At 64.5% G+C, this 54,533-nt stretch carries 54 protein-coding genes and 3 pseudogenes (1 of these 57 running past the window's edge); 27 read left to right on the top strand and 30 right to left on the bottom strand.

Annotation, left to right across the window (positions count from 1 at the left end; all coding sequences use genetic code 11):
• Positions 1-2,051: the 3' portion of an aldehyde oxidoreductase molybdenum-binding subunit PaoC gene (gene paoC, locus ABIC94_RS23885; protein ID WP_354375471.1), read on the top strand. It extends 160 nt beyond the left edge of the window; only the last 2,051 of its 2,211 coding nucleotides appear in the window; the start codon falls outside the window, past its left edge; its stop codon occupies positions 2,049-2,051.
• A 57-nt stretch (positions 2,052-2,108) separates the two neighbouring features.
• Here the strand turns inward: paoC and ABIC94_RS23880 are convergent, their stop codons facing one another.
• Genes ABIC94_RS23880 through ABIC94_RS23870 form a run of 3 tightly spaced genes read right to left on the bottom strand, consistent with a single transcriptional unit; the run spans position 2,109 to position 5,608 of the window.
• Entirely contained in the window at positions 2,109-3,347 is a 1,239-nt protein-coding gene (locus ABIC94_RS23880) for a dihydrolipoamide acetyltransferase family protein (RefSeq protein ID WP_354375470.1), read from the bottom strand.
• On the bottom strand, positions 3,348-4,361 hold the full coding sequence (locus ABIC94_RS23875; RefSeq protein ID WP_354375469.1) for an alpha-ketoacid dehydrogenase subunit beta: 1,014 nt from the start codon (positions 4,359-4,361) through the stop codon (positions 3,348-3,350). It abuts the gene before it with no gap.
• 5 nt (positions 4,362-4,366) lie between these two features.
• Positions 4,367-5,608 carry a 3-methyl-2-oxobutanoate dehydrogenase (2-methylpropanoyl-transferring) subunit alpha gene (locus ABIC94_RS23870; protein ID WP_354375468.1) on the bottom strand — a complete coding sequence of 414 codons (1,242 nt, stop codon included), beginning with the start codon at positions 5,606-5,608 and terminating at the stop codon, positions 4,367-4,369.
• A 160-nt stretch (positions 5,609-5,768) separates the two neighbouring features.
• On the opposite strand from ABIC94_RS23870, the gene ABIC94_RS23865 reads away from it, so the two are divergent.
• The gene (locus ABIC94_RS23865; RefSeq protein WP_354375467.1) at positions 5,769-6,059 is read left to right on the top strand and encodes a DUF1330 domain-containing protein; all 291 of its coding nucleotides are present in this window, start codon (positions 5,769-5,771) and stop codon (positions 6,057-6,059) included.
• Between the two features lie 52 nt (positions 6,060-6,111).
• Here ABIC94_RS23865 and ABIC94_RS23860 read toward each other — a convergent pair.
• Together ABIC94_RS23860 and ABIC94_RS23855 are read right to left on the bottom strand one after the other, a co-directional pair.
• Positions 6,112-6,431, bottom strand: a pseudogene (locus tag ABIC94_RS23860) (alpha/beta fold hydrolase); the annotation flags it as partial.
• Between the two features lie 528 nt (positions 6,432-6,959).
• A complete protein-coding gene (locus ABIC94_RS23855) occupies positions 6,960-7,859 on the bottom strand; it encodes a LysR family transcriptional regulator (protein WP_354375466.1) in 900 nt (299 codons plus the stop codon).
• A 99-nt stretch (positions 7,860-7,958) separates the two neighbouring features.
• Here ABIC94_RS23855 and ABIC94_RS23850 point away from each other — a divergent pair, with 99 nt between their 5' ends.
• The 3 genes from ABIC94_RS23850 to ABIC94_RS23840 all read left to right on the top strand — a co-directional run bounded on the left by ABIC94_RS23850 (position 7,959) and on the right by ABIC94_RS23840 (position 10,118).
• Positions 7,959-8,288, top strand: a complete 330-nt coding sequence (locus ABIC94_RS23850; RefSeq protein WP_354375465.1) for a nuclear transport factor 2 family protein — start codon at positions 7,959-7,961, stop codon at positions 8,286-8,288.
• Positions 8,285-9,067 (top strand): SDR family oxidoreductase, encoded by a 783-nt coding sequence (locus ABIC94_RS23845; RefSeq protein ID WP_354375464.1) that lies wholly within the window; start codon positions 8,285-8,287, stop codon positions 9,065-9,067. Before ABIC94_RS23850 ends, ABIC94_RS23845 begins: the two co-directional genes overlap by 4 nt.
• 271 nt (positions 9,068-9,338) lie before the next feature.
• Positions 9,339-10,118, top strand: a complete 780-nt coding sequence (locus ABIC94_RS23840) for an alpha/beta fold hydrolase (RefSeq protein WP_354375463.1) — start codon at positions 9,339-9,341, stop codon at positions 10,116-10,118.
• 241 nt (positions 10,119-10,359) lie between these two features.
• Here ABIC94_RS23840 and ABIC94_RS23835 read toward each other — a convergent pair whose 3' ends face one another.
• From ABIC94_RS23835 to ABIC94_RS23820, 4 genes are all read right to left on the bottom strand, one after another.
• Positions 10,360-10,716, bottom strand: a complete 357-nt coding sequence (locus ABIC94_RS23835; protein WP_354375462.1) for a hypothetical protein — start codon at positions 10,714-10,716, stop codon at positions 10,360-10,362.
• 146 nt (positions 10,717-10,862) lie between these two features.
• On the bottom strand, positions 10,863-11,246 hold the full coding sequence (locus ABIC94_RS23830; protein ID WP_354375461.1) for a hypothetical protein: 384 nt from the start codon (positions 11,244-11,246) through the stop codon (positions 10,863-10,865).
• Positions 11,247-11,612: 366 nt separating this feature from the next.
• Positions 11,613-11,852 carry an alpha/beta fold hydrolase gene (locus ABIC94_RS23825; RefSeq protein WP_354375460.1) on the bottom strand — a complete coding sequence of 80 codons (240 nt, stop codon included), beginning with the start codon at positions 11,850-11,852 and terminating at the stop codon, positions 11,613-11,615.
• Positions 11,853-11,909: 57 nt separating this feature from the next.
• Entirely contained in the window at positions 11,910-13,034 is a 1,125-nt protein-coding gene (locus tag ABIC94_RS23820) for a 3-deoxy-7-phosphoheptulonate synthase (protein WP_354375459.1), read from the bottom strand.
• 158 nt (positions 13,035-13,192) lie between these two features.
• On the opposite strand from ABIC94_RS23820, the gene ABIC94_RS23815 reads away from it, so the two are divergent.
• The 3 genes from ABIC94_RS23815 to ABIC94_RS23805 all read left to right on the top strand — a co-directional run bounded on the left by ABIC94_RS23815 (position 13,193) and on the right by ABIC94_RS23805 (position 15,614).
• Positions 13,193-13,558: a hypothetical protein gene (locus ABIC94_RS23815; RefSeq protein WP_354375458.1), complete on the top strand. Its 366-nt coding sequence runs from the start codon at positions 13,193-13,195 to the stop codon at positions 13,556-13,558.
• Positions 13,559-13,604: 46 nt separating this feature from the next.
• On the top strand, positions 13,605-14,309 hold the full coding sequence (locus ABIC94_RS23810) for a hypothetical protein (protein WP_354375457.1): 705 nt from the start codon (positions 13,605-13,607) through the stop codon (positions 14,307-14,309).
• A gap of 81 nt (positions 14,310-14,390) precedes the next feature.
• Positions 14,391-15,614: a toxin-antitoxin system YwqK family antitoxin gene (locus ABIC94_RS23805; protein ID WP_354375456.1), complete on the top strand. Its 1,224-nt coding sequence runs from the start codon at positions 14,391-14,393 to the stop codon at positions 15,612-15,614.
• Between the two features lie 4 nt (positions 15,615-15,618).
• Here the strand turns inward: ABIC94_RS23805 and ABIC94_RS23800 are convergent, their stop codons facing one another.
• From ABIC94_RS23800 to ABIC94_RS23765, 8 genes are all read right to left on the bottom strand, one after another.
• Positions 15,619-16,500: a hypothetical protein gene (locus tag ABIC94_RS23800; protein WP_354375454.1), complete on the bottom strand. Its 882-nt coding sequence runs from the start codon at positions 16,498-16,500 to the stop codon at positions 15,619-15,621.
• A 171-nt stretch (positions 16,501-16,671) separates the two neighbouring features.
• Positions 16,672-17,214 (bottom strand): hypothetical protein, encoded by a 543-nt coding sequence (locus ABIC94_RS23795; protein WP_354375453.1) that lies wholly within the window; start codon positions 17,212-17,214, stop codon positions 16,672-16,674.
• Between the two features lie 140 nt (positions 17,215-17,354).
• Complete coding sequence (locus ABIC94_RS23790) at positions 17,355-17,813, bottom strand: hypothetical protein (RefSeq protein ID WP_354375452.1); 459 nt, start codon at positions 17,811-17,813, stop codon at positions 17,355-17,357.
• An 18-nt stretch (positions 17,814-17,831) separates the two neighbouring features.
• Entirely contained in the window at positions 17,832-18,128 is a 297-nt protein-coding gene (locus ABIC94_RS23785) for a hypothetical protein (protein ID WP_354375451.1), read from the bottom strand.
• Positions 18,129-18,341: 213 nt separating this feature from the next.
• A complete protein-coding gene (locus tag ABIC94_RS23780) occupies positions 18,342-19,274 on the bottom strand; it encodes a universal stress protein (RefSeq protein ID WP_354375450.1) in 933 nt (310 codons plus the stop codon).
• 134 nt (positions 19,275-19,408) lie between these two features.
• The gene (locus tag ABIC94_RS23775; protein ID WP_354375449.1) at positions 19,409-19,810 is read right to left on the bottom strand and encodes a GreA/GreB family elongation factor; all 402 of its coding nucleotides are present in this window, start codon (positions 19,808-19,810) and stop codon (positions 19,409-19,411) included.
• 454 nt (positions 19,811-20,264) lie between these two features.
• On the bottom strand, positions 20,265-21,167 hold the full coding sequence (locus ABIC94_RS23770; protein ID WP_354375448.1) for a pirin family protein: 903 nt from the start codon (positions 21,165-21,167) through the stop codon (positions 20,265-20,267).
• A 10-nt stretch (positions 21,168-21,177) separates the two neighbouring features.
• Entirely contained in the window at positions 21,178-21,834 is a 657-nt protein-coding gene (locus tag ABIC94_RS23765; RefSeq protein WP_354375447.1) for a hydrolase, read from the bottom strand.
• A 426-nt stretch (positions 21,835-22,260) separates the two neighbouring features.
• Here ABIC94_RS23765 and ABIC94_RS23760 point away from each other — a divergent pair, with 426 nt between their 5' ends.
• The gene (locus ABIC94_RS23760; protein WP_354375446.1) at positions 22,261-24,027 is read left to right on the top strand and encodes an amidohydrolase; all 1,767 of its coding nucleotides are present in this window, start codon (positions 22,261-22,263) and stop codon (positions 24,025-24,027) included.
• A gap of 150 nt (positions 24,028-24,177) precedes the next feature.
• A complete protein-coding gene (locus tag ABIC94_RS23755) occupies positions 24,178-25,149 on the top strand; it encodes a zinc-dependent alcohol dehydrogenase family protein (RefSeq protein ID WP_354375444.1) in 972 nt (323 codons plus the stop codon).
• Between the two features lie 26 nt (positions 25,150-25,175).
• On the opposite strand, the gene ABIC94_RS23750 is transcribed toward ABIC94_RS23755, so the two are convergent.
• A complete protein-coding gene (locus ABIC94_RS23750; protein ID WP_354375442.1) occupies positions 25,176-26,075 on the bottom strand; it encodes a LysR family transcriptional regulator in 900 nt (299 codons plus the stop codon).
• Between the two features lie 241 nt (positions 26,076-26,316).
• Here ABIC94_RS23750 and ABIC94_RS23745 point away from each other — a divergent pair, with 241 nt between their 5' ends.
• Both ABIC94_RS23745 and ABIC94_RS23740 read left to right on the top strand, forming a co-directional pair.
• The gene (locus ABIC94_RS23745) at positions 26,317-27,192 is read left to right on the top strand and encodes an AraC family transcriptional regulator (protein WP_354375441.1); all 876 of its coding nucleotides are present in this window, start codon (positions 26,317-26,319) and stop codon (positions 27,190-27,192) included.
• Positions 27,193-27,546: 354 nt separating this feature from the next.
• Positions 27,547-27,885: pseudogene (locus ABIC94_RS23740) on the top strand (integrase core domain-containing protein); the annotation flags it as partial.
• Here the strand turns inward: ABIC94_RS23740 and ABIC94_RS23735 are convergent.
• Together ABIC94_RS23735 and ABIC94_RS23730 are read right to left on the bottom strand one after the other, a co-directional pair.
• Positions 27,858-28,721, bottom strand: coding sequence for an alpha/beta fold hydrolase (locus ABIC94_RS23735; RefSeq protein WP_307579879.1), 864 nt, complete (start codon positions 28,719-28,721; stop codon positions 27,858-27,860). The pseudogene ABIC94_RS23740 and the gene ABIC94_RS23735 overlap by 28 nt on opposite strands.
• Positions 28,721-29,692 carry a tripartite tricarboxylate transporter substrate binding protein gene (locus ABIC94_RS23730; protein WP_354375440.1) on the bottom strand — a complete coding sequence of 324 codons (972 nt, stop codon included), beginning with the start codon at positions 29,690-29,692 and terminating at the stop codon, positions 28,721-28,723. Before ABIC94_RS23730 ends, ABIC94_RS23735 begins: the two co-directional genes overlap by 1 nt.
• 212 nt (positions 29,693-29,904) lie before the next feature.
• Between ABIC94_RS23730 and ABIC94_RS23725 the strand changes: the two genes are divergently transcribed.
• Together ABIC94_RS23725 and ABIC94_RS23720 are read left to right on the top strand one after the other, a co-directional pair.
• A complete protein-coding gene (locus ABIC94_RS23725; RefSeq protein ID WP_354375439.1) occupies positions 29,905-30,873 on the top strand; it encodes a LysR family transcriptional regulator in 969 nt (322 codons plus the stop codon).
• A 4-nt stretch (positions 30,874-30,877) separates the two neighbouring features.
• A pseudogene (locus tag ABIC94_RS23720) lies at positions 30,878-31,273 on the top strand (transposase); the annotation flags it as partial.
• A gap of 287 nt (positions 31,274-31,560) precedes the next feature.
• On the opposite strand, the gene glmS reads toward ABIC94_RS23720, so the two are convergent.
• Positions 31,561-33,441, bottom strand: a complete 1,881-nt coding sequence (glmS, locus tag ABIC94_RS23715; protein WP_354375438.1) for a glutamine--fructose-6-phosphate transaminase (isomerizing) — start codon at positions 33,439-33,441, stop codon at positions 31,561-31,563.
• Between the two features lie 138 nt (positions 33,442-33,579).
• On the opposite strand from glmS, the gene ABIC94_RS23710 reads away from it, so the two are divergent.
• A complete protein-coding gene (locus ABIC94_RS23710) occupies positions 33,580-34,062 on the top strand; it encodes an Lrp/AsnC family transcriptional regulator (RefSeq protein WP_354375436.1) in 483 nt (160 codons plus the stop codon).
• Between the two features lie 27 nt (positions 34,063-34,089).
• Here the strand turns inward: ABIC94_RS23710 and glmU are convergent, their stop codons facing one another.
• Positions 34,090-35,520, bottom strand: a complete 1,431-nt coding sequence (gene glmU, locus ABIC94_RS23705) for a bifunctional UDP-N-acetylglucosamine diphosphorylase/glucosamine-1-phosphate N-acetyltransferase GlmU (RefSeq protein ID WP_354375435.1) — start codon at positions 35,518-35,520, stop codon at positions 34,090-34,092.
• Here glmU and ABIC94_RS23700 point away from each other — a divergent pair.
• On the top strand, positions 35,519-36,406 hold the full coding sequence (locus ABIC94_RS23700) for a DUF6279 family lipoprotein (RefSeq protein WP_354375434.1): 888 nt from the start codon (positions 35,519-35,521) through the stop codon (positions 36,404-36,406). The two genes, glmU and ABIC94_RS23700, sit on opposite strands and share 2 nt — an antisense overlap.
• Before the next feature lie 29 nt (positions 36,407-36,435).
• On the opposite strand, the gene ABIC94_RS23695 is transcribed toward ABIC94_RS23700, so the two are convergent.
• Complete coding sequence (locus ABIC94_RS23695) at positions 36,436-37,137, bottom strand: Crp/Fnr family transcriptional regulator (RefSeq protein ID WP_354375433.1); 702 nt, start codon at positions 37,135-37,137, stop codon at positions 36,436-36,438.
• A gap of 160 nt (positions 37,138-37,297) precedes the next feature.
• Between ABIC94_RS23695 and ABIC94_RS23690 the strand changes: the two genes are divergently transcribed.
• Entirely contained in the window at positions 37,298-37,702 is a 405-nt protein-coding gene (locus ABIC94_RS23690; RefSeq protein ID WP_354375432.1) for a BLUF domain-containing protein, read from the top strand.
• Between the two features lie 52 nt (positions 37,703-37,754).
• Here the strand turns inward: ABIC94_RS23690 and ABIC94_RS23685 are convergent, their stop codons facing one another.
• Positions 37,755-38,075, bottom strand: coding sequence for a DUF2917 domain-containing protein (locus tag ABIC94_RS23685; RefSeq protein ID WP_354375431.1), 321 nt, complete (start codon positions 38,073-38,075; stop codon positions 37,755-37,757).
• A 167-nt stretch (positions 38,076-38,242) separates the two neighbouring features.
• Here ABIC94_RS23685 and ABIC94_RS23680 point away from each other — a divergent pair, with 167 nt between their 5' ends.
• Positions 38,243-39,226 carry a LysR substrate-binding domain-containing protein gene (locus ABIC94_RS23680; protein ID WP_157612102.1) on the top strand — a complete coding sequence of 328 codons (984 nt, stop codon included), beginning with the start codon at positions 38,243-38,245 and terminating at the stop codon, positions 39,224-39,226.
• A 7-nt stretch (positions 39,227-39,233) separates the two neighbouring features.
• Here the strand turns inward: ABIC94_RS23680 and ABIC94_RS23675 are convergent, their stop codons facing one another.
• Positions 39,234-39,851: a 5-formyltetrahydrofolate cyclo-ligase gene (locus ABIC94_RS23675; RefSeq protein WP_354375430.1), complete on the bottom strand. Its 618-nt coding sequence runs from the start codon at positions 39,849-39,851 to the stop codon at positions 39,234-39,236.
• Between the two features lie 36 nt (positions 39,852-39,887).
• Between ABIC94_RS23675 and ABIC94_RS23670 the strand changes: the two genes are divergently transcribed.
• The 7 genes from ABIC94_RS23670 (at position 39,888) to otsA (ending at position 48,770) form a co-directional block, all read left to right on the top strand.
• A complete protein-coding gene (locus ABIC94_RS23670; RefSeq protein WP_354375429.1) occupies positions 39,888-41,894 on the top strand; it encodes a lytic transglycosylase domain-containing protein in 2,007 nt (668 codons plus the stop codon).
• 9 nt (positions 41,895-41,903) lie between these two features.
• Entirely contained in the window at positions 41,904-42,467 is a 564-nt protein-coding gene (locus ABIC94_RS23665) for an MgtC/SapB family protein (RefSeq protein WP_354375428.1), read from the top strand.
• A gap of 109 nt (positions 42,468-42,576) precedes the next feature.
• Positions 42,577-43,260 carry a glutathione S-transferase family protein gene (locus tag ABIC94_RS23660; RefSeq protein ID WP_354375427.1) on the top strand — a complete coding sequence of 228 codons (684 nt, stop codon included), beginning with the start codon at positions 42,577-42,579 and terminating at the stop codon, positions 43,258-43,260.
• Positions 43,261-43,305: 45 nt separating this feature from the next.
• Positions 43,306-44,565, top strand: a complete 1,260-nt coding sequence (locus ABIC94_RS23655) for a multifunctional CCA addition/repair protein (protein ID WP_354375426.1) — start codon at positions 43,306-43,308, stop codon at positions 44,563-44,565.
• Between the two features lie 127 nt (positions 44,566-44,692).
• Positions 44,693-45,469, top strand: a complete 777-nt coding sequence (gene otsB, locus ABIC94_RS23650) for a trehalose-phosphatase (RefSeq protein ID WP_354375425.1) — start codon at positions 44,693-44,695, stop codon at positions 45,467-45,469.
• The gene (locus ABIC94_RS23645; RefSeq protein ID WP_354375424.1) at positions 45,466-47,388 is read left to right on the top strand and encodes a glycoside hydrolase family 15 protein; all 1,923 of its coding nucleotides are present in this window, start codon (positions 45,466-45,468) and stop codon (positions 47,386-47,388) included. The genes otsB and ABIC94_RS23645 overlap by 4 nt, the downstream gene beginning before the upstream one ends.
• Positions 47,385-48,770 carry an alpha,alpha-trehalose-phosphate synthase (UDP-forming) gene (gene otsA, locus ABIC94_RS23640; RefSeq protein ID WP_354375423.1) on the top strand — a complete coding sequence of 462 codons (1,386 nt, stop codon included), beginning with the start codon at positions 47,385-47,387 and terminating at the stop codon, positions 48,768-48,770. Before ABIC94_RS23645 ends, otsA begins: the two co-directional genes overlap by 4 nt.
• Before the next feature lie 16 nt (positions 48,771-48,786).
• Here otsA and ABIC94_RS23635 read toward each other — a convergent pair whose 3' ends face one another.
• Complete coding sequence (locus ABIC94_RS23635) at positions 48,787-49,128, bottom strand: hypothetical protein (RefSeq protein WP_354375421.1); 342 nt, start codon at positions 49,126-49,128, stop codon at positions 48,787-48,789.
• Positions 49,129-49,301: 173 nt separating this feature from the next.
• On the opposite strand from ABIC94_RS23635, the gene ABIC94_RS23630 reads away from it, so the two are divergent.
• Positions 49,302-50,855 (top strand): PLP-dependent aminotransferase family protein, encoded by a 1,554-nt coding sequence (locus ABIC94_RS23630; protein ID WP_354375420.1) that lies wholly within the window; start codon positions 49,302-49,304, stop codon positions 50,853-50,855.
• On the opposite strand, the gene ABIC94_RS23625 is transcribed toward ABIC94_RS23630, so the two are convergent.
• From ABIC94_RS23625 to hisN, 3 genes are read right to left on the bottom strand one after another with little or no spacing between them, the layout of a single operon-like run.
• The gene (locus tag ABIC94_RS23625; RefSeq protein WP_354375419.1) at positions 50,828-51,754 is read right to left on the bottom strand and encodes an ROK family protein; all 927 of its coding nucleotides are present in this window, start codon (positions 51,752-51,754) and stop codon (positions 50,828-50,830) included. The genes ABIC94_RS23630 and ABIC94_RS23625 overlap by 28 nt on opposite strands.
• A gap of 47 nt (positions 51,755-51,801) precedes the next feature.
• Positions 51,802-51,996 (bottom strand): DUF2905 domain-containing protein, encoded by a 195-nt coding sequence (locus ABIC94_RS23620; protein WP_126747984.1) that lies wholly within the window; start codon positions 51,994-51,996, stop codon positions 51,802-51,804.
• A 9-nt stretch (positions 51,997-52,005) separates the two neighbouring features.
• The gene (gene hisN / locus ABIC94_RS23615; RefSeq protein ID WP_354375418.1) at positions 52,006-52,782 is read right to left on the bottom strand and encodes a histidinol-phosphatase; all 777 of its coding nucleotides are present in this window, start codon (positions 52,780-52,782) and stop codon (positions 52,006-52,008) included.
• A gap of 113 nt (positions 52,783-52,895) precedes the next feature.
• Between hisN and ABIC94_RS23610 the strand changes: the two genes are divergently transcribed.
• Positions 52,896-53,291 (top strand): DUF5329 family protein, encoded by a 396-nt coding sequence (locus ABIC94_RS23610; protein ID WP_354375417.1) that lies wholly within the window; start codon positions 52,896-52,898, stop codon positions 53,289-53,291.
• 13 nt (positions 53,292-53,304) lie between these two features.
• Here the strand turns inward: ABIC94_RS23610 and ABIC94_RS23605 are convergent, their stop codons facing one another.
• Positions 53,305-54,189 carry a TauD/TfdA dioxygenase family protein gene (locus tag ABIC94_RS23605; protein ID WP_354375416.1) on the bottom strand — a complete coding sequence of 295 codons (885 nt, stop codon included), beginning with the start codon at positions 54,187-54,189 and terminating at the stop codon, positions 53,305-53,307.
• Between the last annotated feature and the right edge of the window lie 344 nt (positions 54,190-54,533).

Here is a 54,533-nt window from a genome sequence, read left to right as displayed (position 1 = left end):
TGGGCGCCGGCATCGCAAAAGGCCGCATCGCCTCGATGGACCTGAGTGCCGCCCGCGCGGCACCGGGCGTGCTGGCCATCGTCACCGCGCGCAATGCCGGCAAGCTGGGCAAGGGCGACTTCAATACGGCCAAGCTCCTGGGCGGGCCCGAGATCGATCATTACCACCAGGCGGTCGCGCTCGTCGTGGCCAACACCTTCGAACAGGCGCGTGCTGCGGCGCAGCTGGTGCGCGTCGAGTACACGCGTGCGCCGGGGCGCTTCGACCTTGCTGCAGAGATGGGTGCGGCCCAGTTGCCCAAACCCAATCCGTTTGCGGGCGAGCCGGAAACGAAAACGGGTGATTTCCCCGGCGCGTTCGCCACGGCCGCCGTCCAGTTCGATGCGACCTACACCACGCCCGACGAGTCGCACGCCATGATGGAACCGCACGCTTCCATTGCGCAGTGGAAGGGCGACAAGCTCACCGTCTGGACATCGAACCAGATGATCGCCTGGGGTGTCGGCGATGTGGCCAAGACGCTGGGCATTCCCAAGGCGAATGTCCGCTTGGTCTCGCCCTTCATCGGCGGCGGCTTCGGCGGCAAGCTGTTCGTGCGCGCGGATGCGGTGCTTGCCGCGCTCGGTGCTCGGGCGGCAAAACGGCCCGTGAAGGTGGCCTTGCAGCGGCCCTTGATGATGAACAACACCACGCACCGGCCGGCGACCATCCAGCGCATCCGCATCGGCGCCGCGAAGGACGGCAAGATCACCGCCATTGCCCACGAAGGCTGGTCCGGCGACCTGCCGGGCGGACAGCCCGAGACGGCGGTCAACCAGACCCGGCTGCTGTACGCCGGCGCCAACCGCCTGACGACCACGCGGCTGGCCGTGCTGGACCTGCCCGAGGGCAACGCCATGCGCGCGCCCGGCGAGGCGCCGGGCCTGATGGCGCTGGAAATCGCCATGGACGAGATGGCGGAAAAGCTGGGGCTCGACCCGATCGAGTTTCGCGTGCTGAACGACACGCAGGTCGACCCGGAGAAGCCGGAGCGTCCCTACTCCCAGCGCAAGCTGATCGAGTGCCTGCGCACAGGGGCCGAGCGCTTCGGCTGGAGCAAGCGCAACGCAGCCGCGGGACGGCAGCGCGACGGACGCTGGCTCGTGGGAATGGGCGTTGCCGCGGCATTCCGCAACAACCTCCTGATGAAGTCGGCCGCGCGTGTGCGCCTGGACAACCGGGGCATGGTCACGGTGGAAACCGACATGACCGATATCGGGACCGGGTCGTACACCATCATCGCGCAGACCGCCGCCGAAACGATGGGGGTGCCGCTCGACAGGGTCCTCGTGCGGCTGGGTGATTCGGCCTATCCGGTTTCGGCCGGGTCCGGCGGCCAGTGGGGCGGCAACAACTCGACCTCGGGTGTCTTTGCCGCGTGCATGAAGCTGCGCGAAGCCGTGGCGAGCAAGCTGGGGTTCGCTGCGGCCGAGGCGGAGTTCTCGGAAGGCATGGTGCGCGCCGGCGGGCGCGCGGTGCCGCTCGCCGAAGCAGCCGGCGCGAACGGCTTGGTGGCCGAGGACAGCATCGAGTACGGCGACCTCGACAAGAAGTACCAGCAGTCCACCTTCGGCGCGCATTTCGTGGAGGTAGGCGTCGACGCCGACACCGGCGAGATACGCGTCCGGCGCATGCTCGCAGTGTGTGCTGCCGGCCGCATCCTGAACCCCAAGTCGGCCCGCAGCCAGGTGATCGGCGCCATGACGATGGGCGTGGGAGGCGCGTTGATGGAAGAGCTGGCGCTCGACAAGCGGCATGGCTTCTTCGTGAACCACGACCTGGCGGGCTACGAGGTGCCGGTGCACGCCGACATCCCGCACCAGGAGGTGATCTTCCTGGACGAGACGGACCCGATCTCTTCGCCGATGAAGGCAAAGGGCGTGGGAGAGCTCGGCATGTGCGGCGTGGCGGCTGCGGTGGCCAACGCGGTCTACAACGCGACAGGCGTTCGGGTGCGCAACTATCCGATCACGCTCGATAAGCTGCTGGACCGCTTGCCACCGGTGGCGTGAGCTGAAGCGGTGTCGAACTCCGTCGAATTCCGTTAGCCGGGCCAGTTCAAACGCGGGCTATTCGACAAAAAGCAGGGCCGGGCATTCGAGCGAAGCCCGCACGGCCTGCACGAATTCGGCCGCAAGCTGGCCGTCGACCACGCGGTGGTCGAACGAGGACGACAGGTTCATCATGCGGCGCGCAACCACCGCACTGCCCTGCATCACCGGTCGCTGCACGATGCGGTTGACGCCGACGATCGCCACCTCGGGCGCGTTGATGATCGGCGTGGACGCAATGCCGCCCAGCGCGCCGAGGCTGGTGACGGTGATGGTCGAGCCGCTCAGTTCGTCGCGCGTGGCCCGGCCCGCGCGTGCGGCCTCGGCCAGGCGCACGATCTCGGTCGCGCTGGACCAGAGGTCGCGTGCTTCCGCGTGGCGTAGCACCGGCACCATGAGGCCGGCAGCGGTCTGGGTCGCGATGCCGACGTGCACCGCGCCGTGGCGCGTGAGCACGCCCACCTCGTCGTCGAAACGGGCATTGATCTGCGGAAAGCGCGGCACCGCCAGCACGACCGCACGCACCAGCAGCGGAAGCAGCGTGAGGTGCGCCCGCTCGCCGCCCCAGCGTTCGTTGATCTGCGCGCGCAGCAGCTCCAGCTCGGTCACATCGACTTCCTCGACGTAGGTGAAGTGCGGAATGCGGCGCATCGCATCCTGCATGCGCTGCGCGATGCGGCGGCGCACGCCGGTCACGGGCACGGCCTCTTCGTCGTTGCGCTCCGCGTAGCGCGGCAGGCTTGGCGCGTGCGTGCCCTGCTTGCGGACCAGCCAGGCGTCGAGGTCCTCGTGCAGGATGCGGCCGTCCGGGCCGCCGCCCGGCACCTGCTGAAGATCGATGCCGAGGGCCGTGGCCCTATGGCGCACCGCGGGCGCGGCGAGCGGCTTGCCGGCCGCCGACGGGAGCGCGTGCTCGGCCGGTGCCGGTGCCGGTGCCGGTGTTGCCATTGCTGCTGCAGATGCAGGCGCCGGCGCACGTGCGGGCGCAGCCGGCACCGCCTCCGCCCCACTGCCCGCCTCCACGTCGATCCGGATCAGCTCCGCGCCCACCGCGATCTGCTGCCCCACTTCGCCGCCGAGCGCGAGCACCCGGCCCGCGACCGGCGACGGGATCTCGACGGTGGCCTTGTCGGTCATCACATCGGCCAGCACCTGGTCTTCGGCCACCGCGTCGCCGGGCTGCACGCGCCACGCCACCAACTCCACTTCGGCAATGCCTTCGCCGAGGTCCGGCACCTTGATTGCATGCGTGCCCATTCAGTTCTCCATGACGCGCCGGAAGGCCGCGCCGACGCGCGCCGGGCCCGGAAAGTAGGCCCACTCCTGCGCATGCGGATAGGGGGTGTCCCAACCGGCCACGCGTTCGATCGGCGCCTCCAGGTAGTGGAAGCAATGTTCCTGCACCAGTGCCGTGAGCTCGGCACCGAAGCCGCTGGTGCGCGTGGCCTCGTGCACGACCACGCAGCGGCCGGTCTTCTTCACCGAAGCGACGAGCGTCTCCAAGTCCAGCGGCCACAGGCTGCGCAGGTCGATGATCTCGGCGTCGATGCCGGTCTCCTTCGCAGCCGCCTCCGAGACGTAGACCATGGTGCCGTAGCTGATCACCGTCAGGTCGGCGCCGGGCCGGAACACGGCGGCCGACTCCAGCGGCACCGTGTAGTAGCCCTCGGGCACCTCGCCCAGCGGATGGGCCGACCAGGGCACCAGCGGCCGGTCGTGGTGGCCGTCGAAGGGCCCGTTGTACAGCCGCTTGGGCTCGAGAAAGATGACGGGGTCGTCGTTTTCGATGGAAGAGATCAGCAGGCCCTTGGCGTCGCGCGGGTTGGAGGGCATTACCGTGCGCAGCCCGCAGACGTGCGTGAACAGCACCTCCGGGCTCTGGCTGTGCGTCTGGCCGCCATAGATGCCGCCGCCGCAGGGCATGCGGATGGTGATCGGCGCGGTGAAATCGCCCGCCGAGCGGTAGCGCAGACGCGCCGCCTCGGACACGATCTGGTCGTAGGCCGGATAAACGTAGTCGGCGAACTGCACTTCCACCACGGGGCGCAAGCCGTAGGCCCCCATGCCGATGGCCGAGCCGACGATGCCGCCCTCGTTGATCGGCGCGTCGAACACGCGCGAGCGGCCGTACTTGGCCTGCAGGCCTTCGGTGCAGCGGAACACGCCGCCGAAGTAGCCCACGTCCTGGCCGTAGACGATCACGTTGTCGTCGCGCTCCAGCATCACATCCATGGCGGAGCGCAGGGCCTGGATCATGGTCATCGAGGCCATGGCCGTCATCCCTCCGACGACAGCTGTTCGCGCTGCCGCTTCAGGTGTTCGGGCATGTCTTTGTAGACGTCCTCGAACATGGTCGCGGCGCCGGCGACATGGCCGTCGGCCATGGAGCCGAAGCGCTCGGCCTCCTTCAGCGCGGTGCTTACCTGCGCCTCCAGGTCTGCCTGGGTCTGGTCGTGCTCCTGCTGCGACCAGGCGCCGATCGCCGTCAGGTGCTGCGCCAGGCGCGGGATCGGATCGCCCAGCGGGAAATGCGCCCAGTCGTCGGCCGGCCGGTACCTCGACGGATCATCCGAGGTCGAATGCGCGCCGCCGCGGTAGGTGACCCATTCGATCAGCGTCGGTCCGAGGTTGCTGCGGGCGCGCTGTGCGGCCCAGCGCGAGGCGGCCAGCACGGCGAGGAAGTCGTTGCCGTCGACACGCAGCGAGGCGATGCCGCACCCCACGCCGCGCCCCGCAAAGGTGGTGGCCTCGCCACCAGCGATGGCCTGGAAGGTCGAGATCGCCCACTGGTTGTTGACCACGTTGAGGATCACCGGCGCGCGGTACACGTGCGCGAAGGTCAACGCCGTGTGGAAGTCGGACTCAGCGGTGGCGCCGTCGCCGATCCAGCCCGATGCGATGCGCGTGTCGCCCTTGATCGCCGAGGCCATGCCCCACCCCACCGCCTGGATGAACTGCGTGGCCAGGTTGCCCGAGATCGAGAAGAAGCCGGCCCGCTTCATCGAATAGCACACCGGCAGCTGCCGCCCCTTGAGCGGGTCGCGCTCGTTGGACATCAGCTCGCAGATCAATTCAAGCAGCGTTACATCGTCGCGCGCCAGCAGCAGGCCCTGCTGGCGGTAGGTGGGAAAGCACATGTCGCCCTGCTGCAGCGCCAGCGCGTGGCCGATGGCAATGGCCTCTTCGCCGAGGCACTGGATGTAGAACGAGATCTTCTTCTGCCGCTGAGCGATCAGCATGCGGGCATCGAAGGCACGCGTCTTCATCATCGCGCGCAGGCCACGGCGCAGCAGTTCGGGGTCGGCCTCCGGCGCCCACGGGCCGACCGCACGGCCCTCGTCGTCGAGCACGCGCACCAGCGTGTAGGCCAGATCGCTGGTGTCGGCCGGCGATGCGTCGATCGGCGGTTTGCGCACCTCGCCGGCACGCGACAGATGGAGATAGGAAAAGTCGGTTTCATGCCCCGGCCGCCCGGTGGGCTCCGGCACATGCAGACGAAGAGATGCGCCCTGGCTCATCGCGTTGTCTCCGCGCTCGATGGAATCGCTCGCCAGCAAAGCCTAGCGAATTTCAGGCCGGAGCGCAGTCGGTCAACCGCCTATTTCTTGCATGCCGTGCTTCGGCAAGGCGGCCACGGGCGAGCTATATTGTTCGCTCAGCAACACAGAGAAAATCACCATGGCAAAAGCCTATTGGGTCAGCGCTTACCGTGCCGTCAAGGACGCCGACAAACTTGCGGCCTACGCAAAACTGGCGGGTCCGGCGATCACTGCCGGGGGCGGGCGTTTCCTCGCACGCGGCATGCCCGCCAAGGTCTACGAGTACGGTTTGGCCCAACGCACCGTGCTGATCGAGTTCGACAGCGTCGAGCAAGCCACAGCCGTGCATGACAGCCCCGACTACCAAGCCGCGCTTGAAGCGCTGGGCGACGGGGCCGAACGGGATCTGCGGATCATCGAAGGGGCCTGAGCGGCCGAGGTTTGAGTCCGGCCAGTTGCCGCAGCGGCCAGGCCTGATTGCGCGGCGGACCGGAAAAACGCCGCTCAGCCTGCACCAGCGGGGAGCCTTGGGGGCTGATTGCCACCGGATCGATCAGGACCATCGAGCGATAGTCCAGGCCATTCAGGAGATGGCCGCGCAGAGCGCTCCATAGCCCAGCATGTCGAAGTAGAAAACACGCCGTTCGCGAGCGAGAAATGGCGCAATCCGCCGCCACTCGCCCGACGAAAATGGCGTGCCGTGAAGAACCACGGCCGGCGGTCCGTTGCCGATCGATCCCCACGCAATGGCATGTCCTTGGAAGTCGAAACGTTCGGGCAAATTCCATTCATTACCGGGCATCGCGGCTCCTTTTCCGGTGGCGGGCTTTTGACGACTCTCCAACAACGCCAGTCGCAGAAGCTGATTCAGGTCTCAGGGTCACTTTGCAATCAAAGATTGTCATGAGGCGAATCGCAACGGACGAACGCGGCTTGATAGCCCTCGCCGATAAGAGGGGTTCCGGAAAAGATCGATCTGTGTCCATCATTCATGCGCTGCGAGCGACGGAGAATCAGCCCCTCGCTTGAGCCGCGCCTCCGAGGCCGGGGAGCGCAGCGTCATTGGACGTCTGCTATCGGTAATTGCGAACGTCTCTTTGGGAGCGCAAACCAGAAGTTCGCTTCGCTCCAAAGCTGACGCTCTACGCTTGTCTTAGCCGCCGTCGAAGGCGGTCCGCTGGAATAGACGGCTAGCTCGCAGGGCCGAAACCCACGAGCTGCTGTCTCAGCCAAGCCTGAAAGGCTTCCTCGGTGATCGGGGAGGATTCCAGCCCTCGATGCATCAACGTTCTTCTGAGTCTCAAAGACGAGTGTTCAGAGTCGATTTGGCTCAGGCATCTTTGTCCAGCATGCAGTCTATGAAGGCGCGCAGCGCGGCCGGGATGTGGCGCCGGCTGGGGTGATACAGGAACAGCCCTGGCCGCGCAATCGACCAGTCGGCAAGAACTTCCATCAGGCGCTGCTGGGCGAGCAGCGCATCGACTCGTTCGCGATCGAAGGCATAGGCGATTCCCAGTCCTTGCAGTGCAGCCGCGACGCCCATGTCTGAATGATTGGTGACCAACGGTCCGTCCACCGCCACCTCGGTCCGCTTGCCCTTCTTTTCGAACTCCCAGCGGTAGGCACTCCCGTCGCTCTGGAGCCGCCAGTTGATGCAGGCGTGGCCGTGCAGATCGGACGGTGACCGCGGGGTGCCGCGGCGCTCCAGATAGTCCGGGGATGCCACGGCCACCATCTTCACATCCGGCGTCAAACGCACGGCGATCATGTCCTTTTCCAGCTTGCCTCCGACGCGGATGCCAGCGTCGAATCGACCCGCGACGATGTCGCTCAATCCGTTATCGACCACGATGTCCAGTGTGACCTCCGGGTGCGCCCGGTGAAACCGGCCCAGGCGGGGGCCGATCACCGCCCAGGCGGCCATCCCGAGGGTGTTGATGCGCAGCGTGCCGCGCGTCTGACCTGCCATGGCGCTCGCTTCGTTCACCGCATCGGCCATCTCCTGAAAGAGCGGCGCGATGCGCCCGTACAACTGCGCCCCGGTCGCGGTGGTGGCAACGCTGCGGGTCGTGCGGTTCAGCAAACGCGTACCGAGCCGCGTTTCCAGCTGTCGGATGGTCTGGCTCAGCGCGGAAGCAGACAGCCCCAAATGCTCCGCGGCGCGGGCAAAGCTCGCGCGTTCCACCACCGCGGCAAAAGCCTTGAGCTCAGCAAATTCCGCTCCGCGCATTGTGTATCGTCCTCTACATAGCTCGTGAAGATTCTAGAGGATTCACTAATTGGTCCACGACACGCATCCTTGCGACTTCACTTCCAAGACGTCGTCACCATGAGCACCCTGACCCTTCCCGATCCGATCTCCGCCTACTTCGTGGCCGACGCACAGAGCGCCGAGGCACTGGCCCGTTGCTTCACTCCGCAAGCCAGCGTGAAGGATGAAGGCCGCACCCACACCGGCCGCCGCGCGATTCAAGAATGGAAGGCCGCGGCAGCGACCCGGTACCGGTACACCGTCGCGCCGTTTGCGCTGCATCAGGAGGAGGAAGCCCACGTCGTTCGGGCTCACTTGGCCGGCAATTTCCCTGGCAGCCCGCTCGACCTTCAGTATCGCTTCCGGCTCGAACGCGGCTTGATCGCCTCGCTGGAGATCACGGCATGAGCTTCGATCTTCAACTCCGAGGGCAGCGAGCGCTGGTCACTGGCGGGACCAAGGGTGTCGGCGCGGCGGTCGTTCAAGGTCTGCGCGATGCCGGCGTGCAGGTGATGGCCACGGCGCGCTCCGCGCCCGCGCGGTCGATCGGGGACGTAATCCATGTTGCTGCCGATCTTTCGACGGCCGAGGGCGCCGCCAAGGTCGCACAGTCGGTGCTCGACCATTGGGGCGGCGTCGACATCCTGGTCAACGTGCTCGGCGGCTCCAGTGCACCAGGCGGCGGCTTTGCAGCCCTTGATGATGCGCGCTGGTTCGCTGAACTGAACCAGAATCTCATGCCCGCCGTCCGACTCGATCGCGCACTGCTGCCCGCCATGCTCGCGCAGGGTTCAGGCGTCATCGCCCACGTCAGCTCGATCCAGCGCCTGCTGCCATTGCCGGAATCCACGACCGCCTATGCGGCGGCCAAGGCGGCGTTGTCTACTTACAGCAAGGCGTTGTCGAAGGAGGTGACACCCAAGGGCATTCGCGTGTTGCGCGTGTCGCCGGGGTGGGTCGAGACCGAAGCGTCGGTGGCGCTGGCCGAGCGCCTTGCCGATCAGGCCGGCACCGACTACGAGGGCGGCAAGCGGATCATCATGCAATCGCTTGGCGGCATTCCGCTTGGCCGGCCGGCCAGACCGCAAGAAGTCGCCGACCTGATCACGTTCCTTGTGTCACCACGGGCGGGCTCGATCTCGGGTTCGGAGCACTTGATAGACGGGGGAACCGTCCCGACGGTCTAGGCGCGCCGGTTGCATCGGCAGCTGCATCTCGAACATGAAGCAGGCCAGCGGCCCGCGCATCCCGCGAGGGGGTGTTCGTGTGCGTCCGATCTCCGATGTGCTCGTCGTGCCGCACATCTTTATTGCTTGATTTCGATAAATTGCACAACGCCGTTTTGTCAATATGCGATCTGTTCGCTTAAACATCCGACTTTGCAGCCATCTTCGCAACCCTGTTCAGCACGTTTTTTTCTACCATTCCAATCTTTCCATCCACCGCTCAGGATCCCCAATGAACTCACTGATTCGCAAGCTTTTCATCGCCGCTGCGACCACTGCCAGCATCGTCGGCCCCGGTGGCGGCGCACATGCGCAACTGGTGCAAGCAAAAAATGTTGTGCTGGTGCATGGCGCCTTTGCCGATGGATCGGGCTGGCGGAGTGTCTATGACGAGCTGACCAACAGAGGCTACCGGGTCACCATTGTTCAGAATCCTCTGACTTCGTTGGCCGACGACGTGGCGGCGACCCAGCGGGCGCTCGCCCGCCAGGACGGCCCCACGATCCTCGTCGGTCACTCCTGGGGGGGCACGGTCATCACCGAGGCCGGCATGAACCCGAAGGTGGTGGGTCTCGTCTATGTCAGCGCTCTCTCGCCCGACGCCGGCGAGACCACGAGCGAGCAGTACGCCGGATTCAGTGCCCCCGACTTCGTGATCGACACGCAAGCAGACGGCTACGGATTCGTCAGTCTGGAGAAGTTCAAGATCGGCTTCGCCGGTGATGCCAGCGATGCGGACGCCGCGTTCTTGCGTGACTCGCAGGTGCCGATCAACATGTCGGTGTTTGCGACCAAGCTCAATCACGCCGCATGGCGAACCAAGCCAAGCTGGGCGGTGATTGCGACCGAGGACAAGGCCTTCGACGTGCGGATGCTGCACAAGATGGCCCGGCGCATTGGTGCCGCGGTGGAAGAGGTGAAGGCAAGCCATGCGGTCTTCATGACCCAGCCGAAGAAAGTCGCCGACGTGATCGATCGTGCTGCCAGGCAAGCGGGGCGCAAGGTCCCGTGATGCCGTTGAATGCAAGACAGTCCGGCTTCAGCGGCTGAGCATCCCACTCGCGCGCGGCGGATCGCGCGTGCGAGAGCGCCGATGCGGTCCCTCGCCTTGCCCGTGCCGTCGACAAAGTCGCGGCGTATGCCGCCCTGGGCGGCGGGCCCTCACTGTTCGCTGTTGGCCGACTGAAGTCGGACACGCGACCGTTACGAACGGAGGTCGCCCGCCTCCATCGCAGTTCGACACCCCTCCGGCGCTACTCTCGGAACCAAATCTTGAGCGTCACATAGACCGCATAGCTCAGGCCAAGCAGCAGCCAAGCGAGGGTAAACATGTTGGCCCAGTAATCGCCAGCGTTTGCCGCCAGGGTGTAGATCTGATTCCTGCAAGCCTTGCCGACGCATGGCACCTCACCCCGAACCAGCGCGCGCAGAAACGCAAACAAGAGGTAGCAGGCTATGCCAGTAAACACGAGCAATCCCACCGGCCCTACAAGTCCTTCGGTGCGCTCGCCGTTCTCATTCCAGCGCGGCTTCCGAAGCAAGTTTTGCCCGAATCTGTAGCAGGCAAATCCGAGCAGGAGCATCAGCACGTAGTAAATAGCGGCACGCATGTCATCGAATCGTTTGCGGTAAGGGGAAGAGCGTCGACGGGATGATATCTGAGCAATGGGCGCACATTGGCGAACGGGAGTCGGAGCGCACCACAGGTGCCCTACCGTTCCACGTGAGACACGCAACCCGGCTTGTCCACTCCTGACTACGCTCCGCTGCCTTTCCCATACCGCTGCTCACGGGACCGAATCTTGAGCGTCACGTACATCGCATAGCTGAGGCCGAGCACCATCCACAGGAGGTAGAACATGCTGGACCAGTATTCGGCAGCATTCGCCGCAAGGATATAAAGCTGCTCTTTGCAGCCTTTGCCGAGGCATTCCACTTCTCTTAGCGCCAACGCGCGCAACATTAAAAATAATAGAAAGAAGTTCACCCCGGCCATTACCAGAAGCCCAAAGGCCCCCTTGACCCCTTTGGTGCGTTCGACGCTCCCATCGCCAGGCGCCTTGTGAAGCAGGTTCTGCCCATATTTGTAGAAGGCGAATCCAAGGATGAGCATCAGCGAGTAATAGATGACGTGTCGCATTTTGTGAGTTGCCCATGACGGCAGATTTCGCCACAACGGACGAAGATTGCGTGATCCTAACGCGGTACGAAGGTCAACTTTTGGCGACTGTAGCCGGTCGGCGGATCGGAGCTTAGGGCTCTGAGCGGCCATCCGGCCATCTCGAAAGCGGTCGCTCGCGAGAGCGCTGCCACTCGTGCGCTCGGCTTCCTACACGTACTCCAGGAGGATCCTCGTGAAAGCTGCTGGGGCCAGCCGCGGAACATCATGTGCGCAGTCGAGGCCATGCGTGGCCCATTCAGGGTCTAGTCGCAGACGTTCGTACAGCTCGATGAACGGACTTCCTTCCCAGCCGCATGCGGCGATGAAGGCTTTGCGGCGCGCAAGTCAAACTATCCGCCCCCCATACGAATGACCGACGAGAACGGCACGCGTATCGCGCCCGCGAACCGCTTGAACCACCTCGTTGATATGGCGCTCGAGATTGGTCCCATTCGCAGGCTCGTCACCCAGCCCTGACAAAGTGAGCGCCTGAACTTCGTGGCCTTCGCTTGATAGCGCATTGCTGACAGCGTCGAATGCCCAGGCTCCGTGCCAACCACCTGGCACCAAAATGAATCTTGCCATCTGATTTGTCCTCTCGAATGCGGCAACGGAGCAGGCTTTGAGCCGTTGGCCCCAGCCTCACGCCTTCGACAAGCGCCGCCGCACCTTGATCGCCGAAGCCAGCCCCTCGAGCACCGGCACCGTCTGAGCAAAGCCGATGCAGGCATCGGTGATCGAGACACCATGCTTCAGCGCGACGCCCGGCCTCAGGTCCTGCCGCCCCTCTTCGAGATGACTCTCGATCATGATGCCCGTAATGCGCCGCTCGCCGGCCGCGATCTGCGCCGCCACGTCTTCAGCGACCACGATCTGCCGTTGATGCTGCTTGCTGCTGTTGCCGTGCGAAACGTCGACCATGACCTGAGGCCGCAGGCCGTTCGCCAGCAGCGCCTCGCAGCTGGATGCGACGTCCGCGGCCGAGTAGTTGGGAGCCTTGCCGCCGCGCAGGATCACGTGGCAGTCGTCGTTGCCGCGGGTCTCGAATATCGCGGCCATGCCCATCTTGGTCATGCCCATGAAGGCATGCGGCGCGCGAGCCGCGAGGATGGCGTCGGCCGCTACCTTGACGCTGCCGTCCGTGCCGTTCTTGAAGCCAACCGGGCAACTCAGGCCCGACGCCAGCTGCCGATGGCTTTGGCTCTCGGTGGTGCGGGCGCCGATGGCCCCCCAGGCGATCAGGTCGGCAATGAACTGCGGACTCAACAGGTCGAGAAACTCGGTGCCGGTCGGCAGGCCCAGGGTGGTCAGCTCTAGCAGCAGGCGCCGCGCGCGTTCCAGGCCTTCGTTGATCGCGAAGCTGCCGTCCAGGTGCGGGTCGTTGATGTAGCCCTTCCAGCCCACGGTGGTGCGCGGCTTCTCGAAATAGGCGCGCATCACGATCAGCAGGTCGTCCTGCAGAGAATCGGCGACCGTCTTCAAACGCTGTGCGTATTCGATGGCTTGGTCGTGGTCATGGATGGAGCAAGGGCCGACCACGACGATCAGCCGGTCGTCGCGACCGTGCAGCACGTCGGCAATCGCCGCACGGCTGCTTTCGACCAGCGCCAGCGTGTTGTCACGCACGGGAACGCGCTCCTGCAGCAGCGCAGGGGTCATGAGCGGACGAACGGCACCGATACGCACGTCGTCGATCCGTGTGGTGTCGAGCGTGCTGTCGCGGGAGCCGATTTCGGCGTCGTGGAGGGGATCATCGAGACGGGGCATGGTCGTGGCTGTGTTTTTGAACTGAGCTTTCCCGATTGTCCTCTCGAAGGCGCCACAGCCGAAACGCTTGCAATGCGGCCGGGCTGCGATCGGGTGACTTTCGACACTGGTACATCGCATGCATCGGGCGTAGTTTCGTTGCTGGCGTCATCTTTCTGTTGCCGCGCCATTCCTTTATGAACACTTCGCCACTTCTTGCCGCTCTTGCCTTTGGCCTCTTGGTTCTCTCTTCGCCCGTAGTCGCCGCGCAGGCCGCGCCCTCCGACATCTCCGTACGCACCGAAGACTACCCCCGCCCACCCTATTCCGGAGCCACCTACTACATCTATGAAAAGAACGGTGCGCCCATCTGCACCAAGCTCTCTGTATGCAACAAATACGGAGACTGCCAGGTGTCGTACAGAACCGGCGTCTACAAGGATCCGTTGGACTTGGGCGCACCTCACCGCCAGAACGCCGCCGTTCCCATTCCCGGCGAGAAGCTCAAACGCCATGTATGCCTGACGAAATTCAAACTGCAATGACCATTGATCGGATCTGCAATGCCCGGCGAGCGCCAGACCTCTTCCCATGATCTTTGAAGACCTGACGATGAAACTTTTCACCCTTGTTGCCGTGGCCCTGCTGCCGTTTTCATTGGCTCGCGCTGCAGGAGAAGAGCCCGCGTTCCGGGAACTCAAGTCCGTTGCGGTGTCCGGTGCAGAGTTTGCTGCGCGCGTCCACTACGATCCTCCGAGCACGGCCTTGGTGAACAAGCCATACAAGCGAGACGACGTGAACTGGACCCGGGTCTTGAGCACTCCGATCGACCGGAAGAACCCCCAGCCTTACGAGATCCACTACACCGAAGGAATGAGCGGCGATCCCATGTTCAGGATCGTCAAGGCCGGTGCGAGCCGGGCAGCGGGAGAGCTTGCCGGTATCGAGTTGTTCCTTCCGGGAAATGGCTCTGCGTATGTGTCTGGCCATACCAACAGCCTTTTCGATCACCGCCGGAAGTTCGAGCTCAAGGACGACAAGCTGGTCGAGGTGAAGCAAGCGTTCTCTTACGTGGGCCTGGCGTCGAAGGCCCTGCGAAGCATCACCATCCATGCAGACAAGAAGCTCTCGCAGCCCGTGGCGATCATCCCGGCGGGGGGCGCGTTGACCGTCGTTCTCAACGAAGGCGAGCACTACCTGATCAAGACGCCATTCGGACTGCTCGGCTGGATCCGCTACTCCACATCAGCCCAGCAGGCGGATTTGATTGAAGGCCTGTATTTCAAAGGGGACTGAGCCAGGACGCTACGCCTGCCGAACGGCGAGGGTGACGGAAGTGCCCGTTCGCAAGTCTCTTCAACGTGAAAGAAAAATCCAATGTTCCATCGATCGGCACAACGACTGATTTCCCGCCAAGCCTGGGCAATTCTGGCGTTGGTTTCGCTCGCCCACGCGCCGCTTGATTCGGCATGGGCGGCCGGCGGCACCCCAATGGCGGAGAAAAGCGGCTACCGCTGTCTTTATTCTCGCCATGTCACTCAGGATGCCTCTGCCTGCGTGGTGGGCTACTTCGACAAGAACGGTGTGCTGATCGGCGAAGACATCACCGAGCACAACATCGCGCAAGTGGCCTACTACCGGGTATTGCTTGGCAAGGATGAGGCGGGTCGCCTGCGGATTTCTTCCTATTACCCGGGAGGTCAAAAAAGGACGGACGCCATTGCCGTCAGCCGGACCGACAACATGCTGGCTGAGACCAGCATGGGCAAATTGGGTGCGGATGGTGCTTTCCGGCACTGGTATGAAGACGGCAGGAGCAGAGAAGTCAGCGCCTTCCGTGAAGGTCGGCTCACCGGCTTCTCTCAATCCTGGTTCCCCAATGGTCAGTTGCAGTTCGACGGCGAGTACGTCGACGACGCATTGCATGGACGAATAGTCACCTACTACTCCTCCGGCCAGATGAAGCAGGAATCCCAATACAAATTTGGAAAGTTGGATGGCTCATCCACGGTGTGGCATGAAAACGGGGTCAAGAGCGCCGAGGCGCGCTATGACTACGGACGGCTGGTCGGGGCGTTCACCACCTGGCATCCGAATGGAAAGAAGAAGGCATACAGCCAGCGCCACTATGACGTCATCGATGGCACATATACCGAGTGGTATGAAAACGGCCAGAAGAAGCGGGAAGAGAACTACGATCGCGGCGCCCTGGAGGGCGAGGCCACATACTGGTACGCCAACGGCCAGCGCTCGGCATTGAGGCGCTATACCAAGGATCTGTCCGAAGGGCTCAGCCAGATGTGGTACGACAATGGACAGATCAAGGCGACAATCCAGAACAAGAATGGGAAGGAAAACGGCCCATTTTTCCGCTGGCACTGGAACGGCAAGAAGCAGCTGGTCGGTCAATTCGTAGACGGCAAACTCGACGGCGTAGTAACCCGCTACGAGCTCGACGGGTCATCTACCGAAAGTCTTTACGAACGCGGGGTGTTGCGCACCACTCGAGACCAGAAGGATGGCCAGGCACTTGCGTCCCCGCCGCGCCACGGCGAGGAGACTCCTGTCGCGTTGCCGATGCCGATGCCGAAAGAGAACTGATTGATCAGAACTCTTTGTTCTCCAGCAGGTAGCCGGGAGGCATGACGTAGTTCCAGTTCTTTTCGCTGAAGGTGAATTCCCAGGTCTGCGGTGCGAGCGTCTTGCCGCTGTTCTTGCCCATGACCGCAATGCGCAGGGGGAACACCTTATCCTGGATGCGGCTGGTGTCGATCTCCAGGGTGCTGTCGAGATCGGAAGTCTTTTGCTCGCAGACCTTGTCGTCTTCGTTGCAAGCGCCCGCGTCGGAGTACTCGGCCGTCATGCCGGCCAGGTCCTTGATTTTCTTGCCGTAGGGCGCCAGCACGATGTACCAGCTGCCGGCATAGCCTTGGTGCACATCGCCATGGGTGTTGAGCCATCCCCAGTAATCCGAAGGCCCGACCTTGACGAATTTCCAGTTGGCCGGAGCATTGCCGTACGCCCCATAGTTCATGCGGGCATCGCCCGACAGCATGACCCATCGACCCTGCTGCCGCTCCAGCACGAAGGCGCCGATCAGCCCGGGCGTGGGATGCCCTCCGTCTGCGGTGCTGCCACGCGCGAGCAGATAGAGCCGTTCACCGGCTGGCGCATTCACGCGGTCCACCCGATCCAGCTCCATGCAATAGTTCAGGCCCTCCGCTTCCGTCTTCCAGCAGCGCCCCGCTTCGTCGTAGCCGCTGTAGACCTCATCCAGGATGGGCTTTGCCAGCGCCAGCAGGGCCGGATCGTCGACCGTGCGCGGTGCTTCGCCCTCGCGCGCCGTCGAAAAAGCAAACGCATGCGGCGCAGCAGAGACCTCCGATGACTGCGGCGCTTGAGGCGACGGCGCTTCACTGCGCTTGCAGGCGGCAAGTGCAGCGGCGACACAGGCAATGAGAGCCGTGGTGCGGGCAAGCTTGATCATGAGAACGATGGAAAAGAACGGCGATGGGCGACGTGCCTCATCACACCAGCGAGCAAGGTACGCGCGCCAAGAGCAACGTACCAGTGTCGAAAGTCATTTTCAGTGCGGCGGACTCGTGCCCTCTGCGACGATCTCTCAATCAGCCGGCCCGGCCAGCGTGTTCGCGTTTCGTCACAGCGAGCACGTGAACACACGGACTGTTTCGACCGGCGTTGCAACTGCCTGGGAAATCTGTCCCTTCAAATCGGGCAGCCATGCCGCGCGGGACTTTTGCAAACTGTCCAGCTCACGGCGAAGCGCGACATCCTTGTTTTTCTCGTAGACGAAATCGCCGATGTACACAATGCGGCCGCCGGGCGCTGCGAAGGCCTGCGCCCGCGCGCCGCCATGGCGCGGAATATAGACATAGTTCCCCGCGGGCACCTCGAAGGCAAAGTATTGAACCGGGCCCGGCGTGGCGGCCACTGTCGCCTGTGTTCTGTTGAATCGGAAGCAGCTGCCCGCCACAGACTGGCTCTCGACGTCATAAGCGGCCAGCTCGATGCCGAAGCGCTCGGCCTGCCAATTGCCTTCAACACCCACGCCGTACACGACAACCGCGCTCGCGTTACTGGTGACCATGCCGGGTGTCAGCATTCTCACGCCGTTCGACGCGCAAGCCGATAACAAGAGCACCGAAGCGATCAATCCCAGCAGGTACGGCTTGCGATTCATTCTGGTCTTGCAGGAGCTGTGCGAATCCATCTTGGCAACCATATTCTGCATAGGCGGAAATGGCAATCGCACCCTTCTCTCGCGGACGCTCACCTCCGGTGCGCGCAACCATGGGTGCGGGTATATGCGCTGTGGCCGGATCAACGGGACGAAGCGCTCGCTCGCCACATTCCCTTCACGATCAGCACTGCGAGCAGTACGCCTGCTCCGGCAAAAATGGCGCAAGCGAGCAGAAAGTGCAGTGGCGCCTGCGCCAACACGATGTCCGGGGCATCCCACGGGGCGGGAATGACACCTCTGACGAGTCCTCGCACGGCAATGTAGAGAGGCGCGCCCCCGAAGAGGAGCGCCAGAAAAATGCCGAAGACCTTCAACTGCCACGGCGATAGCACGGTGTGCTCAAAACCGCTGTCTTCGAACCGGTGTTCGCCCAGGATCGGGAGATTGAATATGGCGACGGCGAGTGCGAAGAAGGCGACAAGCACTGCGGGGATGAGGAAGATCCCTCCCAGCGCAGAACTGCCCTGACGCATCTCGATTGCGACGAAAGTCGCACCGAGGAAGATGACAAGCGCTATTGCCCTGCGAAACAAGCCCATCGATTGGCCCCCGAAGTATCAAGTAAGGTCGATATCCGCGTCATCGTCGTTCCAACGGCGCTCGATGAGCCAGGCCGCCAAAGCGGCGGTTGCCAGGCCCAGCAAAACGCTGCTCCAGCCCCATGGCCCCACGCGCCAGCGAGGCACCATCAGCAAGAATAGAGCCCAGAGCAGCGGGGCGCGCACCAGTGCCCGAAGGATTGCACCGGGCACGAGGATCGTCATTGCGAAGACAAACGCCAGCCCCAAGCCCCAGGCCACGATCTCTCCCAAACCCATGGCGACAGTCCAGCCCAATATGCGAAAGAAATCCACGGCGGGATCTGCATGCGCGGACAGGCTTGTGAACGCCAGAAGGGGCCCCGCCCAATGGGCGGGCCGAAGGTGCGATGTCAGGGGCGGCGCGAGCATGGGCGCAGTATGCATATCCCCGCCGTGTGCTGGATATCCAAGGCAAGAAGGCGCAAAGGCCGCGACCGACAGGTGCTTGCGCCGATACCAACCGTGGACGCATGCGTTCAAGAATCACTATGTCCGACCAGGCGCTTGCGGCGCGCCAGCGCGCACCCGACGCCCGCGCCGGAATTCCGCCGCGAGTCGATCGGTTGCGCGTGTGCCCGACACGGCTCGATAGCCATGGGGTACCACCAGAACGTCGCTGGTGCTTTGGCGGAGCACGCCCTTGGCAACGCTTTCGAAAAGAAAGTCCACTGCTGCCGATGAAGGATGCTTGCCGACAACGATGAGCTCGGCCCCACTGCGCTGCTGCTGCACAGCCACCTGCCTTGCCGGGCTTCCATGCCTGATGGCGGACAGCACACGATTGCGGCGCGCATCATAGGAATCTGTCAGCGAGAACATGCGGTCCTGTGCGTACCTTTGGCACTCCTCGCGGTACGCCTTGATGGCCTGTTCAGAAACCTCCGCATAGCGAAGCTTGCCCTCATTCGCCGTGCTGATTGCGTGGAACAACTCCACCTGTGCATCCTTGCTGAGTGCGAATCCCAGCTCGATCAAGCCGCGCGATGCTTCACTGAAGTCGACAGCCACGACCATGCTGCGATAAGGTCCGTTGGCGGGCGTCCGCACGGCGAGAACCGGCCGCCGGCACTTCCGAAGCATGCCCTCCATGGGCTGGCCTCGAAAGAGTGACCGGATTCCTCGGACCGGCGCGGTGCCCCAGACCAGGAGGTCGGCGCAGTGGGCCGCCGGGAGGATGTCCTCAAAGGTGAACGCGATCTGGTTCATCGAGTGCACGCGGATGCCATGGCGCTGGCCGAGTTGCAGGGCATGGTGCGCCAGCCGGCATCCGGCATCGGGTGGCGGAGGTTCACCAGGGTATGCCAGGTAGATGAGCTTGAGCGGCGCACCGTGCTCCGCGCACAGCTGTGCTGCACGAGAGAGGGCGTTGTCGCCATGCGCGGAGAAATCGGTGACGGCAAGGATGGAACGTGGGGTCACGGCAGAACTGCTTTCGGAATGGCTCGCGCCACGCTTCCGGCGCCGGGTAGGAGCCAGGGAGCGGCGCAATGAAGAGGAGGCTCGAATGCGAGCCGGGCGATGGGCAGGCTCAACTCCGTTGAGCAGTTGCCCGTCTATCTTTGGTAGTCGCCAGCGGCCTCGGGCTGGAAGAGGATGGCCGCGACTTCAGCAGCGCAGTTGTCGCCATTCGGCGTCAGCCACTTCGCGACGTCTCCGACCTTCAGGCCCAGCAGGCTGCTGCCAACGGGCGAGAGCACCGAAATAAAGCCGGCCGCCGCCTCGGCATCGCCTGGATAGCAGACAGTGAGCGTTTGACGCCGGGCGGTGTGCAGGTCGACGAGCTCCACTCGCGAGTACATCGTCACGACATTGGACGGCACCGCGCGCGAGCTTGTCACCTCGGCGATTGCCAACAGGTCGGCCAGGCTTGGGGGAAGCTCGCGCCCGAGCAATTTGCTCAGGCGAGCGAAGTCAAGGTCGGTGAGCATGCGCTCGCCGTGAATCGTTGCATGCATTGACGCACTCCATCGAATGCGAGCGTCGTCCAATGGGACGGCGACCGCTACCGCGCGAGGCTTTGTGCCCGGCGGTGGATGGTTGCGCTGAAAGGGAAGAGAGCGGACCGCCGGGCTTAGGAATGTGCGGGCGTCAGCTGACGACGCACCTTCTTTGCGGCAGCACGGGCATAGGCCGCTGCGAGAAGCAGCGCAGCCAAAGCAACCTGGATGCAAGCGAAGGTGGTGGTCATGTGTGGGAAGTGTAGGCCGAGGGGCGCCGTCGTAGTTGTTGCGCAGGCAATGGCCTCACACCTCTTGCCAGATTAAGCGCGACAGAGCGCAGCAACTCAGACGGTCCGGTTCACATGCGCCCTATTGCGGAACGTACGTTGAGTTGTCAGCTTGATCGGACAGGGCAAGGGCGTTAGCGCGGGCTGAGCGCCGCGCTTCGGGTTGGGACGCAGAAGGATGCTCAGTCCTTGAAGACTGGGACCGTGCCGCTCGCGTTTCGTCGGTCGCCGGCGGCAATCAGGAGCCGCCGCAGGCGCTCGATGTTGGCCTCACCCTTGGCCAGCGAGTCTGCAGAGGTGTGGACGGAATAGCTCCCTAGATGCAAATCATGGGGATGTGGTGTTGCGGAGCCGATCACGAAGATTGCGTCGCCACTTGAGCCGGCCTTCAGGTTGATGCGCTGATCTGCCTGCTCGAAAATGACCATCTCGCCGGCATCGGCCGGAATCTCCCCGATCAAATGACCGCTTGAAACCGCCAGCCAGGCGAGCGGCTCTGTCGGAGGTGGCGTAAACGTCCACTCGGTGCCAGCGTCCAGCCTGACCAGGAGGTAAGTCACGCCCTCAGGGGCACGAGCTGGGCTGCGGACGCCTTCATAGCTGCCGAGAATCACGTGCGCGGGCCCGACAGTCGGGACGTGCTCGGCTTCAACGTACTGGCTGTCTACGGCCTGGTGCTCAAGGTCGGGACGCAACGCAATCCAGAGCTGAAATCCCTTTGCTTTCGGAGTCGTCCCGCCGGACAGCTCTTTACCGTGCCACACGCCGTTGCCCGCGCGCATCCACTCAAAGCCGCCGAAACCGATGTGGCCTGTCCCGTCTGCGGGGTCATCGAATCGCAGGTCTCCGTCGGTGATGACGGTGATCGTTGCAAGTCCCGAGTGCGGATGAATGGAGAAGCCTGCTCGCGGATCATGCAGGTCGACGTCAAACAGGTCGAGAAACACGTAGGGCTTGAGGAGGTGACCAAGGTCCGATGGGCTCATCAATCGGGTGACCGGACCGTGAGTATCGCCCCGCGTCCTGAAGGTGACGCGGCGAAAGCTTTCGTTGGCAGAAATCGGCAAGTCGTTGGGTGAGTTCATGGCTTGCACTTCACATGCCCGGCGTGGCCGCCTTTCCTGCAGACTCGAGGAGTTGCACCTCCCAGGCATACGCGATGCCACTGGCGCCGCCGTGCTCGGCCATCACGCCTGCCAACTCGACCGCGGTTTTCTCTCGGGCCCAATCCCGCTGCCACTCGCTGACGACGGCCATCCAGGTGATGGGAACCGCACCGGCCTGCACCAATCGGCGGACGGCCATGTCATGCGACTCCGCGGAGACCCCACCCGATGCGTCGGTGACGACGAAGACTTCATAACCTTCGCCTAGCGCCTGAATCGCCGGCTGCGCCAGGCAGACCTCCGTCCACAACGCCGCCAGGACGAGTTGCTTCCGGCCGCTCTTCTTCACGATATCCGTGACCTGCGGATCCTGCCAGGTGTTGATCCATGTGCGGTTGATCGGCTTCTGATCGGGGTATACATCCTGCAGCTGCTTGATGATGTAGCCACCGCGCTCTTCAATCACCGTCGTGAGAATGGTCGGCACATTGAAGACCTTGGCTCCCTTTGCCAGGCCGACGACGTTGTTGACGATCGTTGTTGCGTCGTGGCTGTTCAGGTTTGTGAATTGATAAGGCTGATGGTCGATGAGGACGACGATGCTGTCTTCAGGGCGAAGCAGTGCATTGAGACCAGTTTTGGACATGGGGAAACTCCTTGAAGTACTTGACGCTTCGCATCGTTGAGGGACTCGGAGAGGGAATGTTGCCAAGGCCGACGTGGACCGTCACTGTCAGATCTTGCGGCTGGCAGTTCGAATCGCTCATTTGGTTGCCGGCCACCCGAACCCAGCCCGACCACATGCAAGCAGTGCCTTGGGATCGAAGGTGTGCTTCAGCCAGGCCGCTTGCCACGGCGGCGAAGCGCTGGCCATGAGCGAATCGTGCTGCCGCAGTCAAGAACAATCAGTGACTGTGCGGGAGCAAGAAGGCAGCATCTCCCTGCTAAACGCACACCGCGGCGGAGTTCAACTCGTTGATCGAAATTGACAGGGCGTGGTGTTCTTTCAATTCATCAATGAGGAATGGCAGTGAAGTTGATACTAGTGATCGGATTGATAGTGGCGAATGGCTTGACCAACGCCCATGCACAAGCCAAGCAGGAGGCTCCAGGCGCGGACCTGATCGTGCACAACGCCAAGATCTTCACCGGCAACCCGGCACAACCCGCGGCGTCCGCCCTGGCCGTCAAAAGCGGCCGCATCTACTCGGTCGGCACGGATGCCGAGGTGCTGGCTTTGAAGAACGCAAACACCCGAATCATCGATTCCGCCGGCCGGCGGCTCATCCCGGGCATCATCGATGCCCACACCCATGTGCTCAACGAGGGCGGATACAACTACACCCTGCGATGGGAGGGCGTTCCAACGCTGCGCCGGGCCTTGGCGATGCTCAGTGAGCAAGCCAAGCGAACCCCGGAAGGCCACTGGGTCAAGGTGATTGGCGGCTGGTCTCCCTACCAGTTCGAGGAGAAGCGCTTTCCCACCATGGACGAACTCCGCAAGGCCGTCCCCAATCGCCCGTTGATCGTGCAGTACGCCTACAACCGCGCCTTCATGAACCAGCAGGCGATGGATGCCCTCGGCGTGGGCACCGACAGGTTTCCCAAGCTGCCGGGCACCGAGTTGGAGAAGGACGATCAGGGCAGGTACACCGGCGTGGTCCATGGCTACACGTTCACGTTCATCGCCATGGAGACCATGGTCCCGCAGCTCTCCTTCGATGAAGAGGTGAGTTCCCTGGTTCAGACGATTCATAGTCTCAACCGCGTCGGCGTCACCTCCATCGTCGATGCGGGCACGGGCTTCCGCGGCTATCCCAAGGCCGTGCCCACCGTGAATGCCCTGGCCCGCGACAATCGCCTCAACATCCGCATGCCCTTCGTGGACATCCAGTTTGGAGAAGGCGCCGACTTCAACGTGGTGGACGCGCAGATCACGGCAATCACGAAGACGGCGCCGATCAGTCCCGGGCACAACCTGCACCCGCACCTGGCCCACGGTCATGCCTACCAGGGAGCTGGCGAGTTGCTGTCGGTGGAGGTGCACGACCACGAGAACTTCGACCGTCCGGCGGTCATCATCCAGCCGGACAAGATGCGAGAACTGGTGGAGCGGGACATCTCCAAGCTCGTCCAACGGCGCATTCCTTTCCGCGAACACATCACCTACGACGAGAACATCACGCCATTTCTCGATGCGCTCGAGAAGCTGAACGAGAAGTTGCCGCTCGACGGCCTGCGGTGGAGCATCGAGCACGCCGAGACCATCAGTCCCGCGAACATCGCCAGGGTCAAGGCGCTGGGCGGCGGCATCGCACTGGACACCAAGATGGCGCTGCACGGCGACGCCTTCATCAAGACCCACGGCCGCGACAAGGCATTGCTGACCCCGCGCCTGCGCCAGCTCGTCGACAGCGGCATCCCCCTGGCCATGACCACCGACGCGTTCCGCGCGGCCTCGTTCAATCCGTGGGTCGGTATCAGCTGGATGGTGTCGGGGAAGTCGGTTTCCGGTACCGAAGTGCTGGCCAAGGACAACCGTCTGTCGCGCGCCGAAGCGCTGAGGCTGTTCACTCGCAATGCGGCGTGGTTCATGAACACCGAATCCGAGATGGGCATGATCGCCCCCGGCCACCTCGCCGACTTCGCGCTTCTGGACAGGGACTACTTTGCGGTTGCGGAATCCCAGATCAAGTCCATCTCCTCGGTCTTGACGGTCATGGATGGCCGGGTGGTATACGGCGCACAGGGCTACCAGCCGCTTTCCCCGGCACTGCCCGAAACACTGCCCACCTGGTCGCCGATCAAACACTTTGGCGGCTATTACCAAGCTCAGTGAGGTCACCAGACCGAGCAATCCCGGACCGTTGAGTCGCTCGCCGTGCCGATGTGCGACATCGTTGAAGCACATCGCGGCATGTCGTGAGCGCTCTTCACGGGCCGCATGGCAAGTTCCTGTCCCTTACCGAGACATTGAAAGGATACTGAGATGAAAGCGATCGTTCTGAAGAAGTTTGGCGGCCCTGACAGCTTCGAGCTGCAGGAAGTGGCAGTTCCTGAAGCCGGTGCAGGCGAACTCTTGGTGCGTGTGCTCGCCACAGCCATCAACCCGCTCGACTACCAAATCCGCCGGGGCGACTATCCGGCCTATGTTCCCCTTCCCGCCGTCATCGGCCATGACGTCTCCGGTGTCGTGGAAAAGGTGGGCCCTGGCGTCGCCGACTTCGCGGTGGGAGACGAGGTGTTCTACACACCGCAGATCTTCGGTCCGAAAGGAGGCTCTTACGCCCAGTACAACGTCGTGGCTGAGGCGTTGGTGACCCGCAAGCCTGCCAACCTGACGCATGAAGAAGCGGCCTCCACGACCCTCGTCGGGGGAACAGCCTGGGAGGCCCTTGTCACGCGGGCGAGGTTGCAGCCGGCCGAGTCTGTGTTGATCCATGGCGGAGCCGGTGGTGTTGGCTCCATCGCGATTCAACTGGCCAAGGCGATGGGCGCAACTGTGTACACGACTTGCAGGAACCGTGATCTGGCGTTCGCTCGCCAGCTCGGTGCAGACCACGCCATCGACTTCACCAGCCAGGACTACATCCAGGAGATCGCGGACCTGACGGAGAAGAAAGGCGTGAACGTCGTGCTCGACACGATCGGAGGGATGACTTTGAGCCAGTCGCCTCATGTGCTCAGCGACGCGGGCCGTGTCGTGTCGATCGTCGACCTGGCCACGCCCCAGAACCTTGTCACGGCATGGGGCGTGAACGCCGAATACCACTTTGTCTTCACTCGCCAGAATCGGGGCAAATTGCTCGCGCTCAAGACGCTGCTGGAAAGCGGCCGCATCCGCCCGATCATCGGGGCGAGGTTCTCACTCGACCAGATCCCGCAGGCGCATGCCGTCCTGGAACGCGGTGAAGTCGATGGCAAGCCTTTCCACGGGAAAGTAGTGATTTCCGTTGCGTGAGCGACGCATGCGCGGCCGGACGCTTACTAGCCAACGGGGACGTTATCGCCGAAGTCTGGAAACAGACTGAAGTAGTCCGTCAGCATTTCTGTCAGCACCCTGATCTTCCGCGCGGGATGCTGACCTGGTGGGCGTACAACGTATGCGCCTGCTGGCCTGGTTGGATGTTTCGGCATGATCACCACCAGCGCGCCGGAGGCCAGATGGGGGCGTGTGAGTCCAAGAGGCAAGTAACCGATGCCTAGTCCCGCCACGGCCGCGGCGACGAGAGCAATTCCGTTGTCTGCCTTGAAGCGGCCTTGGGGCCGAACAGTCACGACTTCGGTTCCATCCATCAACTGCCAGGTTTCCGTACCCTGCATCAGCGCTTCGTGGTCAAGGAGTTCGTCTGGCGTTTGAGGTGCGCCATGCGCTTTGATGTAAGCAGGGCTTGCGACCAGGCTCCCGTTCACAGGTCCAACATATCGAGCGACAAGGGTGGAGCTCGGAAGGTGGCCAACGCGAATGGCGCAGTCGTACCCCTCAGCGACCAAGTCGACGAACCGGTCGGTGTAGCAGGTCTGGATATGAAGCTGAGGATGCCGATTGGCCATCTCGGCGAGTACTGGCGCGAAGTGGGTCGGACCGAAGGACAGCGGCGCCGCGACGCGTAATCGGCCGCGAAGCTCCCCGGCGGGCAGGATCGTCTCCTGGGCAACATCTATCTCTGCGCACACCCTGGCTGCATAGTCGCGAAACGTCGCACCAGCCTCCGTGAGGGATGTGCCTCGCGTGGTACGAGCGAGCAACTGAACGCCCAGCCCCGCCTCGAGCCGAATGAGCCGTCGGCTGACGATGGACTTGGCGACGCCGAGACGGGCGGCGGCCGCCGTGATGCCTCCCGCGTCGGCAACTTCTACAAAGGTTCTTAGCTCTTCGATGTCCACCAGCGTTCCCCGTTCTGCGACATTGATGTGCAGATTACGGGGCTACCGTACCACGAAATGGCATGCGAAGATGGCCAACAGATAGCCTTCGGGTGAGCGCGACACCCTACTCGGCAGCACGGCGCGGACCTCAGACGCGGCGATTCAGTGAATGATCAGTTGAGCAATGTTCGGCGTTCTGTGGGCCGAACCAAGCAAACAAGACGCGCCTCGGGGGTGTGTCGAAAGCAGCCTCATACGTATGTCGAACGAATTTGAACTTCCTGAGAACGTGGCCATGATGAAGCTGTCCACTCGTTGCTGGAATGGCATGAATGTCAGTCTGGCTGAATACACCTGCACGGGCAGAGTCCTGTTTCATCTCGAAAAAAATCAAGACTCTGCTCGGATTGGCGCTGAACTCGAATACGTCGGACGGCACCGCGCTGAGCTCAGGTCGGCGCCCAACATACCTAATTCAATTGTCTACAGGCCTCGGCCCATCTATTTCGCACCGGCGGAGATGGAGCTGTGGGGGCATTCGGGAGATGCCTGCTATCTCAAGTGCGGCGGGATCACCTTCGACGTAGACATGCTCCAAGAGCGTCTGGGAATATCTGACTCACTGGGACCGATTGATGTTCCTCGGCTCCGCTTCTCTGATGACCGGTTATGGACGTTGATCAAGTTGCTTACAGATGCGATCAACGACTCTGATCCCACCGCTCAGCTGTATGGTGACTCGCTGACTGCAGCGATTGCAGCAAGGCTCTTCGAACGGCCCAAAGAGGTCAAAGGAAGCGAGGGCGGACTGTCAGCGATTCAGCTTAAAGATGCCTTGAGCTATCTCGATGCGAAGATGCCGGCGAGAGTGGACCTTGCAACACTTGCGAAACTGGCTGGTTTGTCGCTGTCGCATTACAGCCGCGCCTTCAAGGCGTCGACTGGGCTGGCGCCGTATCAATGGCAGCTGCGGGCTCGTGTCGAGCGAGCCCAGGAGCTGCTAGTGAACACCAATTGGTGTCTACAGGATATTGCTGACGCCACCGGCTTTGCGGACGCGGTCCACTTTGGTCGGACATTCCGCAAAATAACCGGCGCTACCCCGGCTGCATGGCGGATGGACCGGCTCACTTAAGGAGACTGAGGGCCACGCTGTTCTTTGCCAATAAAGTCGGAGACAAGGTTACCTTTGAGGCGCGAGTCCGAAAGCCGTTCGGGGATCGAGAAACACTGAGACAACCGAGGAAAGCAGCTCGGCGCGGGCAAAAAGTCGGCAATAAAGTCCGAGACGCCGTGGCTCGACCCTAGCAGAGGAGTCCGAAGGGCAAATTGTCTACTTCTTGGCCACTGGATCTTCGGATGGTTCGCCTACCTTCGCCCGCCGAATCGAGATGGTCAAACAGATGACCTTGGAAGGCCTGGATGCGGCCCAAGCCGGCGCAGCCATCGTGTCACTTCGCAGACAGCCATGAAGTGGCTTGGCCGGTAGGCGTTCCGTTCGAGGGAGTTCGCTGCGGCCTGCAAGGCGCTGGGCGTACGACACAACTTCACCAGGCCGTACCGGCCTCAAACCAATGGCAAGGCCGAGCGGTTCATCCAGTCGGCATTGCGTGAGAGGGTCTATGGCTGGACGTACCAGAACCCAGCCCAGCGAACCGAGGCCTTGGCGAGCTGGCAACACCACTACAAATGGCATCAACCCCACAGCCCCATCGGATGCACCGCTCCAATGCACAGGCTTAAATCTGCAAATGACCTCTTGACGGTTCACAACTGGCCCGGGGGCCAGACGCCACGCTATCATCGACAACCAAGGACGTGGCGCTGAAGGAAGTCGAGCACCACTGAGTTAAAGACAGCCGGATTGTCCCGGTGGACGCCGTGTCCGCTGTCCGGTACTTGCAGCAGTTGTGCCTGAGGCATCAACCGGGACAAGGCCATCGTCGTGGCGCGATGCACTTCCAGCGTGCGCTCGCCGTATAGCAGAAGTGTCGGCGCATCAAAGTGCCGCAGCGCCTCCTCGTCGAGTGAGGGAAATGGTTCCGAGGAAATCAAGAGCGCGCGCATCGCCTCGGCATTGCGCAGCCGCCGCTCGCGTCCTGCAGGGGTGCTGGATTCGCCCGGGCCTGAGCCATTGATGCCTTCGGTGAGCAGGCGTACTGCCGATTCACGTTCGCCCGCCGCGAAAGCATCGGCGGCCGGGTCCATTACCTCTCGCTGGAAACGCAGCCTCGCATCGCGGCCTCCGTCACTGCGGTCAGCAAACGGCAGGACGGGGGGCTCGGTCAGCGCGAGGGCACGGACCTTACCTGGATGCGCCAAAGCGAGCTGGAGAGCTGTAAATGCGCCGTAGGAGGTGCCGATCAAAACGGCCGGCGTGGCTTGCCAGCGCTCAAGGAGAGCTGATAGGTCTTCCGCTTCGGCGAGCACGGAATGGCTCCGGCTGTCGATCGTATTTCGGTTCGGGCTGCTGTAGCGTCGGCTGTAAGTGATGCAGCGAAAATGCGGTGTAAAGGCCGCCCATTGCGGCGCCCAAGACGACCAGTCTCCCATCCCGCCGTGCACGAAAACGAGCGTCGATCCTGAGCCCTCCTCGGCATAGTGGATGTCTATACCGCCGGCAATCACGACGCGTTGTAGCGGCCGCTGTTCGAGAGCGCTCATCATTCGACTTTCAGATTTGCCAACAAGGGGCTCAGGCGTAACTCCTCGCGCTGCAGATACTGCTGGAAGGCTTTCGGATCGCCGGGTTCTGAAGCGATGCTGCCGGCCTTGAACTCACCCTCTTGGTACGTCGGGTCTGCCAGCACTTCCCTCATTGCTGCCGCCAGCCGCGCGACTACGGGAGCGGGGAGGTTTGCGGGACCGAATAAGCCCGTCCAGAGATCTGCCTCGGCGCCCCTGACCGTCTTACTCTCATTAACCGTCGGAATTTCGGGCGCGGTTGGATCCCGTCGTGCCGAAATGATGCCGAGAGCCTTGAGCTTGCCGGCTCGGATCATCGGCAAGGCTCCCGTCAATGCCATAGTGCCAACTTGAACCTGGCCGCCGATCAGGTCGTTGAGCAGCGGAGCGCCTCCCTTATAGACGACCGGGCTGACCTTGAATCCTGCGGCGTCCGCAACGATCGTACCGCCTATGGTCTGAATCATCGCTGCCCCGGTGGCGCCCAACAGCAACGGCTCCTTGGCCCGCACGACCATGGCCGTTAGCTCGTCGACGTTGCTGGCAGCGAGCCCGGAGTGGGCGACCAACACCGTGCTGTTAGTCGAAAGTTTCGCGATGGGCGTAAAGTTTCGAACTGAGTAGCCCGACTTAAGCACCGCAGGCCCGACTATCAAGTCATTGACCGATCCCAACAGCAACGTATAACCATCAGCCGGCGCCCGCTGCACCTTCTTGGCGCCAATGGTGCCTGAGGCCCCAGCAACGTTCTCAACCACTACGGAGCTGTGAAGGCGCTTGCCAAGCTCGACTGCCAACGTGCGACCGATGCGATCCACCGAGGCGCCGGCGGGATATGGAACGACCAGTGTGATCGGCTTGTCAGGGTAAGCCTGTGCCCGGGCTAGCGGGGCAGCGGCGGCGACCGTGATGGCGATCAGCAGCGATCGGCGATTGAGGTTGCGCTTCATGCAGTCTCCAGGCGCCGGTGATAGCCGGCAAGATTTGATCGGCGAAAGATCTCGGCTCAAGTGGCGTGGCCACTGGGTGGGCTGCTGATCCTGCGTGCGGTGCGGTGCCAGCCAGTGTCGAAGCTTCGGGGATAGCCGTCTAATGAAAAATTCCACAGAGGTATAGGAGAATCCAATACCATGGTTTAGACGACCTTCCGCTCATCGCCATCATGCGCACCTCCGCCAGTACCCTTCGCAACCGCCTTCTGAGCAGTGCTCGATTGCGCCACCTGCACGTCTTCGTCACAGTGGCCGAGCTGCAGACGGTCAAACGCGCCGCCGAGACCGTGGGCATCAGCCAGCCGTCCGCCACGCAGGCGCTCGCCGAACTGGAGCGTTTGCTTGAATGCACGCTGTTCTTGAGACATGCGCGAGGCATGGCCCTGACCCCAGCGGGCTCACAGTTGCTGCCACTTGCCCGCCGAACGCTCGGGATCATGGATGACGCTGCCACGCAAGCCGCTGCGCTGGCACAAGGCGCCAACGAGGTGGTCCGGGTTGCTGCTATCTCGGCCGCCATCGAAAGTCACCTGGGCAAGACGATTCATGATTTCACCCAATTGCATCCGAGAGTGCTTGTGCATCTGCAGGAGGCCGACGCATCACGTCAAACGTCACTGCTAGCAGACGATGACGTGGACTGCGCGTTCTGCCGTGCACCTCCTGTCTTGCCCAATGGATGGTCCTTCACACCTCTATGGCCGGACCGGTTTGCCATCGTCGCTGGTCATGCCCATCCGCTCGCTCGCAAGCGCCGCGTGACAATGTCGGACCTCGTGGCTGCCACCTGGCTCGTAACACCAACATCGATGGCCGCACGGGAAGCATTCGATACGTTCTTCGCGCACGCCCCAACTCCGATAAAGACGCATGGTGTCGTCACCAACTCAGCCACCATGCTCTCTAGCCTGCTCTCGCAACAGCATCTGCTGACCTTCGTTCCCGCCAGCATTGTTCGAAGTGGTGTGGAATCCGGTCTGCTCGCAGAAATCTCGTGGGCCCAGCGTTTTCCTTTCTCGCCGATCGGCCTTCTTGTTCCGCACCACGACCGGGGTCCGGCGCTCGGCAGCTTCACGAGCTATATGCAGAAGACGGCTAGGGATGTTCTGCAAGACTGGCACGAGCCCTGCGTGAGTTGAAGCCATGATTGCCAAACGAGTGACTAGTGCACCGGATCAACTCGACCTCGGGCTGAACCTGTCAACGAAGAAGACGCGCAAGCGGCAGTTTCTTGACGAGATGAATCGCGTGGTGCCGTGATCGGCGCTGGTGGCGCTTATCGAGCCTCGGGCCCGCACGGGTCGCCCGCCGTTCGCCGTCGAGACGATGCTGCGCATTCACTTCCTGCAGCAATGGTTCAGCCTGTCGGACCCGGCGATGGAAGAAGCGTTGCACAACGTGCCGCTGTACCGCGAGTTCGCAGGCCTGGATGGTGCTGCGGTGCGTTTGCCCGACGAGACCACCATACTGCGCTTTCGTCACCTGCTCGAAGCCCACGACCTGGCCGCCCGGATGCTGGGCGCGGTCAACGACATCCTCACCTCCAATGCGCCCTTCCCAACATCAAGGATGTTGATACGTCGAAGGTTGAACCCGACTGCGCGAGGCAGTGCACCGCCAGCTACTCTGGTTGCGTGTCAACTGTTCGCCAACGCGAAGTGTTCCAAGCGTGCCACCACGCCTATCAGGTGCGCGTCAACAGGTGCAGGGCAAAGCACCGACGACGACCATCCCTAGCGTTCCCCCATCGATGAGCATGTCTCAGACATTAATGCGCTGTCTCAGACATTAATGGCAAAGAACACACGACCCACCAGCGCCCGCCATCACTCCACCGTCACACTCTTCGCCAGATTGCGCGGCTTGTCGACATCGGTGCCGCGCGCGCATGCCGTGTGATACGCCAGCAATTGCAGCGGCACCACGTGCAGCAGCGGTGAGAGCGCCCCGTAGTGCTCGGGCATGCGGATGACGTGCAGGCCTTCGCTGCCCTTGATCTTGGTGTCGCCGTCGGCCAGCACATAGAGCACGCCGCCGCGCGCGCGCACTTCCTGCAGGTTGCTCTTGAGTTTTTCGAGCAGCGTGTCGTTCGGCGCCACGGCCACCACGGGCATCTCGCTGGTCACCAGCGCGAGCGGGCCGTGCTTCAGCTCGCCGGCGGCATACGCCTCGGCGTGGATGTAGGTCACTTCCTTGAGCTTGAGCGCGCCCTCGAGCGCAATCGGGTAATGAAGCCCGCGGCCGAGGAACAGCGCGTTGTCCTTGCGTGCGAAGTCTTCGGCCCAGCCGATGATCTGCGGCTCGAGCGCGAGCACGGACTGCAGCGCCACGGGCAGGTGGCGCATCTCCTTCAGGTAGCGCGCCTCGTCGGCTTCGCTCAGGCGGCCCTTGCTCTGCGCAATGGCGAGCGTCAGCAGGAACAGCCCGGCCAGTTGCGTGGTGAAGGCCTTGGTCGAGGCCACGCCAATTTCCACGCCGGCGCGTGTGATGTAGGCGAGCTTGCATTCGCGCACCATGGCGCTGGTGGCCACGTTGCAGATGGTGAGCGTCTGTTCCATGCCGAGCGAGCGCGCATGCTTGAGCGCGGCCAGCGTGTCCGCCGTTTCGCCGGACTGGCTGATGGTGACCACCAGCGTCTTCGGGTCGGGCACTGAATCGCGATAGCGGTATTCGCTTGCGATCTCGACTTGCGTCGAAATTTTTGCGATGCCCTCGAGCCAGTATTTGGCAGTGCAGCCGCTGTAGTAGCTGGTGCCGCAGGCCAGGATGAGGATCTTGTCGATGTCCTTGAACACGCGATGCGCGCTGGCACCGGTGGCACCGTCCTGCCCGATGCCGTCGAACAGCTCGGGCACGATGCCGGCCACGCCTTCGAGCGTGTCGCCGATGGCGCGCGGCTGCTCGAAGATTTCCTTCTGCATGTAGTGGCGGTACGGGCCGAGCTCTGCCGCGCCGCTGTGCGCCTGCACTGTGCGCACCTGCCGCTCGACGGGCTTGTGGCTGCGGTCGACGATCCAGTATTTGCCGGGCTGCACATCGACCACGTCGCCTTCTTCCAGGTAGACGATCTGGTCGGTCACGCCGGCGAGCGCCATGGCATCGCTCGCAAGGAAGTTCTCGCCGCCCTCCTTGCCCACGCCGAGGATGAGCGGCGAACCCGCGCGCGCGCCGACCACGCGCTGCGGTTCGTCGCGGCAGATCACGGCAATGGCATAGGCGCCGTGCAACTGCAGCACCGCGGCCTTCACGGCCTCGAACAGGTCGCCGTCATACAGGCTGTCGACCAGGTGGGCGACCACCTCGGTGTCGGTCTGGCTCTCGAACACGTAGCCCTTGGCTTCGAGCGCCGCGCGCAGTGTTTCGTGGTTTTCGATGATGCCGTTGTGCACGAGCGCGATGCGGCCGGGGCGCGCGCCTTGTGCGTCGGCGCCGGGGCCGTGGCTGAAGTGCGGGTGCGCGTTGTGCACGGCCGGTGCACCGTGGGTGGCCCAGCGCGTATGGGCAATGCCGGTCAGGCCTTCGACATGGTCTTCGCGCACCTGCGTGACGAGGTCCGCCACCCGGGACGTGGTGCGCGCGCGCGTGAGGCCGCCCGCATGAACCGCCACGCCGCAGGAGTCATAACCGCGGTATTCGAGCCTCTGAAGCCCCTGCACCAGGACCGGAACGATGTTGCGATGGGACGCTGCGCCGACGATGCCGCACATGGTGAGCTGCCTTTGAATGAAGAGGAGACCTGATGGTAGGGAACGGCCGAAAAAATATGCACTCAAAATTTCATCCAATTTGGACTTTTATTTCACAACATCTCTGATTTGGATTTTTATTCCATAATTTACCTTCATATGGAATCAATCTCTCTGGATGCAATAGACCTTCGCCTGCTGGACGCGCTTCAGCGCGACGCCTCGCAGACCAATCAGCGGCTGGCCGCCGAGGTCGGCATTTCGCCGCCCACCTGCCTGCGGCGTGTTCAGCGCCTGCGGCAAGACGGGTTCATCGAGCGCGAGGTGGCCCTGCTCTCGCCCGACCGGCTGGCCACGGTGCTGGGCCACGGGCTGCAGGCAGTGGTCGAAATTTCGCTGGACCGCCAGGACGCGGCGGCGCTCGATGCCTTCGAGGCGCGCGTGATGGCCGACGACGCGGTGCAGCAGTGCTGGCGCGTCTCGCCGGGCCCGGATTTCGTGCTGGTGGTGGCCGCCCGCGACATGCCCGGCTACGGCGTCCTCGCGCAGCGGCTTTTCAACGCCGACGCGAACGTGCGCAACGTCAAGGCCTTTTTCAGCCTCAAGCGCGCAAAGTTCGAGCCTCGGCTTCCTTTGGCCTGAAAGCACGCCGGGCCTGGGCAAGCCTCTTCAGGCCTTGGGCGTTTTCTTCGGGCGCTGCCAGTTGGGAATGCTGATCTGGCGGCCGCGCCCCACGGTAAGCGAACCGGGCAAGGTGGCCTTGGTGACAGTCGAGCCCCCGCCGATGGTGCCGCCCGCGCCGATGGTGATCGGTGCCACGAGCACGCAGTTGCTGCCCACGTGCACGTCGTCTTCGATGACCGTGCGGTGCTTGTTGGCGCCGTCGTAGTTGGCGGTGATGCTGCCCGCGCCGTAGTTGACCCGCTGGCCCACGGTGGCGTCGCCCAGGTAAGCCAGGTGATTGGCCTTGGCACCGTCGGCAAGGGTCGAGTTCTTCACCTCGACGAAGTTGCCGATGTGCACCTCGGCCCCCAGTTGTGCGCCGGGCCGCAGCCGGGCGAAGGGGCCGATGAGCGACTTTTCACCCACCGTCACGCCGGCTTTCTCGCCCTCGATGTGGGTGAAGGGGTGGATCACCGCGCCCGCCTCGATGCGCGCATTGGCAATCACGCAGTTGGCGCCAATGCGCACGCCCTCACCGAGGAACACCGAGCCTTCGAACACGCAGTTGACGTCGATCTCGACGTCGGCCTCGCAGGCCAGCGTGCCGCGCAGGTCGAATCGCGCCGGGTCGGCGAGCCGCACGCCTTGCGCCATCAGCGCATCGGCCTGCCGCAGTTGCCAGCCACGCTCGAGCGCCGCCAGCTGTGCGGGGCTGTTGATGCCCGCCACCTGGAGCGCGTCGGTCGTGGATTGCGCGACCACCGGCACACCGTCGGCCGCGGCCAGCTTGACGATGTCGACGAGGTAGTACTCGCCCTGGGCGTTGCGGTTGTCCAGCCGGGCCAACCAGCCCTTGAGCAGGCCAGCGGGCACGGCCATCACGCCGCTGTAGATTTCGCGGATTTCGCGCTGCGCCTCTGTCGCGTCCTTGTGCTCGACGATGGCCGTGACTCCGCCGCCCCCCTCTTCCGTGGCGCGGACGATGCGCCCATAGCCCGTCGGGTCGTCGAACTCGATGGTCAGCAGCGCAAGCCGCTGGCCGGCGCTGGCGGCAATCAGCGCGCGCAGCGTTTCCTCGCCGATGAGCGGCACGTCGCCCGACAGCACCAGCACCGTGCCGTCGTCGGGCAAGAGCGGAACCGCCTGCTGCACCGCGTGGCCGGTGCCGAGCTGCGGCTCCTGCCGCGCAAACTGCAAGGCGGTGCCGATCGCGCTGGCGGACATCGCGGCCTCGACCTCGGCCGCACCGTGGCCGGTGACGACCACCACATGGCGGGCCCCGATGCGCGCGGCGGTGTCGGTCACATGCGCGAGCAGTGCACGCCCGGCCAAACGATGCAACACTTTGGGCAGCCTGCTTTTCATGCGCGTGCCTTTGCCGGCCGCCATGATGACCACGTCGACCGGCCCCTGGTTGTCTTGCGGAATCTGATTCATGCCTCTTTCTACCCGAATGCGTTGCGCCAAGTTGGCGCGAATTATCGGCGCGCTGCTGGTGGCCGCCGCGCTCGGCGCATGCAGCACGATCAAGCTGGCCTACAACAACCTCCCGGAGGTGAGCTATTGGTGGCTCGACACGTACCTCGACTTCGACGGTTCGCAAACGCCCAAGGTGCGCGACGAACTCGCGCAACTGCTGAGTTGGCACCGGCAGAACGAACTGCCCCGGGTCGTCAGCCTGCTGCAGGAAGCGCAGACCCTGGCGCCGCGCGACGTGACCGCGGCCGAGGCGTGCCGCATGGCGGACCAGATCAGGGAGCGCCTGCTGGCGGTAACCGAACGCGCGGAGCCGGCCGGCACCGAGCTGGCGCTGAGCCTGACCGAGCCGCAGTTGCAGCAGCTCGAGCGCAAGTACGCAAAGAACAACGCCGACTACCGCAAGGAATGGCTCGACCGCAGCCCCGCGAAGGTCCAGCAGCAACGCTACGAGAAGTTTCTCGATCGCCTGGAAGATTTCTATGGCCGGCTGACAACGGAGCAGCGCGACCTGGTGCGGCGGCAGGTGGCGCAGTCGGTGTTCGATCCGCGGGCGGCCGACGCCGAGCGCCGCCAGCGGCAGCAAGAAGCGCTGGCACTGCTGCGCGGCTTCAACGCCGCCAGGCCCCCTGCGGCTGAAGCGCGTGCCGCGATTCATGCCTATGTGATGCGCGTTGCAGATCCGCCACCGGGGCCTTGGCGCGATCATCAGCAGGCGCTGCTGCAGGAAGGCTGCCGCAATCTGGCCGCCCTGCACAACGCCACCAGCGCCAATCAGCGGGAGCAGGCGGTGCGTCGGCTGCAGGCCTACCAGGACGATCTTCGGCAACTGGTGGCCGCGCGCTGAATGAATATTTGCTTCGAGGCGCCGCGCGGCTAGATCAGCGGCGTCGGCCGTATGGGGCGCTCAAAGTAGTCGCCGAGCGTTTCGAGCGCATGAGGCTCGAGAATGCGCAGCCAGCCCGCGTCGAGCTTGTAGAGGCCCAGGCCCTGCAGCCTTCGCAACGTCTTGTTGGTATGCACCAGAGACAGCCCCAGCGCATCGGCCAGGTGCTGCTGGTTGAACGGAAACTCGACCCACCCGTCGCGCACCATGCCGACCCGCTCGGCCCGGCGGTACAGGTGCATCAACAGCATGGCCACGCGCTCGCTCGCGTTTCGGCGGCCGGCGGTCACCAGGTTGTCGTCCACCAGCTTTTCCTCGCGCGCGGCGAGCCAGGTGATGTCGTAGCCCAGTTTGGGCTGAGCATGAAAGAGCTCCCAGAGCCGGTCGCGCGAGAACGCGCAAAGGGTGGCGTCGGTCGCGGCCTCGACGCCGTGCGTCTGGCCGTCGGCAAACTCGTCCTGCAGGCCGATGAAATCGCCGGGCAGCAGAAAACTCAGGATCTGCCGCCGCCCGTCGCTCAGCGTCTTGTAGCGAAACGCCCATCCGGCATAAAGCGTGAACAGCTGAGCACTGGGCCGATGCTCTTCGATGATCGCGCCGCCAGCCGGAACGCGGCGGGAACCGACGCGGAAGGACTCGATGGTCTTCAGTTCTTCCTGCGAGGCCGGCAAGAAGGCCTCGAGCTTGCGCAAGGCACAGTCGTCGCAGGGATTGGGCCCTTCGGGAGGCGCTACGGGGGGTAGATGGTCCTCGAATTTCACGCGCCACTATAGGCTCTTCGTCTGTGTCTTTTTACATTTCGCGGCCTGCGGGAGGTTCATACACTTCGCACGTTTTCCAGTCCCAGTTCGCATGACAGAAGAAGCATCGCTTTTCGAAATTTTTTATTGCAGCCTACTCGCGCCAGACCTGCCACCCGCCACTGTCGGCACGATCGTGACCCAGGCCCGTGCACGCAATGCCCAGCACCACATCACCGGCCTTCTCGTTTTTGACGGCATGCGCTTCTGCCAGCATTTCGAAGGTCCGCGGGAAGCCGTGGAGACGCTGATGCGCCGCATCGACCGCGATTCGCGGCACACCGACGTCCGGGTGGTTTACCGGGGCGCGCTGGCCACCCGGCGCTACACCGGCTTCGGCATGGGCCTGGCTGAAAGCGAGGGGCCCCACCTCATGGCCGGCGTGCACGCGCTGGAGGGCGAAGCCGCCCTGAAGCACTTCCTGGCGCTGCGCCCCAGCTTCGACATCAACGGCTGAAAACAAAAAAGGCGGCCGAAGCCGCCTTTCCGTCCGTGGGGAGTCTTGGCGCTCAGGCCGGATCCCACGAGTAGGTGGCACCGTAGCCATCCCACGCTTCCATGACGATGCGCTGGCCGGCGGCCACGTTCAGCGACTCGCCCGGTGCCAGCACCAGGTCTTCGCTGGGTGCGGCGGACGTGGCGTCCGGCGTGATCCAGACGCGGCCCTGCTTGACCCGCAGCACGCTGGTCGAACGCGCCTTCAGGCTCATTGCCTCGCCGGGCGCAATTTGCCAGGCACCGCGGCGCACGGCCGGGGGAACGGCGAAAGCGGCACGGGCAGCGGGAGACAGGGAAGCGAGCGATTCGTTGGTGCAGACGGCGGTGGACATGATGTAACTCCTTGGGCTTTGCCGAAGTGCGATGACACAGGACGGAGGCAATGGCGCAGTTCGGGAATGAATGATCGTTCTTGCCCTGTTGGCAGTCCAATGAAAACGAAGTAGCCTACTGATTCCGAATTCGCATCAATCGACCGATGCCGTCCACGCCCTCGTCCATGCAGCATTCCCAAACCCACCTGCGCTCCCGCCCGATTTCTGCCGGCCATCTGCGCGCCTTCGAGGCCGTGGCCCGGCACCTGAACTTCCGGGCCGCAGCGGAAGAAATGGCGCTCACGCAGTCGGCGGTCAGCCGCCAGATCCAGTCGCTCGAGGAAGAAGTGGGCGTGGCCCTGTTCCTGCGCCATACGCGCGCGGTGGAGCTCACGAGCGCCGGGGCGCAGTTGCTGCTGGCGGTGCAGCAATCGCTGCCGCGCATCGATACGGCTGTGCGGCAGATCCGCCAGAGCGCGGGGCGCAAGAGCGTGTCGCTCACCACTTTTGCGTCTTTTGCATCGATGTGGCTCATCCCGCGGCTCGAGGCCTTTCAGCGCGACAACCCCGAGATCGACATCCGCATCGACGCCAGCGACGTGGCCGTAGACCTGGAAGTGGCGGACGTGGACATTGCCCTTCGCTACGGCCCGCGCGAAGCCATGCCGGCTACGGCGGTTCGCCTGTTTGGCGAAACCCTTACGCCCGTGGCGAGCCCCTGGCTCTTGAAGAGCAGCCCGCCCATCAAGACGCCCGCCGACATTGCCGGCTTTACGCTGATCGAGGCCGGCGACGCGCACCGCACGCACCTCGAATGGCTGACCTGGCGGCGCTGGTTCGAAGTGAACGGCCTGGAACGGGCGCAGCCCAAGCGCTGGCTCTATTTCAACTACGCCTACCAGATGGTGCAGGCCGCGCTCACCGGCCAGGGTGTGACGCTGGCGCGCAGCTCGCTCATTGCCGAAAGCCTGGCCAACGGCGACCTGGTCGAGGTGCTGCCGCAGCATCGCATGGATTCGCCGATGGGCTACTGGCTCATCGCCGGGCCGCGCAATGCGCTGCGCCCGGAAATCAGGGCCTTCTGGGACTGGCTGCAGGCCCAGGCCATCACCACGCGCGAAACCATCGGCGAGGTGCCCGACCCGGACACCGTGGACAACATCGACTGAGCCGGGCTCAGCTGGTTGGCCAGACGACGCCGTTGTCGTTCAGGATGGCATCGAGCGGCAGGTCGTGCGCCTCGGGCTCGTAGTCGTCCAGGAAACCGTTGGTAAAACCCAGCCCCACGGTGAAGGGGCGCGGCTCCAGCGCGGCCAAGGTGCGGTCGTAAAAACCGCCGCCGTAGCCCAGGCGGTAACCCCCAGCGCTGTAGCCCACGCAGGGCACGAACAGCAGCGTGGGCACGATGAGTTCGGTGTCCTTGGGCTTGGGAATGCCGTAGGCGTCTTCTTCCATCTGGCAGCCCGGGTACCAGGCATGAAAGGTCAGCGTCTTGTGCACCTTGTTCATCACCGGCAGCCCGATGCGGCGGCGCTGCGGCTCGTCGATGAGCTCGCCGTCTTCTTTCCAGCGGTGCAATGCGGGCAGCGGGTCGAATTCGCCCTTGATCGGCCAGTAGGCGCCAATCACGGTGTCGGGCCGGCCAACCAGCCAGATCCGCATCACCCGCTGCAGAAGATCGGCCCTGGCAAGGCGGTCGGGCATGGTCAGGCGCTGCTCGATCAGCGCTTTTCGCAGCTGATCCTTGAGAAAACTCACGGTCGCCGAGGTGTCGGCATCCTTTGACTTGTCCATAATCCCCCGATGCAGTTCCCAAGCATTTTGGCACCCATGCGCCATCGCCCGCGCCGCGCAGCGCCCGCACTCGTTTTTTCCGCTGTTCTTGCCGCCGCCGCACTGCTTTCGCAGCAGCCCGCCGCTGCGCAAGCGAGCAACAGCAATGACGACGTGCTGATTCAAATGAAGCAGGCATTCCAGCGCGGAGACAAGGCCCGCCTCGCCGCCTTGTTGCCGCAAGCGCGCGGCCATGCGCTCGAACCTTGGGCCGCCTATTGGGAACTCAAGGCCCGCCTGCAGGAAGCCGCACCGAACGAGGTGCAGGACTTCTTCGCCCGCTATCCCGGCACTTACCAGGAAGATCGCCTCCGCAACGATTGGCTGCTGCTGCTGGGCCAGCGCCGCGACTGGGACGGTTTTTCCGCCGCCGTGGCCGGTTTCCGCATGGGCGACGACCCGCAGGTGCGCTGCTACGCGGTATTGGTCGAAGCCTTGCGCTCCGGCGCAGCCACGCAGGCACAGGCCGACGAGGTGCGCCGCAGCTGGTTCAGCCAGAAAGAGGCGGACGACGGCTGCCTCACCGCCGCCGACCGCATGGTCGCGGCCCGCCTGATGTCGACCAACGACGTCTGGAAGAAAGCCCGCCTGGCCATGGAGGCCAACCGCCCGCAAGCCGCGCGCGGCGCCGTGATCATTGCCGCGCCCGATGCGCTGCCGCTGTTTGAAGAACTCAACGCCAGCGCGGCCAAGTTCCTGACCGGCCGCGCCTTCGTGGCCGCCAAGTCCCGCAAGGAGCTGGTGGTCCTGGCGCTCATCAAGATCGCCATGGCCGACCCGGAACAGGCCGCCTCCCAGCTCGACAGCAAGTGGGGCCCGATGCTTTCCGCCGAAGAGCGCAACTGGCTCTGGGGCACCATCGGCCGGCAAGCTGCGGGCAAGCTTTCGCCCATGGCCGGCAGCTACTTTTCCAACGTCACGAAGAACAGCGACCTGTCCGACGACATGCTCGGCTGGCGCGTGCGCGCCGCGCTGCGCAACGGCCAGTGGAAAGAGGTGGCGCCCGCCATCAACGCCATGAGCGAAACCGGCCAGTTGGAGCCGACCTGGGTCTACTGGAAGGCGCGCGCGCTCAGCGCCGCAGGCGGTGACGAGCGGCGCGCCCAGGCACGCGAGCTTTACCAGAGCATTGCCGGCACGCGCGGCTTCTACGAAATGCTCGCGCTCGAAGAACTCGGCCAGCGCACCGTGACGCCGACCCGACCCGCTCCCCTCACGCCCGAAGAGAAAAACGCAGCGCGCAGCAACATCGCGCTCAACCGCGCGCTCTACGCCATTGCCATCGGCCTGCGCCCCGAAGGCACGCGCGAATGGAACTACGCCACCAACCTGCACGACAAGGGCGGCATGGACGACCGCGCGCTGCTGGCCGCGGCCGACTTCGCCTGCCAGCGCGAGGTGTGGGACCGCTGCATCAACACCAGCGAGCGCACCAAGGGCGTGATCGATGCGGAGCAACGCTTCCCCATGCCCTTCCACGACACGGTGCTGCGCAAGAGCCAGGACATCGGGCTCGACCCGGCCTACGTCTATGGGCTGATCCGCCAGGAAAGCCGCTTCATCATGGATGCGCGCTCGGGCGTGGGTGCCTCGGGCCTGATGCAGGTCATGCCCGCCACGGCCCGCTGGACCGCGCGCAAGATCGGCATGAACGACTTCACGCCGGGGCAGATCAACGACCGCGAGACCAACATCACCATCGGCACCAACTACCTGAAGCTGGCGCTCGACGATTTCGACGGCTCCATGGCGCTGGCCGCCGCGGCCTACAACGCCGGCCCGGGGCGGCCGCGCAGCTGGCGCAACGGCCCGGTGATGGAAGCCGCCATCTGGGCCGAGAACGTGCCCTTCAACGAAACGCGCGACTACGTGAAGAAGGTGCTCGCCAACACCACCAACTACGCCGCGCTGATCAGCGGCCGCCCGCAATCGCTGAAGGAGCGTCTCGGCCGCGTGGGGCCGCGCGACGCGGCCGAGCCCGAGCCGAACAAGGATCTCCCCTGAGATGCCGAGATGAGCTGGAGCGACCAGGTACTCGACACCGTTGCAGCCGAGTTCTCGGATGTAGGTGACGTCGCCCAGCTCACGCGCATCGTGGTTCGCCTGATGCTCGCGGCGGTCATCGGCTTCATGCTCGGCTTCGAGCGCGAGCAGCAGGGCAAGGCGGCCGGCGTGCGCACCCACATGCTGGTGGCCATCGGCTCGGCGCTGTTCGTGCTGATTCCGCAGCAGACCGGCATCGTGCCGGCCGACATGAGTCGGGTCATCCAGGGCCTGGTGGCGGGCGTGGGCTTTCTTTGCGCCGGCACCATCCTCAAGCAGGGCAAGGACGAACACCAGGTGCAAGGCCTCACCACCGCCGCCGGGCTGTGGATGACGGCCGCCATCGGCATGGCCTGCGGACTCGGCCGCGAAGTCACCGCGGTGCTGAGCGCACTGCTAGCCCTGGCCGTCTTCGCGCTGGTGCCGCGGCTCGTGAGCCTGGTCGAACGCATGGTCGGACCGCCGCGCGGCGAAAACAAGGCCGACGAAGCGCCCCGCGTGATCGCTTCGCCTGAAGACAAGCCGCCGCGCTGAGGGCGGGTAAAGCGGCGCCTGCATCAATTCGCGCGGGCTTCGGCATCAATCCGCGTGCACAGTCCCGCTAGCATTGAGGGCTGTCTCTTTCGAACCGCAGGATCACACGATGCGCAAGCTCTATATCGGCAACAAGAACTACTCCTCCTGGTCCATGCGGCCCTGGGTGCTCATGAAGCAGGCCGGCATTCCATTCGAGGAAATAAAGGTGCGCTTCGATTCGTTCGAAGCCGATTCGCAGTTCAAGAAAACCATCAGCACGCTGAATCCGGTCGCCAAGGTGCCGGTGCTGGTCGACGGCGACCTGGTGGTGTGGGACACACTCGCCATCGCCGAATACCTGGCCGAAACCTTCCCTGAGAAGCAGCTGTGGCCCCGCGCCGCGGCCGACCGGGCCCGCGCGCGCAGCATCTGCGCCGAAATGCACTCGGGCTTCGGAAGCCTTCGCAGCCTTTGCGGCATGAACATCGAAGCCTCGCTGGCCGACGTCGGCGCGCAGCTGCTGAAAGACAACCCCGGCCTGCAAGGCGATGTCGACCGCATCGTGCAGATGTGGACCGACCTGCTCGAGGCCCATGGCGGCCCGATGCTGTTCGGCGAATTCAGCAATGCAGACGCCTACTTTGCCCCCGTCGGCACGCGCATCAAGACCTACGGGCTGCCGGTGCCGGCGGCCATCTCGGCTTATATCGAGCGGGTGCAGACCCTGCCCGGCATCAAGGCATGGATCGACGACGCCCTGGCCGAGAAAGACTTCCTGCAGTTCGAAGAACCCTACCGCAAGGCACGCTGAGGCGGTACGCCGCCGAGGGGCCCGGAGTGTCCCTACACTGGGCGCATGAAAACCTATCTCGTCGGCGGCGCGCTGCGCGACCGACTGCTCGGTCGGCCGGTGTCCGACCATGACTGGCTCGTGGTGGGCGCCACACCCGAGGAAATGACGGCGCGCGGCTATCTGCCCGTGGGGCGCGACTTTCCGGTGTTCTTGCACCCGCAGACCCGCGAGGAATACGCGCTCGCCCGCACCGAGCGCAAGAGCGCGCCCGGCTACCGCGGCTTTACCGTGCATGCGTCGCCCGACGTCACCCTGGAGCAAGACCTGGCGCGGCGCGACCTCACGGTCAACGCCATTGCGATGCCCGCGGAGTTCGTGGACGCGGACGGCCGCTTCGAGCCCGATCCCGACAAGCTGGCCGACCCCTTTCACGGCCGCCGCGACCTGCAGCAACGGTTGCTGCGCCATGTCACTGACGCTTTCCGCGAAGACCCGGTGCGCATCCTGCGGGTGGCGCGCTTTGCGGCGCGCTTCGACGATTTCTCGGTCGCGCCCGAAACCATGGCCTTGATGCGCGAAATGGTGGAAGCCGGCGAAACCGATGCGCTGGTGGCCGAGCGCGTCTGGCAGGAACTGGCCCGCGGCCTGATGGAAACCCGCCCCTCGCGCATGTTCGACGTGCTGCGGGCCTGCGGCGCGCTGGCCGTGCTGCTGCCCGAGGTCGACAGGCTCTGGGGCGTGCCGCAGTCCGCGGAACATCACCCCGAGGTCGACTCCGGCGTGCACCTGATGATGGTCATCGACACCAGCGCCAGGTTGCAGGCGCCGCTGCCGGTGCGTTTTGCCTGCCTGATGCACGACCTCGGCAAAGGCACGACCGACCCCGGGCTGCTGCCGCGCCACACGGGCCACGAGAAGCGCAGCGCCGAACTGCTGCACGCGGTGTGCGACCGCTGGCGCGTGCCGGTCGATATTCGCGAACTCGCCGAGGTGGTGGCGCGCGAGCACGGCAACGTCCATGGCAGCGGCGAACTCGAGGCCGCGGAGCTGGTGCGCCTGCTGGAGCGTTGCGATGCGTTCCGCAAGCCGGCGCGTTTTGCCGACGTGCTGCTGGCTTGCGAGTGCGACTCGCGCGGCCGGCTCGGATTCGAAGACCAGCCCTATCCCCAGCGGGACCGGCTGCTCGCAGTGCTTTCCGCGGCGGCCGGCGTGGCAACCGACGCGGTGGCGCGCACGGCGCAGCAATCTGGCGCCACGGGGCCGCAAATCGGCGAGGCGATTCACCGCGCGCGTGTCGAAGCCGTGGCGGCATTGCCGGGCTGACGCCCCGCGCTGCGTGCCGGCCTCGGCGCCGGCGCCCCCCAGCCGGTGCGGTACCGCCGCGGGCATACGTCCGACTTTGGCCGACACGGGAAATGCAATGCCCGTGTTATGGTTTTCGCCGATGCCAATGTCCTCCCAGTTGCCTCCTCCGTTGGGCCGAGATACCGCCCTCTTTCTCGACTTCGACGGCACGCTGGTCGCCCTCGCACCTACCCCCGAGGCGATCGAGATTCCTCCCGCCCTGGTGGCACTGCTCGAAGACCTGAGCGACCAGCTCGGCGGCGCCCTGGCCGTGGTGTCGGGCCGCCAGATCGACGTCATCGACCGCTTCCTCGCGCCGCTGCGGCTGCCGGCGGCCGGCGAACACGGCGTGCAGCGCCGCGACTCGCAGGGCCACATGCAGGAACAGCACGCGCCCGACCTCGTGCCCATTCTGGACATCGCCAACGAGCTGGCGCGCGTGCATGAAGGCCTTCTGGTCGAGCGCAAGCATGCGGCCATCGCCCTGCACTACCGGCTCGCGCCGCAGTTGGAGGCCGTGTGCCGCGACGCCATGTCGCGCGCCATCACAGGCCGGCCCCAGTTCGAACTGATGCACGGCAAGTTCGTGTTCGAGATCAAGCCCACGGGCATCAACAAGGGCATTGCCATCGAGGCCTTCATGAACGAGGCCCCGTTCGCGGGACGCAGGCCGGTCTTTGCCGGCGACGACACGACCGACGAGAGCGGCTTTGCGGTGGTGCAGCCGCGCGGCGGCGTCGGCATCAAGGTGGGCTCGGGCCCGAGCTTGGCGCTGCACCGGCTCGAATCGCCCCGCGCGGTCTACGAATGGCTGGTCGAGATGCGCGACCAGCTCGCCGCGCCGGAACGCAAGAAAAACGAGTCCCCGAGGAACCCTGAATGAGCGAGCTGCAACTGTCGAAAGCACCCGAGGATCGCGCGGGCATGTCCATTTCCGGCGCCGCCGGGCCCGCCGACCGGGCGCCGGTCGACCCGCGCGCCGCGGCTTCGGCGGTGCCGCGCGGCTTCGGGCCGCCGGCCGAGCCCTCGCTCGACGTCGGCCTGATTGGAAACTGCGCCTACAGCGCGCTCATCGATGCACGCGGGCGCGCCGTGTGGTGCTGCCTGCCCCGCTTCGACGGCGACCCGGTGTTCAACGCCCTGCTGCATCCCGGCGAAGAAGCTGGCGCCTGGGCCATCGAAATCGAAGACTTCGCGTCCAGCAAGCAGTGGTACGAGCCCAATACCGCGGTGCTGCGCACCCAGCTGTTCGACAGCGCCGGCCAGGGCATCGAGATCACCGACTTTGCGCCGCGCTTCTACAGCCGCTCGCGCTACTTTCGTCCGCTGATGATGGTGCGCCGGGTGCGGCCGATTGCCGGCGCGCCGCGCATCCGCGTCGCGCTCGACCCGCGCTTTCAGTGGGGTGCTTCGGCACCGGTGGAAGTCACACGCGGCAGCAACCACATCCGCTACGTGGGGCCGGACCTCACGCTGCGGCTCAACACCGACGCATCGATTTCGCACATTCTTTCGCGCCAGCCTTTCGTCATTTCGCGCGAATACAACTTCATGTTCGGCGTCGACGAGACCCTGCTCGACGGCATTGCCGACACCGCGCGCAGCTTCGAGCAGGAAACCATTGCCTACTGGCGCACCTGGAGCAAGCGGCTCGCCATTCCGTTCGAATACCAGGACGCGGTGATTCGCGCGGCCATCACGCTCAAGCTATCGCTCTACGAAGACACCGGCGCCATCGTGGCCGCCATGACCACGAGCATTCCGGAGGCGCCGGGCAGCCAGCGCAACTGGGACTATCGCTACTGCTGGCTGCGCGATGCCTTCTTCGTGGTGCGGGCGCTCAATTCGCTGAGCGAAGTCGGGACCATGGAAGACTACCTGCGCTGGCTGGGTAACGTGGTGATCGGCTCGCACGGCGAGCACATCCAGCCGCTCTACGGCATCGGGCTGGAGCGCGAGTTGCCCGAGTCGATGGTCGAGAACCTCGCGGGCTACCGCGGCATGGGCCCCGTGCGCGTGGGCAACCAGGCGCAGGAGCACTTCCAGCACGACGTCTACGGCAACATCGTGCTCGGCGCGGCGCAGGCCTTTCATGACCACCGCCTGCTCGCCCGCGCGGGCGTGGCCGAGTTTCCCCATCTCGAAGCAGTGGGCGAACAGGCGATTCGCGTCTATGGCACGCCCGACGCGGGCATGTGGGAGCTGCGCACCCGCGCCCGCGTGCACACCAGCTCGGCACTGATGAGCTGGGCCGCCTGCGATCGGCTCGCCAAGATCGCGCGTACGCTGGAGCTGCCCGAGCGCGCCGCCTACTGGCACGGCCATGCCGCGCGCATGAAGGAAGAAATCCTGGCCAAGTCGTGGTGCGAGGAGCGCCAGGCCTTTGCCGAGAGCTTCGGCGGCCACGAACTGGACGCCAGCATCTTGCTGATGGTCGAGGTGGGGCTGATCGACGCGCGCGACCCGCGCTTCATCTCCACGGTCGACGCCATGGAAAAGTCGCTTTGCGACGGCCCCTACATGCGCCGCTACGAAGCGGCCGACGATTTCGGCAAGCCCGAGACCGCCTTCAACATCTGCACCTTCTGGCGCATCGACGCGCTCGCCAAGATCGGCCGTAAGGCCGAAGCCCGGCAAATCTTCGAGACCATGCTGGCGGCGCGCAATCCGCTGGGCCTGCTCTCGGAAGACACGCACCCGGTCACGGGCGAGATGTGGGGCAACTTTCCGCAGACGTATTCGATGGTCGGCATCATCAATGCGGCAGTCCGGCTGTCGGCGCCTTGGGATTCGTGCATATGAGTCGCCTGGTTGTTGTTTCAAACCGCGTGGCGGATCCGCGCAAGCCCGCGGCAGGGGGCCTGGCCGTTGCGCTCGGCGAAAGCCTGCAGCAAAGCGGCGGCCTGTGGTTCGGCTGGAGCGGCCAGATCGTGGAGGGCGGCCCCACGGGCGAAGGCGAGCTGCACATGCAGCAAGCCGGCAAGGTCACGCTCGCCACCATCGACCTGAGCCGCGAAGACCACGACAGCTTCTACCTGGGCTACAGCAACGATGTGCTGTGGCCGGTGTTCCACAACCGGCTCGACCTCGCCCACTTCGAAGCCGGCTTCATCGGCGGCTACCGGCGCGTGAACCAGCTGTTCGCGCGCAAGCTGATGCCGATGCTGAAGGACGACGACATCATCTGGATCCACGACTACCATTTGATGCCGCTCGCGGCCGAGTTGCGCGCCATGGGCTGCAAGCAGCGCATCGGCTTCTTCCTGCACATTCCGCTGCCGCCGCAGATCATCATCGCGGCCGTTCCGCAGCACGAATGGCTCATGCGCTCGCTGTTCTCCTACGACCTGATCGGCTTCCAGGCGCAGCAGGACGTGCAGCACTTCGAGCATTACGTGCGCAACGAGGCGCATGGCGAATACCTGGGCGACGACATGTACCGCGCCTACGGGCAGACGGTGCGCTGCAGCGCCTTTCCGATCGGCATCGACGTCGACGAGTTCGCGGCGCTCACGCATGCCAAGGAGTCGCGCGACATGTTCGAGACCATGAAGCGCGAGTACTCGCAGCGGCGGCTGCTGCTGGGCATCGACCGGCTCGACTACTCCAAGGGCATTCCGCAGCGCGTGCGCGCATTCCGCGAACTGCTCGCCAACTACCCCGAGAACCGCCGCAGCGCCACGCTGATCCAGATTGCATCGCCCACGCGCGAAACGGTCGATGCCTATGGCGACATCCGGCGTGAGCTCGAATCGCTGTGCGGCGCCATCAACGGCGACTACGGCGAACTCGACTGGATGCCGGTGCGCTACATCCACCGCATGGTGGCGCGCAAGCGCGTGCCGGGACTGTGCCGCGCCGCGGCGGTCGGGCTGGTCACGCCGCTGCGCGACGGCATGAACCTGGTCGCCAAGGAGTACATCGCGGCGCAAGACCCGGCCGACCCCGGCGTGCTGGTGCTGTCGCGCTTCGCCGGCGCGGCCGAGCAGCTGAAGGAAGCGCTGCTGGTGAACCCGTACGACACGCACGGCACAGCCGAAACCGTTCAGCAGGCGTTGCAGATGCCGCTCGAGGAGCGCCGTGAGCGGCACCAGAAGCTGCTGTCGCGCATCCGCGAACAAGACATTCACTGGTGGCGGCGCAGCTTTCTCGAGGCGCTGCGCCACGCCGCAAGCCACCGCTAGAAAGCGGGCCGCTCGCTCAGGTGCCGGTCAACAGCCGCACCAGCCGCATCACGGGCCGGGCCTCTGCAGGCCGGGCGGCCGGTGCCACTGCCTGCCGGGGCGCATGCACGCGCAGCCGCACCGGCGTGAGCGCCGAGAGTTCGATCCAGCCGCCGCGCTCCAACCGATGCACGTCGCCTTCGCTCAGCACGGTCTTCGCGGTGAACACGGTGTCGCCGAACCAGGACGGCGGCGACACGAGCTGCGCGCGGCCCTCCAGCATTTCAAGCCAGGTGGCGGGATCGAGAGAGGTGCGCAAGGCCTGCCCCGGCTGCAGCATGACGGTATCGGGCAGTCGGTCGAGAGTGAGTGGGGACATGGCGCGGTTTCCGGAGTTGATGCGGTCATCGTAGGAATTCGGGCGCCCGAAAAACAGGCACACGCCAAGGCGATTCGCACCGGAACAGCGGTTGTCGCGGCGCATCTGTTATGGTCGTTTTCCTTAGCAACTGCATCTGTTTTCGGATGCGCGATAGGGGGAGCATCGACGCCATGGATTCGCTACCGCTCTACCGCCAGCTTTCAGCGCACTATGTGGACGCGATTCACACCGGCTCGCTCAAGCAGGGCGACAAGCTGCCTTCGCTGCGCAGCCTGATGCGTCTGCACGACATCAGCCTGTCGACCGCGCTGCAGCTGTGCCGCACGATGGAGAGCGATGGATGGGTCGAGGCGCGCGACCGCTCGGGCTACTTCGTGCGCCGGCCCCGGCGCCTGGCCATTGCGCCCATGGAGGAGCCCGCGGCCGGCGTGCCGCCCGATCCGGCGCAGTACGTGGGCATTCACGCCAAGGTCTCGGAATTCGTGGCGCGCCGCCGGCAGATTTCCGAAAAGCTCAACCTCTCGATCGCGCGCGGCGCACCGCAGCTGTATCCCGCCGAGGCGCTGCGTAATGCGATGACGCGCATGCTGCGCCAGCAACCGGACCTGCTGACGGTCGCGGCGCAGCTGAAAGGCCATCGCCAGTTCCGGGAAGTGCTCGCGCAGCGCAGCCTGCGCGTGGGCATGGCGATCTCGCCGGAAGACATCCTGGTCACCAACGGCTGCATCGAGGCGCTCAACCTCGCATTGCGCGCCGTGGCGCAGCCGGGCGACACGGTGGCGGTGGAATCGCCCACCTTCTACGGCCTGCTGCAGGTGCTCGAGAGCCTCGGCATGCGCGCGCTGGAAATCCCGACCAGCCCGCAGACCGGCATTTCGATCGAGGCGCTGGAGCTCGCGATCCGCACCTACGACAACATCAAGGCCGTGGTGGTGGTGCCGCACCTGCAGAACCCGCTGGGCAGCGTGATGCCCGATGCCCACAAGGCACGGCTCGCCCACCTGTGCGAGCGGCATGCCATTCCGCTGATCGAAGACGACACCTACAGCGAGCTCGTCGATGCCCCGATGCCGCCGCGCGCCCTCAAGTCCTGGGATACCAGCGGCAACGTGATTCATTGCGCTTCGCTGCACAAGATTCTCGCACCCGGCCTGCGGCTGGGCTGGATCACGGCGGGGCGCTGGCAGGCCCGGGTGGAGATGCTCAAGTTCGCGCAAACGCGCAACAACGAGGGCCTCTCGCAAAGCGCGGCCGGCCTGTTCATGGGCACCGGCGCCTACGACCGCCATCTGCGCCATCTGCGCAGCTGCCTGAAGACGCAGCGCGAGCAGACCGCCGATGCCATTGCCGGCTACTTTCCCGCGGGCACGCGCATCAACCTGCCGCCCGGTGGGCTGCAATTGTGGGTCGAGCTGCCCGAGCGGCTTTCTTCATCGAGGGTTTTCGACGCGGCGCTCGCCGAGCGCATCGTGGTGGCGCCCGGCACGCTGTTCTCGAACTCTTCGCGTTTCGACCACTACCTGCGAATCAATTGCGGCTGGCCTTACGGCGAGGCGATCGATACCGGGCTGCGCCGCCTGGGCCAGATCATCGAGACGCTGAGCCGGGGTGCTGGCACAACAGGGCCGGCACAGTCGGCCCGGCCCGCGCAGCAGTCATCGCCTGCTCCCGCACGGCCGCCCGAGGCGCGCCGGCCTCAGTCGAGCAGTGCCAGGGCGGCGTAGTCGCCGACTTTTTCGCCGAGCCCTGCGGGCACCAGCAGCACGCCGCGTGTGAGCGGCGGCAGCTTGCCGTCGACCTGCGCCTGCAGCCGCGGCAGCAAAAAATCGCGGTGGTGCCAGAACACGCTGCCGCCCAGGCTGATGCGCTGGAGATCGAGCGTGGCCACCAGGTTGTAGAGCATGCGGCCCGTGACGCGGCACAAGGCATCGACGATCTCCAGGGCATGCGGCTCACCGCCCGAAGCGGCCGCGAACAGGTCGGGCGCGGGCTGCCCGAAACGGCGCGCAATGGAGTTGCCCGCCACCAGCGCCTCCACGTCGCCGAGATTGCCGCAGCCGCAGAGCGCACCGCTGGCATCGTCCACCACGAAGCTGTGACCCGCGTGGCCGGCATTGCCGTTCTTGCCACGCAATGCGCGGCCGTCGACGCACAGGCCCACGCCCACGCCGGTGCTCCAGGTGACGTAGGCGCAATGGTCCAGGCCCTGCAGCGCGCCCCAATGGCGCTCGGCTTCCAGCGCGGCCACGGCATCGTTCTCGACCCGCACGCTCCCGAAACGCCGGGCCAGCGGCGCTTCGAGGAGCGCAGTCATCCAGTTGTTGGGCAGGCCGCGCGCCGGGCCGGCAATGCCGCCGCAGATGTTGGGCGTGGCCAGTTCCACCATGCCGTCGCGCAGCTCGAAAGGCCCGGCCGACGATACGCCCACGCGGTCGATCGTGGCCGCCTCGATGCCTTGTTCGGCGCAGACCTCTTCGATCATGCGGATGATCTGCACAGCCACGGCGTCGTTGTTGCCGGTCTTGGCGGTCGGCTCGCTGCGGCGGCCGATCAGCGGCGCATCGCTCGAGGCGGAAAGGCTCACGGCCACCTTGGTGCCGCCGATGTCAACGCAGGCTCTCATCGCGTGGTTCTTCTCTTTCTTTTCGGTTTCTTGGTCGATCGATGGCGCTAGATGAAGCGCGCCACCAGCGCGGCGATCATGCTGAGCACCAGGGTGCTGGAGATCGGCAGCTGCCACTCGCGGCCGAAAGCGCGAAATTCGAAATCGCCGGGCAATCGCCCGAAGCCGAACCGGCGCAGCCACGCCGTGAGCCCGCTCATGAGCACCAGGGCAAGGACGACGACGATCAGCCAGCGGAACATGGAAACAGTCTAGGCCGCGAGGATGGCCATGGCTTGTCGGTGAAGTTCGGGCGTTGCGGCGGCAATTACCCTTCCGTCGGACTCCAGACCCAGCGGCTGGCCCTGCCAGTCGGTGATGACACCGCCTGCCGCTTCGATCAGGCCCGCGGGGCCGAGATAGTCGTAGGGCTGCAGTCCGGTTTCCACCACGAGATCGATGGTGCCGCCCGCCAGCTGGGCATAGCCGTAGCAGTCGCCACCGAAGCGCCGCATCGCGCACTGCCGGCTCAGGCGGTCGAAAGCCTGCCAGTCGGCCGGCGCAAAGATGTCGGGCGAGGTGGTGACGATGCGCGCCTTGGCCACCTCGGTACAGCTGCTTGCGTGCACCGGCTGGCCGTCGCGCGTGGCGCCCTTGCCGGCCTGGCCGACCCAGCGCTCTTTCAGCACCGGCATGTCGACCATGCCGAGCACCACGCGGGCGTCTTGCAGCACGCCGATCAGGGTGCCCCAGAGCGGCGAGCCCGTAATGAAGCTGCGCGTGCCGTCGATCGGGTCGAGCACCCAGACGCGCTCGGCGTCGAGCCGCTCGAGGCCATGCTCCTCGCCGAAGATGCCGTCCGCCGGGACACGGAGGGCAAGGATCTCGCGCATGGCCGTTTCGGCGGCGCGGTCCGCCAGCGTCACCGGGCTTTCGTCGGCCTTCGTGATGATGTCGAGCGGCGTGCGGAAATAGTGCATCGATTGCGCGGCGGCCGCATCGGCCAGCGCATTGGCAATCGACAGGAGATCGGGGGTCGGGGAGCTCATGGAGAAGTCACGCGTGCCAAAACTGCGATTAGACCCGAGCCGGGGCCGGTTTGACACGCCCGGGGCCGGCGCTCTAGCATGGGCCGAACTACCCGTCCCTCGACTACCGCTGAATGGCTCCATTTCGATTTTTGCGCACGGCGCTGCTGGCGCTTTTGCTCGGCTGCATGGCCATACTGGCCCAGGCCGCCCCTTCCGCGTCGGAGCAGAAGCTCATCGATACGCTGATCCTGCGCGTCTCCCAGATGAAGACGATGACCTTCATGCGCAACGGCAAGGCGCACGATGCCGACGATGCCGCCAAGCACATGCGGGCCAAGTTCGACCACTTCAAAGACGAGATCGCCACGGCCGAAGACTTCATCGACCGCTGCGCGTCCCGCTCGGAAATGACGGGCAAGGCCTACCAGGTCAAGATGCCGAATGGCGCAATGAGGGACGCCAAGGAATTCCTCACCGCCGAGTTGCGCACGCTGCGCCGGGGCTCCCGCAAGCCTGGCGCCGGCTGAGCTGGGAACGCGGTCAAAAAGGCGTGTCGCCGACGACAGTGGTGCGGTTCAGGCGGCGGCGCAGGTGGTCGGGCGTGCCGGCGGCCAGGTGCATCAGCGAACGGTTGTCCCAGAACACCAGGTCGTGCGGCGCCCATGCGTGGCGATACACGAACTCGGGCTTCACGCTGTGCGCGAACAGTTCGGCCAGCAGTGCGTCGCTTTCCTCCTGCGGCAGGCCGACGATGCGCGTCGTGAAATGCTCGCTGACGAACAGCGCCTTGCGGCCCGTTTCCGGGTGCGTGCGCACCACCGGCTGTACCGCGGGTGCGACCTGGTCGATCTGCGCCTGCGAGAGCTTGGGGCGCCACGGGTTCTTCGCGCGCAGCTCTTCGTACTTGGCGAGATAGCTGTGTTCGGCCTTGAGCGGGAGGATGCGCTGCTGCAAGCCAGGGTTGAGCGCTTCCCACGCGAGATGCTGGTCGGCAAAGAGCGTGTCGCCGCCCTCGCTTGGCAACTCTTGCGCATGCAGCAGGGAGCCGAGGCTCGGCTGGTGCTTGTAAGAGATGTCGGAGTGCCAGTAGACGCCTGCGTCGCCCAGGCCGATGGGTTCGCCGTTTTCCTTGATGTTGGAGACGATCAGGATCTCGGGATGGTTCTTGAGGTGGAACTGGTGCAGCACGTGGATTTCGAGCGGGCCGAAGCGGCGGCTGAAATCGATGTGCTCTTGCGGCGTAATCCGTTGGTCGCGGAACACCAGGACGTGGTGGTCCAGATGGGCGCGGTGGATGCGCGCGAAATCTTCGGCGTTGATGGGCTTGGAGATGTCGAGGCCTAGGATTTCTGCGCCTACGGGGGCGGGGAAGGGGCGGACTTCGAAGTGCTGGGGAAGAGCTTCGGTCTTGGTGGAAGCGGTCATTCCGCCAATGTAGGTTTTCAGCGGTGGTTTCTCAACGAAATCTTTGTTGATAGCTTATTTGTCGTTTCTCTGAGTTCCGAGGCCGGGTCTCGCCCCGGCGGGCGACCTACTTTTCTTTGCTTCGCCAAAGAAACGTAGGCAAAAGAAAGGCGACCCCACTGTCTGCGTCCCTCCGCTTCGCTGCGGGCAACCTGCGGTGCTCGCGTTTCGCGGGGTCTCGCAGAACTCGCTTCGCTCAAACAGCTGCGAGCCCTGATCCGCGAAACCCTCCGCTCCTCGGCGCATACAGAGGGGCTTGGAAACCGAACGGGCCTTTGCTTCGCTCGGCCACCAGGCCCCTGCGG

This window comes from Variovorax paradoxus (assembly GCF_040544635.1).
In the GTDB taxonomy this organism is placed as follows: domain Bacteria; phylum Pseudomonadota; class Gammaproteobacteria; order Burkholderiales; family Burkholderiaceae_C; genus Variovorax; species Variovorax paradoxus_R.
The sequence above is the reverse complement of the archived record's forward strand: the minus strand, read 5'-3'. Positions and strand labels throughout refer to the sequence as shown.

What these genes read in the sequence shown, in the direction of transcription:
- ABIC94_RS23835 (WP_354375462.1), bottom strand. Translation starts at nt 10,716, where the DNA reads ATGCGTGCCGCTATTTACTACGTGCTGATGCTCCTGCTCGGATTTGCC.
- ABIC94_RS23690 (WP_354375432.1), top strand. Translation starts at nt 37,298, where the DNA reads ATGACAGAAGAAGCATCGCTTTTCGAAATTTTTTATTGCAGCCTACTC.
- ABIC94_RS23635 (WP_354375421.1), bottom strand. Translation starts at nt 49,128, where the DNA reads ATGTCCCCACTCACTCTCGACCGACTGCCCGATACCGTCATGCTGCAG.
- otsA (WP_354375423.1), top strand. Translation starts at nt 47,385, where the DNA reads ATGAGTCGCCTGGTTGTTGTTTCAAACCGCGTGGCGGATCCGCGCAAG.
- ABIC94_RS23755 (WP_354375444.1), top strand. Translation starts at nt 24,178, where the DNA reads ATGAAAGCGATCGTTCTGAAGAAGTTTGGCGGCCCTGACAGCTTCGAG.
- glmS (WP_354375438.1), bottom strand. Translation starts at nt 33,441, where the DNA reads ATGTGCGGCATCGTCGGCGCAGCGTCCCATCGCAACATCGTTCCGGTC.
- ABIC94_RS23605 (WP_354375416.1), bottom strand. Translation starts at nt 54,189, where the DNA reads ATGACCGCTTCCACCAAGACCGAAGCTCTTCCCCAGCACTTCGAAGTC.
- ABIC94_RS23730 (WP_354375440.1), bottom strand. Translation starts at nt 29,692, where the DNA reads ATGAAGCGCAACCTCAATCGCCGATCGCTGCTGATCGCCATCACGGTC.
- ABIC94_RS23865 (WP_354375467.1), top strand. Translation starts at nt 5,769, where the DNA reads ATGGCAAAAGCCTATTGGGTCAGCGCTTACCGTGCCGTCAAGGACGCC.
- ABIC94_RS23630 (WP_354375420.1), top strand. Translation starts at nt 49,302, where the DNA reads ATGGATTCGCTACCGCTCTACCGCCAGCTTTCAGCGCACTATGTGGAC.
- ABIC94_RS23670 (WP_354375429.1), top strand. Translation starts at nt 39,888, where the DNA reads ATGCGCCATCGCCCGCGCCGCGCAGCGCCCGCACTCGTTTTTTCCGCT.
- glmU (WP_354375435.1), bottom strand. Translation starts at nt 35,520, where the DNA reads ATGAATCAGATTCCGCAAGACAACCAGGGGCCGGTCGACGTGGTCATC.
- ABIC94_RS23765 (WP_354375447.1), bottom strand. Translation starts at nt 21,834, where the DNA reads ATGTCCAAAACTGGTCTCAATGCACTGCTTCGCCCTGAAGACAGCATC.
- ABIC94_RS23665 (WP_354375428.1), top strand. Translation starts at nt 41,904, where the DNA reads ATGAGCTGGAGCGACCAGGTACTCGACACCGTTGCAGCCGAGTTCTCG.
- ABIC94_RS23795 (WP_354375453.1), bottom strand. Translation starts at nt 17,214, where the DNA reads ATGAATCGCAAGCCGTACCTGCTGGGATTGATCGCTTCGGTGCTCTTG.
- ABIC94_RS23800 (WP_354375454.1), bottom strand. Translation starts at nt 16,500, where the DNA reads ATGATCAAGCTTGCCCGCACCACGGCTCTCATTGCCTGTGTCGCCGCT.
- hisN (WP_354375418.1), bottom strand. Translation starts at nt 52,782, where the DNA reads ATGAGCTCCCCGACCCCCGATCTCCTGTCGATTGCCAATGCGCTGGCC.
- ABIC94_RS23770 (WP_354375448.1), bottom strand. Translation starts at nt 21,167, where the DNA reads ATGAACTCACCCAACGACTTGCCGATTTCTGCCAACGAAAGCTTTCGC.
- ABIC94_RS23625 (WP_354375419.1), bottom strand. Translation starts at nt 51,754, where the DNA reads ATGAGAGCCTGCGTTGACATCGGCGGCACCAAGGTGGCCGTGAGCCTT.
- ABIC94_RS23735 (WP_307579879.1), bottom strand. Translation starts at nt 28,721, where the DNA reads ATGAGCGCTCTCGAACAGCGGCCGCTACAACGCGTCGTGATTGCCGGC.
- ABIC94_RS23845 (WP_354375464.1), top strand. Translation starts at nt 8,285, where the DNA reads ATGAGCTTCGATCTTCAACTCCGAGGGCAGCGAGCGCTGGTCACTGGC.
- ABIC94_RS23825 (WP_354375460.1), bottom strand. Translation starts at nt 11,852, where the DNA reads ATGGCAAGATTCATTTTGGTGCCAGGTGGTTGGCACGGAGCCTGGGCA.
- ABIC94_RS23725 (WP_354375439.1), top strand. Translation starts at nt 29,905, where the DNA reads ATGCGCACCTCCGCCAGTACCCTTCGCAACCGCCTTCTGAGCAGTGCT.
- ABIC94_RS23880 (WP_354375470.1), bottom strand. Translation starts at nt 3,347, where the DNA reads ATGGGCACGCATGCAATCAAGGTGCCGGACCTCGGCGAAGGCATTGCC.
- ABIC94_RS23855 (WP_354375466.1), bottom strand. Translation starts at nt 7,859, where the DNA reads ATGCGCGGAGCGGAATTTGCTGAGCTCAAGGCTTTTGCCGCGGTGGTG.
- ABIC94_RS23685 (WP_354375431.1), bottom strand. Translation starts at nt 38,075, where the DNA reads ATGTCCACCGCCGTCTGCACCAACGAATCGCTCGCTTCCCTGTCTCCC.
- ABIC94_RS23775 (WP_354375449.1), bottom strand. Translation starts at nt 19,810, where the DNA reads ATGCATGCAACGATTCACGGCGAGCGCATGCTCACCGACCTTGACTTC.
- ABIC94_RS23620 (WP_126747984.1), bottom strand. Translation starts at nt 51,996, where the DNA reads ATGTTCCGCTGGCTGATCGTCGTCGTCCTTGCCCTGGTGCTCATGAGC.
- ABIC94_RS23680 (WP_157612102.1), top strand. Translation starts at nt 38,243, where the DNA reads ATGCAGCATTCCCAAACCCACCTGCGCTCCCGCCCGATTTCTGCCGGC.
- ABIC94_RS23810 (WP_354375457.1), top strand. Translation starts at nt 13,605, where the DNA reads ATGATCTTTGAAGACCTGACGATGAAACTTTTCACCCTTGTTGCCGTG.
- ABIC94_RS23675 (WP_354375430.1), bottom strand. Translation starts at nt 39,851, where the DNA reads ATGGACAAGTCAAAGGATGCCGACACCTCGGCGACCGTGAGTTTTCTC.
- ABIC94_RS23820 (WP_354375459.1), bottom strand. Translation starts at nt 13,034, where the DNA reads ATGCCCCGTCTCGATGATCCCCTCCACGACGCCGAAATCGGCTCCCGC.
- ABIC94_RS23645 (WP_354375424.1), top strand. Translation starts at nt 45,466, where the DNA reads ATGAGCGAGCTGCAACTGTCGAAAGCACCCGAGGATCGCGCGGGCATG.
- ABIC94_RS23870 (WP_354375468.1), bottom strand. Translation starts at nt 5,608, where the DNA reads ATGAGCCAGGGCGCATCTCTTCGTCTGCATGTGCCGGAGCCCACCGGG.
- ABIC94_RS23805 (WP_354375456.1), top strand. Translation starts at nt 14,391, where the DNA reads ATGTTCCATCGATCGGCACAACGACTGATTTCCCGCCAAGCCTGGGCA.
- ABIC94_RS23610 (WP_354375417.1), top strand. Translation starts at nt 52,896, where the DNA reads ATGGCTCCATTTCGATTTTTGCGCACGGCGCTGCTGGCGCTTTTGCTC.
- ABIC94_RS23745 (WP_354375441.1), top strand. Translation starts at nt 26,317, where the DNA reads ATGTCGAACGAATTTGAACTTCCTGAGAACGTGGCCATGATGAAGCTG.
- ABIC94_RS23875 (WP_354375469.1), bottom strand. Translation starts at nt 4,361, where the DNA reads ATGGCCTCGATGACCATGATCCAGGCCCTGCGCTCCGCCATGGATGTG.
- ABIC94_RS23710 (WP_354375436.1), top strand. Translation starts at nt 33,580, where the DNA reads ATGGAATCAATCTCTCTGGATGCAATAGACCTTCGCCTGCTGGACGCG.
- otsB (WP_354375425.1), top strand. Translation starts at nt 44,693, where the DNA reads ATGTCCTCCCAGTTGCCTCCTCCGTTGGGCCGAGATACCGCCCTCTTT.
- ABIC94_RS23700 (WP_354375434.1), top strand. Translation starts at nt 35,519, where the DNA reads ATGCCTCTTTCTACCCGAATGCGTTGCGCCAAGTTGGCGCGAATTATC.
- ABIC94_RS23790 (WP_354375452.1), bottom strand. Translation starts at nt 17,813, where the DNA reads ATGGGCTTGTTTCGCAGGGCAATAGCGCTTGTCATCTTCCTCGGTGCG.
- ABIC94_RS23830 (WP_354375461.1), bottom strand. Translation starts at nt 11,246, where the DNA reads ATGCGACACGTCATCTATTACTCGCTGATGCTCATCCTTGGATTCGCC.
- ABIC94_RS23850 (WP_354375465.1), top strand. Translation starts at nt 7,959, where the DNA reads ATGAGCACCCTGACCCTTCCCGATCCGATCTCCGCCTACTTCGTGGCC.
- ABIC94_RS23660 (WP_354375427.1), top strand. Translation starts at nt 42,577, where the DNA reads ATGCGCAAGCTCTATATCGGCAACAAGAACTACTCCTCCTGGTCCATG.
- ABIC94_RS23655 (WP_354375426.1), top strand. Translation starts at nt 43,306, where the DNA reads ATGAAAACCTATCTCGTCGGCGGCGCGCTGCGCGACCGACTGCTCGGT.
- ABIC94_RS23840 (WP_354375463.1), top strand. Translation starts at nt 9,339, where the DNA reads ATGAACTCACTGATTCGCAAGCTTTTCATCGCCGCTGCGACCACTGCC.